Source organism: Tropicimonas marinistellae, from assembly GCF_001509585.1.
GTDB classification, from domain to species: domain Bacteria; phylum Pseudomonadota; class Alphaproteobacteria; order Rhodobacterales; family Rhodobacteraceae; genus Tropicimonas; species Tropicimonas marinistellae.
Genome location: NZ_LNCI01000008.1, coordinates 57,672 through 113,124 on the forward strand (window position 1 = coordinate 57,672; position 55,453 = coordinate 113,124).

Here is a 55,453-nt window from a genome sequence, read left to right on the forward strand (position 1 = left end):
CTCGTTCAATCGCGCAAGATGGTTGAGGACCGAGAACTGACTCAACTCCATTCCCTTGGGTAACGCCTTGGTCAAGCGGGTATGGGCGAGCTGGTCGATGGTGAATATCTCACTGAAAAGCGCCACCGCAAGGCTGTCGGTCTGTTGGCTCATCAGGGCCCCCCGAATTCGCGGTCGTGGCGCAGAGAGGGGACACGTGCGCGCGCTTCCGCAACGGCCGCCATGTCCAGGTCAAGATATGTGATCCCCGGATCTTCCCCGCCATCGGCCAGCACTTCTCCCCATGGAGAGACCGCAAGGCTGTGCCCGTATGTCCGCCGCGCCCGGCCACGCTGCGCCTGATGCGTGCCGCATTGCGCCGGTGCCAGCACGAAGGCGCCACACTCGATGGCCCGCGCCTGAAGCAGCGCACGCCAGTGCACAGCACCGGTGATGGGTGAAAAGGCAGAGGGAACTGTCAGGATCTGCGCACCGCCCTGCGCAAGACGCCGGTAGAGATGCGGAAAACGGATATCATAGCAGATCGACATTCCGACGACGCCAAAGGGAGGATAGGCGCAGACCGCCTCGGCGCCCGGCCGGTACCCCGCCGATTCGCGATAGGTTTCGCTATCGGACACGTCCACGTCGAACATGTGGATCTTGTCATACCGTGCCACGACACCGCCGGTTGGATCGATCAGGAAGGATCTGTTTGCGAAACGCCCATCGTCATCGTCTGTGGCGAGCGCCAACGACCCGATCAGCAACCAGATACCGTGGCGTGCTGCCGTGTCGCGTAGCCCGTCGAGCGTGATGTCGTCCTCTTCGCTCCGCAGAACGTGGCGCTGCCAGGTTCGACTGGCCGACAAGCAATTCGTAACCTCCGGCGTTAAAACGAACCCGGCCCCGTCGGCGGCGGCGCGATCAATCATCGCCCGCGTAACCGGCAGGTTTTCCTCCGGCTCGTCGGTCACGTTGAGTTGCAGCAGGGCAGTTCGCATGACGTGGTCCGGGCTCAGGCAGCGGCGTTGAGAAGTGGGTCGAGCTTGCCCGCGCGCTCCAGCGCGTAGAGTTCGTCGCAGCCGCCAACATGGGTATCGCCAATGAAGATCTGCGGAACGGTATATCCACCGCGGGCACGCGCAGTCATCTCCTGCCGGCGCTCGGGCGCGGCGGCGACATCGATCTCGGTAAACGTCACGTCTTTGTTCGCCAACAGGCGCTTGGCCGAGTGGCAGTAACCGCAGAGCGGCGTCGTGTAGATTTCAACTGGTTGCATGAAGATCTCCGGGAGTATCGGGCGGAGCCTACCCGTCCTTGACCACGCGCGCCAGTGCCAGAACGTCCACGTCCGCTGCGCCGGCTGCAAGGCAGGCATCGGCACAGGCCGCAAGTGTCGCGCCGGAGGTCAGCACGTCGTCTATCAGGAGCACCTTGCAATCACGCAACCGCTCTCTGTGCCGCGGGTGAACCGCAATCGCGCCATCCAGGTTCTGAAACCGCTGGTCCCGACCACGCCCTTCCTGCGTACCCGTGTGCCGCGTACGCCGTAATATGTCCGGACAGGCCTCCAGTTTCGTCTGCGCCGCCAGCGCCCGCGCAAGCAGAGCGGATTGATTGTATCGACGCCGAAAGAGGCGCCGCCAATGGAGGGGAACCGGCACGATCAGGGTGCCCGGCGCGAGAAGATCGCGCCCGGCCCTGGCCATCCAGCGGGCGGCCGGACGCGCAAGCTCGGTCCGGTCGCCATGCTTGAAGCCGAGCACGAGCCGCCGCCCACTTCCACGGTAGATCATTGCAGCCCGCCCTCGCGACCACGGCCGGACAATGGAAAGGCAGTCGTCGCAAAGAACCCGACCGCCGGGATCCTCACCCGGCAACGGCGCGCCGCATGCGTCGCAGACCAGACCCGAAATGAAAAACGTGTCCCGCCAGCACGGACCGCACAGACCATCTTCGGTGCCCAGTACCTCGTTGCAGGCAAGGCAATGGGGGGGATAGATTGTGCGAAGCGTTGCCTGCAGCGCCGCCCGCACAATCACACCTGCCTGCTTCTTCCTAACCTGCCCAACCATGACTCGACCCCGACTGACCGACCGAGCGGCGCTGAGCCGCGCTCGCACCCGCGCCCGGAAAACTCCGGGCGGAATGGCCGATTTCCTTCATCGGACGGCCGCCGACGAAATGCAGGAAAGACTGGAACTGGTTAACAGGAGCTTTACGAATGCGGTCGTGGTCTCCGGTTTCCCCGAGTTGTGGGCGGACCTGATGCCGCAGGCCCGACAGATCCCCGACACCGAAGTACTGGATCTGGAACCGGGCGCGCATGATCTTGTGGTTCACGCCCTTGCGCTCCACTGGGCCGATGACCCGGTGGGGCAGCTCGTTCAGGCGAGGCATGCGCTGAGGCCCGACGGATTTTTTCTGGGTTGCCTGTTTGGCGGAGAGACGCTGTCCGAGCTGCGCACGACCCTTGCAAAGGCAGAATCCGCCGAGATGGGCGGCCTGTCGCCGCGGGTCGCACCGATGGGCGAGATTCGCGACGTCGGCGCACTCATGCAACGCGCAGGCTTCGCGCTGCCGGTTGCAGATTCGGTTCCGCTGACCGCAACCTACGAAACAGCGTTTCACCTGATGCGCGACCTGCGTGCCATGGGCGAAACCAATGCACTGGCGGCACGCCATAGGGCACTCGCGCCGAGACGCCTGTTCCTGCATATGGCCGAGGACTACGCCGCCCGCTATCCGGTCGATGGCGCGCGCATCGCCGCGACATTCGAGCTCATTTTTCTTGCAGGCTGGGCGCCGGCCGCCTCACAGCCGCAACCATTGCGCCCGGGCTCGGCCGCCACGCGGCTGGCCGATGCTCTTGGAACCCAGGAAATTGGACCGGACGATGTTGGCACGCCGCCGTCACCGGATGGGTCCGATTGACGAATTGCCCACACCTCTTATCTCGTCACGTAGAAGCCTATCTCAGCCAGGAAAAGACATGACCGACCATCTCCCCGCCGACCATCCCCCGGTGCAACCTGAGAAAATCGGTGTTCTTCTGGCGAATCTGGGGACACCGGACGATACGGACTATTGGTCTATGCGCCGGTACCTCAGCGAATTCCTGTCCGATCAGCGGGTCATCGACTACCCGAAGTGGAAATGGCAGCCCCTCCTGCAACTCATCATCCTTTCCAAACGGCCCTTCAGTTCCGGCGCGGCCTACAGGTCCATCTGGAACGAAGAAAAGAACGAAAGCCCGATGATGACCATCACTCGAGACCAGACAGCGGGAATCGCGGCAGAGATGACCGCACGCTTCGGAGATCGGGTCGTGGTGGACTTCTGCATGCGCTACGGCAACCCCTCAACCAAATCGAAGGTTCGGTCGCTGATCGAACAGGGCTGCCGCCGTATCCTCTTCTTCCCGCTCTATCCGCAGTATGCCGGTGCAACTTCCGCTACGGCAAACGATCAGTTCTTCCGCGCGTTGATGGATGAGAAGTGGCAGCCGACGGTTCGCATCGTGCCACCCTATTTCGAAGAGCCCACCTACGTTGATGCGCTGGCGCAATCGGTCGAACGCGCCTACGGCGCCTTGGAGCAGAAACCCGATATGCTGGTTTGCTCCTATCATGGCCTGCCCCAGCGCTACCTCATGGAAGGCGATCCATACCATTGTCAGTGCCAGAAGACGACGCGGCTGCTGAAGGAAAGGCTAGGCATATCGGATGAGGCGATTACCACCACGTTCCAGAGCCAGTTCGGTCCCGAGGAATGGCTCCGGCCGTACACGGTCGAACACGTTGCGGAACTGGCGCGCGCCGGAAAGAAACGAATTGCCGTGATCGCGCCTGCATTCTCGGCCGATTGCATCGAGACGCTTGAGGAGATCAACGAGGAAATCCGGGAGAGTTTCGAGGAGGCAGGCGGCGAAAGCTTCACCTACATCCCTTGCCTCAACGACGATGCTGCGCACGTGTCTGCGCTGAGCGATGTCATTGAGACCAACCTCAAGGGCTGGATCGAGCCTGCATGACGCGGGATCAAGAAAGCTCATTGGTGCCGTGACCGAAACGACGGGATCGTATCGTCCGGCGTCGACGTTTCAGAAATGAAAAAAGGCGGGTGTTGTGACCCGCCTTTTTCCAAATTCTGATCGCGTATCGAATCAGGAGCTGGCGGCAGCCGCACCGATCACGATGAAGATCAGAAGCGGAATCCACAGTCCGCCGCCGGACGTGCCGGTGTCTTCTTCGATGATGACCGGCTCGATGACCGGCTCTTCGTAGCCACCCGCGAAGGTGGCGGTCGCAGCCAGCGAAAGAGCAGCGGCGAGAGCAAGCTTCTTCATGTTAACCTCCAGTTTCCGCACGGACGCAATTAGTGAGGACGCCCGCGCCCCAAATAGTACCTCGTGATCAATTCCTTGCAGAGACTCTGGCATTTGGCAATTGTTCACAGAGACGCCCCATCGCCGCCGCGTCAATGTCGTCAAATAAGCAACACCTGCGTGCCCGAAGTTGTCAGAGAAAAAAGCTCGGCAATATGCTCATTGTAGAGGCCGATACAGCCGTTCGACGATGGCCGTCCGATCTTGCGCGTATCGTGGGTTCCGTGGATCCGATAGTACTTCCAGCCCAAGTACAACGCATGGGTGCCGAGCGGGTTGTCGGGGCCCGGCGGCACGAAATCAGGCCATTCCGGATTTCGCTTCTTCATCGACGGCGTCGGCGCCCAGGACGGCCCCTCGACCTTGCGGATCACGCTCGTCCGGCCGCGCCGGGTCAGTTCCTCCGAGATCGGAACGCTCGTGGGATAGACCTTGTAGATTGTCTGATCCGACGACCAGAAGTGCAACGCGCGGGAGTCGATATCCACAAGGATCGCGCCGTTCGCAGTGGACGAGAAATACGGCTGCCAATTCCTCGCCAGGAAACCGCCGATATTGCGTCGCACCGACGCGTCGTTCTCCCGCACTGGCTCGAATACGGTCGTCTGTGCGTAGGCCGGTGCCGCGAGCATTCCAAGGGCTGACGCAGCTCCTGCCCGCAAGAACCGGCGGCGGTTCAATGTCTGATTTGTCGAATCTCTCATTTCTTCCTCATAAGGGGCATCCGCCATCCTCGGTCGGCGGGATTGTATTGCGCGAATGCCCCGGTCGCAATTCAAAGCGTCGGGAGGTTGCGACGGCTGCGCGAAGTGTTTGAACCATCGCCGGCTTGCAGCTAGACGAAAGGGAACCAAAACCTCACGGCCAAATTCATGACCCGAACCACCCTCCTGTCCGTTCTACTTGGTATTCTGCTAGCGGCCTGTAGCCCGACGCCTTCCAGTGTCGACGGACAGAAGATCTATCGGATTTCTGCCGGTGACACCGCTGAAATCCAGTATCGAATGCTGGATTCAGTCAACAGCCTCCGGACCGCGGCGGGGATTCCCTCCGTTCAGCTGGACTCGCAGCTCAATGCCGCCGCGGCGACACATGCACGGGACATGTCGCTGCAGAATCGTCCCTGGAACTTCGGATCGGACGGCTCTTCCCCCATCACCCGCGTCGCCCGCACCGGGTATCCCGGTTCGTTCCGTGGCCAGGCCTTTGCCGAGAGTTACGAGAGCGAACTCGAGACGTTGTCGGCCTGGATGGATTCTCCATGGAGCACGATCATCATGGATCCAGACGCGCGCGATCTCGGCTTCTCCTGGTATCAGGAGCGGAACGGCAAGATCTGGTGGGTTCTCGTGACCGGCGCCTGACGGCGTGAACAAAAACCGTTCTCATCCATGAAACGGAAACTGGACGTCAGGCGTAGATGTCGATTGGCGTTCCGTTGCGGACCATGGCGTAGATACTCTCCATTTCTCGATCCTTTACTGCGATGCAGCCGGCGGTCCAATCCCGGCCACGCGGGTCTTCCGGTCGCCGATCGCCATGGATGAAAATATCGCCGCCCGGGTCGCGCCCGAGCGCGGAGGCGTAGGCGACGTCCTCCGCATTGGGATAGGAAATACCCAACGACAGGTGAAACGAGCTGTTCGGGTTGCGCCGATCGATCAGATAGGTTCCCTCCGGCGTCTTTCCATCGCCACGAAACCGTTTCGGACCATCGGCGTCACCCAGATGAACCTGGTAATCCGCCAGGAGAATCCGGCCGTGGAACAGGTAAAGCTTGCGCCGCTGCTTCACAACCTGGACGCGCGTCACCTGTGGTCCGTCGTATCGTTTGAACTTGCTCGAACAGCCTGCGAGCGCAAATGCGGCGCCACCGGCCAGAAGTGCCCGTCTCGGAACGTACATGCCTGCCTTGTCCCTTTGTTTGTTTTGCCGCGAACTATAGCAGATTCCGGCAAATGGTGAAGGGAACGAATGGCGCGGTACGTGTTCACATTTTGCCCGATCCCGCCTTTTCGGACGGAGCTACACCCGGTTCGACCTGACCCGCCGCCTGCAACCGACGCTCGATTGATTCCAGCCGGGCCAGAACCTCGTCGCGGTAGGCATCGGTCTGCGCAGTGTCCTCCTCGTGATGCGCATCCTGCATGGAGTTCACGATCAGACCCACGAGCAGGTTCACCACCGCGAAGGTCGTCATCAAAATGAAGGGCACGAAGAAAACCCAGGCGCGCGGATGCACCTCCATCACGGGCCGGACGATACCCATCGACCAGGATTCCAGCGTCATGATCTGGAAGAGCGAATAGGCCGAGCGCCCAAGAGACCCGAACCATTCCGGAAAGTCGGCGCCGAAGAGCTTCGTCGCCATCACCGATCCAATGTAGAACACCAGCGCCATCAGCAGGAAGACCGACCCCATCCCGGGCAACGCAGAAATGAACCCCTCTACCACCCGGCGCAGCCTTGGCAGCGCGGAGATGACACGCAGCACCCGGAGAATTCGCAGTGCTCGCAAGACCGACAGGGTATGTGCGCCCGGGATCAGCGAGATTCCGACGATGGCAAAATCGAAGAGGTTCCATCCGTTTCGGAAGAAGTTCCAGCGGTAGGCCACGAGCTTGGCAGCGATCTCCGCCACAAAGATCGACAGGCACAGATTATCCAGAAAGATTATCAGCCCGCCGGCGCGATCCATCACCGCTGGATAGGTTTCAAGCCCCAGCAGTATGGCGTTGAAAATTATTACGCCGATCACGAAATTTCGGATGCTCTGGCGCTCCAGCCAGGCCGTCAGGGTATCACGCATACAATTTCCTTCGGGGCGCGTTGCCATTCAGGCGCCGATATGGCCTCGCGATAGTCGCGCCGCAAGTTCCACGTGCACCGACCAGCGAAACTGGTCCACGACCCGCACCCAATCGAGGCGGAATCCTGCGCGGATGAGCGCGGCAGCGTCACGCGCGAACGTGACAGGATTGCAGGAAACCGCCGCAACAACAGGCACGTTCGACGCAGCAATCTGATCGATCTGCGCGGCGGCCCCGGCGCGGGGCGGGTCGATCACAACGGCATCGAACCGGTTGAGTTCCTCGGCCAGGAGAGGTCGGCGGAACAGATCACGCACGTCTGCGCTCACCGGTTTGAGACCGTCCGCCCGGCGCCAACCCTCTGTCAGCGCCTCTGTAAGCGGAACGAGGCCTTCAACGGCGTGAACCTCCGCCCCGCGTGCAAGCGGCAGCGCAAAAGTGCCGCATCCGGCGAACAGATCCGCGATCCGCGCCGCGTTGCCCACCGCTTCACGGACGGACGCCCGCAGTGCGGCTTCTCCATCCACGGTTGCCTGCAGAAATGCGCCGGGAGGCGGCGACACGGTGATTCCGTCGAAATCCACCGTCGGCGCGGTCCGCATCGCCACCAGTTCGGTGTCCCACGTCAGCCGAGAAAGAGAGTGCCGGCCAACGATTGCGCCCAGTTCGGCCCGCAGCGCCATGTCGAGCGGTTTACCCCCCGTGACGAAAACGTCCGGCCCCTCCGAGGCGGCCGTCACGGTGAGATCAAGTTCGCCCTTGCGCGAGCTTCCGATGCGGACGATGTCCTCGAGCGCCGGTCGGACCCGCAGCAATTCAGGGTCCAGCAACGTACACTCGGGTACATTCGTCACGGCGTTCGAGGCGCGCGCGTGAAACCCGACCAGAACTCCCTTTTTCGTGCGGCGGCCAGAGAAAACAGCGCGCCTGCGGGACTGCGGCGGGGATGTATGCATCGGGCGGAACTCTGCATCGAGCCCCTGCGCGGCGAGAGCGGTGTGTACAATCTCTTGCTTCCATTTGGCGACAAACCCGTCGTCGGCATGTTGGACCGAACAACCGCCGCACGCGCTGTAGTGCGGACATGGCGGTCTAACGCGGTGAGGAGACGGGCGCAGGATGCGCGGATCGAGCATCTGCCCATTCACGACGGCCCCCTGCACGGCCTCGCCCGGCAAGGTACGTGGAACGTAGATCGGGCCGGGTGCGATTCCGTCGCCACGATGGCCAAGGCGTTCGATTTCGACATCGTGGTTCATTGAGCGCATCCGATACAGCGTTGTTCACCCGCAGGAAAATGCAGCGTTCCCATTTAGCCTGCGCGAGCGGTGCTGACCAGCGGCTCGCACCCACCACGCGGTTGGATTCACTCCGCTGCGTCTGCGATGTTGAGAAACCCGCCTGATTGCCGCTGCCAGAAACGTGCGTAGAGCCCGCCCAAGGCCAGTAGTTCTGCGTGCGTGCCCTCCTCGGCAATCCGCCCGTGGTCGAGCACAACGATCCGATCCATGCGCGCGATGGTGGAGAGCCGGTGTGCAATGGCGAGTACGGTCTTGCCCTCCATCAGCCGCTCCAGCGCGGCTTGAATTTGCGCCTCGACCTCCGAGTCGAGCGCGGAGGTCGCTTCGTCCAGCACGAGAATGGGCGCATCCTTGAGGATTGCGCGGGCCAGGGCAATCCGCTGGCGCTGGCCACCGGAGAGGCGGACGCCACGCTCGCCGAGATGCGCGTCATACCCCTCTCGACCGCGGTAGTCCTGCAGATCGAGGATGAAGTCGTGTGCCTCAGCCCTTTGCGCGGCACTCACCATTTCCACTTCGCTGGCTTCGGGCCGGCCGTAGAGCAGGTTGTCGCGCGCAGAGCGATTGAACATCTCCGTTTCCTGCGTGACCATGCCGATCTGGCGGCGCATGCTGTCCTGCGTAACATGGCGAATGTCGTGCCCGTCGATCAGCACGGATCCCTCTTCGGGGTCGTGCAACCGCAACAGCAGCGAAACGAGCGTCGATTTACCCGCGCCGGACGCCCCGACAAGCCCGACCTTTTCGCCGGGCCTGAGCGTCAGCGACAGCCCGTCGATACCGCCCACCTCCCGGCCATAGGTAAAGCGCACGTTATCAAAGGTGACTTCGCCCTTGACGGGCGGCAGTTCCACGGCTCCGACCGTGTCGACCAGATCGTGCGGCGGAGTGAGGGTGCGGATACCGTCCTCAACCTCGCCGACATTGGCGTAGATGCCCATCATCGCGAAACTCACCCAGCCCGTCATCTGGGCAATGCGTATGGCGATCGTACCCGCAGCAGTGATGTCGCCCGCGGTCGCCGCGCCCTGCGACCAGAGATAGAGCGAGCCGCCGATGAGCAGCACCGGGAGCAACCCCGCGAGCGCCATGAGCATCGTGCGGAACTGAGTCGCCATCACGCCGAAATGTATCGCCATCTCGCGGAAGCTGCCCATCGCATCCAGCGCTTCGCTATCCTCCCGGCCAACATGGGCAAAAAGCTTGACCGTCTTGATGTTGGTGATCGTGTCCACGACCTGCCCCGAGACCATCGCCCGCGCTGCCGCCCGTTCCTTGGACCTTCCGCGAACGCGCGGCAGGAACCAGGAGATCAACAACAGGTAGAGCGCAAGCCAGATCGACAGCGCCATGGCCACCCGCCAGTCGATGGACGTCAACAGCAGCGCCGAGCCAATCAGGGACGCCAGGGCGAAGAAGATGACGTTAATGACTTCCGAGACGACATCCGTCACAGCGCGCGCAGTCTGCATCTGCTTCTGCGCGATCCGACCCGCGAAATCGTTGTCGAAGAAGGTGACCGACTGCCCCATGGTCCAGCGGTGCAGTCGCGAGAGCACAAGCGGCATCACGTTCGGCTGTACGACCATCGCGTTTGCCGCTGCCGAAGCGCCGAAGGCAACAGGGCGAAACAGAACGAAGAAAGCGACGGCAGCAATCAGCAGCGGCAGATTTCCGGAAAAGAAATCCGCCGGGCCTGTCTCCAGCGCCGTGTCTATGATCCGCCCAAGCAACAGCGCACTGAAAACCTCCATCGTACCCACGATGGAAGACAGGAGCCCCGCCGCCAGCATCACTGGCAAGCTCCCCCGCAGGCACCAGAACATAAACGGCAGCAATCGGCGCGGCGGCGGGCCGTCGGCGCGCGCGAAGGCGTCGATAAGATCGGGGAGTTTCATTCGGCCGCCTCCGGCTTGTCTGGCACCATGCCAATGAACCCACCCGACTGGCGCTCCCAAAAACGCGCGTAGAGCCCACCTCGCGCCAGAAGTGCCGCGTGGGTGCCCTGCTCGACGATGTGACCCCCATCGAGGACGAGAATCCGATCCATCCGGGCAATGGTTGACAGTCGGTGCGCAATGGCGATCACCGTCTTGCCTTCCATGACGCCGTACAGCGTATCCTGAATGGCTGCTTCGACTTCGGAATCCAGAGCCGACGTGGCTTCGTCGAGCACAAGAATCGGCGCATCTTTGAGGATCACACGCGCCAGCGCGATCCGTTGCCGTTGCCCGCCGGAAAGCTTCACACCGCGTTCGCCAACCCGCGCAAGGTAACCGGAATTGCCCTCCATATCCGTCAATTCATGGATGAACTCATCGGCCGCCGCCCTCTTCGCCGCGGCGATCATCTCGGCCTCGCTCGCCTCGGGTCGGCCGTAGAGAATGTTCTCGGCGATGGACCGGTGCAGCAAAGCGGTGTCCTGCTGCACCATACCAACCTGTCGGCGCAGGCTCTCCTGACTCACCTGGGTCACATCCTGTCCGTCAACGAGTATCCGCCCGCTTTCGGGGTCGTAGAACCGCAGAAGCAGCTTCACCAGCGTGGACTTTCCGGCGCCCGACCGGCCGATCAAACCAACCTTTTCGCCAGGTTCGATGTTCAGCGACAGGCGGTCCAGACCGCCCGCGCCGCGACCGTAGTGATGGCTGACCTCCTCGAAAGCGATCCGCCCCTCGCCAAGTACGAGCGCCGGCGCGCCCGGAACATCCGTTAGCCCGATGGGTTGAGCAATCGTCTCCATCCCCTCGGCCACCACGCCCAGGTTGCGGAAAAAGGACGACACCGCCCACATGATCCAGCCGGTCATCGCGTTCAACCGGAGTGTCAGCGCCGTCGCCGCCGCCACCACGCCAACGCTGGCTGCGCCCTGCATCCACAGCGCGACACACCAGCCAACGACCCCGACGATCAGCCAGCCGTTCAGAACCGTCAGAGAGATGTCCATGACCGTGTAGATCCGCATCTCCTTGCGGAAGGTCCGACGGGTCTCTTCGATCGCTTCCTTGGCATAGTCCAGTTCGCGGTCGTGATGCGCGAACATCTTGACCGAGTGGATGTTGGTATAGCTGTCGACGACCCGGCCCGTAACCTCGCTGCGGGCATCCGATGCCGCCTTTGATGCCGGACCGACGCGGGTGATGGTCCAGTGTAGAAGCACGCCGTAGAGCGCAAACCATGCCAGCAACGGCAGCACCAACCGCCCGTCTGCGTCCGCCAGCAGCACGGCAGCACCCACCAGATAGGCGAGCGCGAACGTCATCGCGTCGAAGATCTGGAACATCGACTCGTTGGCGGCCGGAGGTGTCTGCATGATCCGGTTGGCGATACGGCCGGCGAAATCGTTCTCGAACCAGCCGACCGACTGGCGCAACACGTGGCGGTGCGCCCGCCACCGGATGAGCGTGCCGAAGTTCGGCATCAGCCCGTTGTTGAGCACCAGCACATCAAGTGCCTGGAGGACCGGACGCAGCACAAGGATAAAGAGCGCGATCCCAATCAGCTCCCAGCGATGCGCCGACCAGACATCCGCAGGGGTGTTGCGGGAAAGGATGTCGACGATCCGACCCATGTAGTGAATGAGCCCAATCTCCACCGCCGCCACGAGAACCGAGAGCACCGCTGCAAGTGCAAACCATCTCTTGAACGGCTGCGCATACGCCCAGAGAAAGGGCCACAGCCGCTGTGGCGGAGTGTCGGTCTCCTCATAGGGCGTATAAGGGTCGACGATGTTTTCGAAGCGTCGAAACATCGGGGTTTCCTTGGGGAACGATGGGGCGGTGTCTAGAAACCCCCTGTTACAGGAAAACCATTGCAGCGGAAAGCGCAAGCGCCGCTGCCATCGCGGAATTGAACAGCGAGAATGCGCGCGGTGTGGTGAGCAGAAACGTCAGCAGCGACCCGGCAAAGGTCCAGAAAAGGCAGACGAAGAGATTGATTCCGGAAAAGGCGGAAGCCATGCGCGCGGCTTCGCCAATCGGTGACAAACCGCCCGGGAAACCTGCTGATGCCGCAACCGCGAGCGCCCAGATCTTCGGGTTCACCCACTGGAACAGCACCGCTTCTACGAAGGTGAAGGGCCGGTCACTCTCCGAGAGCGCCTGACGTCGCGCGGCGTTGAAGAGCGTCCATGCCATCCACAGAATCCAGCCGGCCGCAACGAGTTTCAAGACAAGCTCAAGCGCTGGAAGGCGCTGTAGCAACGCCCCCAACCCGAATGCGGTCAGTCCGCTGGTAACACCGACGCCCGCAGCGACGCCCAGCACGTGCGGGAGTGTGCGCCGGAACCCGAAGCGTGCGCCGGACGCAGTCAGCAGGATGATATTGGGCCCCGGAGAAAAGAGCCCTGCGAACACGAATGCGTAAAGCGGATCGACAGGAAAATCAGTCAAGAAACAACAGCACCACGCAGCCGGCGATGACTGCGCCCATCGCGATATTGAACCACCGCAGCCGATGCGCGGTGTTGACCCAGCGGGTGATCGCTTGGCCAAGAACGGCCCACGTCGTTGCACTGCCGAGACCCACGACGAGGAAGACAGCACCGACTATGAAAGCCGATTCAAGGGGCGATGCGGGATCAACGAACTGGCTGGTAAGCGCCACGGCGAAAGCCCAACCCTTGGGGTTGATCCACTGAAAGGCTGCTGCTTCCAGAAACGTGAAAGGCCGCGGTTCTCTTCCCGGGGTACTGATCCCGCCGGATGTTGCGATCTTCCAGGCAATCCAGATCAAAACCACTGCACCCAACCAGCGCAATCCCTCACGGAGCAATGGCGATGCCTGGAACAGCCCTCCCAGGAAGAAACCCACGAGAAAGACCATCAGAGGAAAGCCAAGGCCGATACCGAACACATGCGGCCAGGTGCGCCGCAGACCGAACGTCGCGCCGGAATTGGCGACAAGCGCGTTGTTCGGGCCCGGTGTCCATGCGGCAACCGTTGCAAGTGCGAGCAGCGCAAACAGGGTATCGGCCGTCATACTGTTCTCCCTTGGAAGGCCGGATCAATGGCGGGCCGGGTCGTAGGCGTCAAGCCAGCAGGTCTTCGCGGGACAGAGAGAACCCGGAGTCGATCCACCGCCGTTCGCGCGCCTTCATCTCCTCTCCAAGGTGCCGGCCTGCGAAGCGTGGCATCAGATCGCGCGCGGATATGGGAAACACGGCACGCGCACCACGTGCAACATCCTCCAACGCGGCGGGTGGGGTCGAGACACCGACGAAGGCTGAATGCAAGAGCACCGCTGCCGTGCCATCCTCCGCGCCATTTCGGTATCCGAGCTCCGCCGCTCCCTGACCGGACCGCGCTGCCTGACCGATCGCGGACAGGCGACGCGCCTCTGCCTTGCTTAGGCGCAAGCGATCCGCCGCCCCCTGCCCCCCAATTGCGGCCAGCCGAAGTACAGGGTCGGGTGCCCGGCCGGCCTGCATCTCCAGATGCACGAGGATCGGCAATGCTGTCATGTCCGCCCCTGGCAAGATCGCTCCAAGCACACCCGTGGTCTGCATCACGGCAACCGCCTGGCTGGGATCGGGCGCCGCGAGCAGTTTTCGCATCTCGCCCCCGATCCTTTCCGCAGAGATTCTGTCGAGCCCGTCCAAATGCGCGGCACAGGCCGCAAGCGCCTCGGGATCCATTCCCTGGTCGGGATCGGCATACCAGGCTGAAAAACGGAAGAACCGCAGTATGCGCAGGTAATCCTCCTGAACGCGCTCGGCCGCCTGACCAACGAAGCGGAGGCGCCGCGCACGAAGATCAATGATGCCGCCGAGCGGGTCGACGATGTCTCCCCGCCGGTCACAGTAGATCGCGTTCATCGTGAAATCGCGGCGCCGCGCATCTTCGATGACATCCGTTGCAAAATGCACCACCGCCCGTCGCCCGTCCGTCTCAATATCGTGTCGAAACGTGGTGATCTCGAAAGGTTCGCCGCCGGCAATGACCGTGACCGTGCCGTGATCAATACCAGTGGGGATCACCTTAAGCGCGGCATCCTCCATGATGGCGATGACTGAATCCGGGCGTGCGTCCGTGGAAAGGTCGTGATCCGCGACCGGGAAGCCCAGCAGCGTGTTGCGCACGCAGCCACCGACGTAAAGCGCTTGGTACCCGGCCGCCTCCAACAGTGCACAAACCTGTTGCACAGCGGGGTTGTCGAGCCAGGAGGCCTCGATCCGCATCAGCTTGGCATCCGGTCTGCCAGAGCGCGCAACACGCGCGCCGTCGCACCCCAGATATAGTAGGGACCGTGCGGCACAGTGTAGAAGCTGCGCCACTGACCACGCCATCGGCGTCGTTCGATCGAAAACCGGGCCGGTGTCGTGACCAGCTCCAACGGAACGGTGAAGATCTCCTCCACCTCGCCGGGCTCGGGAACGGGATCGAAACCGTGCCGCAGCAATCCAACAACCGGGGTCACATCGAAACCGGTGACCGTTTCATGGCTCGGCAAGGTTCCAAGGATCTCGACCGCATCGGGCGGAAGTGCGATTTCCTCCTGTGCCTCCCGCAATGCAGCCGCAGCCGCGTCGGTGTCGGCCTCGTCAAGCTTGCCGCCGGGAAAGGCGACCTGACCGGGATGATGCTTCAGACGTGACGACCGTTTGGTGAGATAGAGCCGCACACCACGCGGCTCAATCGCCACAGGCACCAAGACCGCCGCCGCACGCAGACGCCGGCCTTGCGGCAATACGACATCCGGATTCAGGTCGTAGTCGGACGAGGGCTGTCCAGGTGCCGCAATAGCGCTCTGAAGTCGCCCGCGGAGTGCGTCACGCGTCGTCACCCGGAGCCTCCTCGGCCTCGAACCCCAATGTCTTTGGGTCGAACTCATAATGCGCACCGCAAAACTGGCAATCGGCCGTCACGATACCCTCGGGTGTCGTCATGTGCGCAATATCCCGCGCCGAATAGATCGACATCGATTGACGGACCTTGTCCGGCGAGCAGGTACAACCAAACTCCACCGGCTGCGCGTCGAAAACGCGCGGGCCTTCTTCGTGGAAGAGCCGCACCAGCAGTTCGGTCGGTTGGACCCGCGGCCCGACGAGCTCCATGTCCTCGACGGTGTCGAGCAGCACGTTCGCGCGTTCCCAATGCTCTTCCTCTTCGCCCGACAGGATGTCGTGCGCCGTCATCAGCCGTTGCTCGGTCTCGTTGTTTTCGGGAGCGACGAAGGGCGAGGCCTTTGGCATCGACTGGAGCATTACACCGCCGCCACGCCACCCGCCGTGGCCAGGGTGGTTCGATTTGCCAAATCCCAGTGCGAAACGCGTCGGCAGCTGCTCGGACTGCGCGAAGTATGTCTCTGCACAATGAGCCAGACTGCCCCCGGCGATCGGCGTGATGCCCTGATAGGGTGTCATTCCCTTGCCCTGATCTATCAGGATTGCGAAATACCCCTTGCCGATCAGATCGAACGGCTTGCCATCGAGCGAACGCTCGGCATCGTAGCTGGCGTAGGCGCGCAACTGAGCTGGTGCACCCGCTTCGGTCGGGCCGTAGTAATCGGTCGCGATCAAGCGCGCGGGCCCATCGCCGCGCACCTGCAAGGAGAGTTTCCATCTGAGCTTTATCGTCTGGCCGACGAGAGCGGTCAGCAGTGCCATCTCCGCCACCAGCGCTTCAATCGCCGGCGGGTAGTTGTGCTGAGACAGCACATTGTCGAGGACGGAATCCAAGCGGGTTATGCGACCACGGATATCCGAGCGATCGAGTTGGAAAGGCAGGACGGTGTCGTCCCACGCGATTCTTGAGCCGAGTGTCATGGGGTTTCCTTGCGCGCCTGTCGCTGGCATACCGCAGCCATGTAGGCGCCGCAATGCGCCGTGAAAAGGGGGCGGCCATGATCCGACGCGTGGGAGAACCGGTTGAGCCCGGACGCCGCTACATTCTCAGACCCGGCGCCTATGCGATCCTGCGGCGCGGCGGGCTGGTGCTCCTGACGCATCAGGCGGAACCCATCCCCGAGCTGCAGCTTCCTGGTGGCGGGGTCGACCCCGGCGAACAGCCGGTCGCGGCATTGCACCGCGAGGTCTACGAAGAGACGGGCTGGACGATGCAGCTTGAGCGTCGCCTTGGTGCGTTTCGCCGTTTCACGTTCATGCCGGAGTACGACATCTGGGCGGAGAAACTCTGCACAGTCTATCTCGCGAAACCCGGACGTCGGCTCGGGCCGCCGACGGAGGAGTTGCATTTACCGATATGGCTGCCAATCCGGGAAGCTGCCGAAACCCTCGGTAACGCCGGAGATCGTCACTTTCTTCGGTCAATCAGCTAGTGGGTCCCACATTAGTCGGCGTTCCGTTTCGGCGCTCCGAACTCGAACAGAACGGCTGAAACGTCGTCGGAGAACTCGCGGTCACCGCTGTATCGCGCCAAATCCCAGGTCAGGGCTTCCATGAAGTCCTGTCCGGTCAACGACCGGTTGCCCCGCAACAGCTCTTCGAGACCGGCGGTATCGAGCATTTTGCCGTCCGCGGTCTCGCATTCGGTCACACCGTCGGACGAAATGAAGATCCGATCCCCGGGCGCGAGCCGCGTGACAACGGGGGTATAATCTGCATCCGGGATAAGCCCCACCGGCAGTCCACCGTCGCCAAGAAACTCGATCCGGCCGTCAGCGCGCTGCACCGCGGGATGCGGGTGGCCGGCCTGAACCATGCGCACGTCTCCGCTCACCAGGTCAATATCGGCAAAGAGAAGCGTGAAATAGGTTTCGGTTTCGAGTTCCGTCAGGGTCAGGTGATTGAGTTGCGCCGCAACCTCCTCGGGCGGGTGAGCGTCGTAGATCCCGAACTCCCCTTCGTAGAGCGCGACGTTCTGCTCTGGCGAACTGCCCGATAGAAAACCCGCAAGTCGCGCCGTCATCAGCGCCGAGGCAACACCGTGGCCTGACACGTCGATCGCAAACACCGCCACGCGGCGGGCGTTGATCGGGAAAAAGCCCACCAGATCGCCACCGACATGTCCGCTCGGTCGCAGCAGTAGCGAAATCTGCGACCCGCCGAAGTCGCGGAACCGCTCCCGCACGAGGGATTGCTGGAGTTTCCGGGCCTCGACGAGGTCGCTGTCGAGTGAATCGTAAAGCGTTTGCAACTCGGTCAGGGTGCAACTGAGCAGGTCGTTCTTTTCGACAAGCTCCTGTTCCATCCGGAGTATTCGCTCGCCTGCATTGAGCCGCGCCCTGAGTTCGTCACCCGAAACCGGTTTGGTCAGAAAATCGTCGGCGCCGGCATCCAGTCCCTGAACGACTTCCACCGACTCCGACTTGGAGGTGAGAAGAATGAAGTACCCATAGTTCCGGCGGTCCATCCTCCTGAACGCCTGACAAAACTCCGGTCCGTTCATTTCCGGCATCATCCAGTCGCTGATGATGATGTCGGGAGGATCCACAATGCACTTCTTGAGCGCCTCGGGACCGGAAGACGCCTCTTGGACCTCGTACCCCCACCGGCGGAGCGACGCGCAGAGGATGCGCCGTTGCAGGCGGCTATCATCCACGATCAGCACGCGGCGCACCGGCTCGGTTGACGCCACCGACGCATTTTCGGGTCTCTCTTCGGCTGATGGCAAGTTCAGGCCCATGGTCGCATATCTGGTCCACCGACTTCGTGACACATCGCCATTAACGAGCGGTGAAGCGAATTCGGAAATGCGTCTCTGCCGACATCAAGGGATTCTTAAACTTGCAGGCGTAGGTCGGACATGTGGAGAGCTCGAAAGTCGAGAGAGGATTTCGAATGATCGACTGGAAGCGCGTATCGGAGTTGCGGTCGGAGATCGGCGCGCCCGAATTCGATGAAGTCGTGGAACTTTTCCTGGACGAGGTCGAATGCCTTCTCGACCGGATGCGCACTACTCCCAAGCCGGAACTCATTGAGGAAGACCTTCATTTCCTGAAGGGATGCGCCGTCAATCTCGGTTTTTCCGACTTCGCGACCCTGTGCCTGCAAGGCGAGACGATGTCGGCCGCAGGAAAACCGGAGTCTGTTGACCTGGAACAGGTTTTTGCGTCCTACGAGAGTTCCCGTACGGTGTTCCTGGCCGGCGTTGCCGCTGGTCTTGCTGCCTGATCTGGCAGGCACCATTGCCCGACATCTTCGCGCGCTCGGCGGTTGCAAGCAACGTCACACTCTTGCGAACAGCGCGCCCGGCATCCCGGGCACTGCCAGCGTCAGATTACGAATTCCGCGAGAATCTCATCGCTCGTGATGTCGTTGTAGACGAAACCGTGCGCGTCGAGACGCGCGAAGAGCGCGGTGAAATTCGCCGCGTGCGATGTCTCGATCCCAAGAAGGACCGACCCGAAATTCCTGGCAGATTTCTTCATGTATTCGAAGCGCGCGATGTCGTCTTCCGGCCCAAGCAAATCCAGAAAGTCGCGCAATGCGCCCGGGCGCTGCGGCAGCCGCAGGATGATGTATTTCTTCACACCCGAATGGCGCTGCGCCCGCTCCTTTACCTCCGGGAGCCGCTCGAAGTCGAAATTGCCGCCCGAAGTGACGCAGACAACACGACGCCCACGGATCTGGTTGGACAAGTCCGGTAACACGTCCACTGCAAGTGCCCCGGCCGGTTCCAGGACGATACCCTCAACATTCAGCATTTCGAGTATGGTCGTGCAGATTCGATCCTCCGGCGCGCGCAGCACATCCGCCGGGGCAACGCCGGCAAGCGCGTCGAATGGCAGATCTCCGATTCGAGCGACAGCCGCCCCGTCGACGAAGGAATTGACGCTTGGCAATGTCACCGGATGACCGGCAGCCACCGCTGCGGTCAGGCTCGCGCCGCCTTCAGGCTCCACATAGCGCAGACCGACCAGCGGCGCGGTATCCGCAAGGTATCTCGTCACCCCTCCCGAAAGCCCGCCACCGCCGACCGGAAGAATGACCATGTCGGGCGGGTCGATCTCGTCGAGCACCTCGACAATGACCGACGCCTGGCCCTCGATCACGTCCGCATCGTCGAACGGCGCCAGGAAGTATCCGGATTCGGCCGCACACCACCGCTGCGCCTCGGCAAGCGTGTCGTCGAAATAGTCGCCGACAAGCCGAATCTCCACGGCGTCACCGCCGAAAATCTGCGTCTTCTGGATTTTCTGCTGCGGCGTCGTAACGGGCATGAATACCACGCCCCGCACACCGAAATGACGGCAAACATAAGCCACACCCTGCGCGTGGTTTCCGGCGCTGGCGCAAACGAACAGCGATTGCTCCGGACGTTCCGCCAAAACCTTCCGCATCGCGTTGAACGCTCCGCGCAGCTTGTAAGAGCGCACCGGCGCCAGATCTTCGCGCTTGAGGAAGATCTCCGCACCGAAGCGGTCGGACAGATGATCGTTACGTTGCAGGGGTGTCGGTGGAAACAACGCACGCAAGGCCGCGGTGGCGCCACGGGCATTTTCGGAAAAATCGCTCATGGAGGCGGCGTTAGCAAAGATACCGACCGTTCGCCACGGGAATCCGCCTTGTGGCGCAGGCGCTTCCCGTCTAAACGGCACCGTCGTACGACAAGCGACGGAGCGAGAGATGACCCAGCCCAAGAAAGTGGTGCTTGCCTACTCGGGCGGCCTCGACACCTCGATCATCCTCAAGTGGCTACAGGTGGAATACGGCTGCGAGGTCGTGACCTTTACCGCCGATCTCGGCCAGGGTGAAGAACTCGAACCTGCACGCAAAAAGGCTGAGATGCTCGGGATCAAGCCCGAGAACATTTTCATCGAGGACCTTCGCGAAGAGTTCGTTCGCGATTTCGTTTTCCCGATGTTCCGCGCCAACGCGCAATACGAGGGTCTTTACCTGCTCGGTACCTCGATCGCCAGACCACTGATTTCAAAACGACTGGTGGAGATCGCCGCAGAGACAGGCGCCGACGCGGTCTCCCACGGTGCCACCGGCAAGGGCAACGATCAGGTACGCTTCGAGCTTTCCGCCTATGCGCTGAACCCCGAGATCAAGGTGATCGCGCCCTGGCGCGAATGGGACCTCGGCAGCCGGACCAAGCTTCTGGAATTTGCCGAAGCCCACCAGATCCCCATTGCCAAGGACAAGCGTGGCGAAGCGCCATTCTCGGTCGACGCGAACCTTTTGCACACCTCCTCGGAGGGCAAGGTGCTGGAAGACCCGGCCGAAGAGGCGCCGGATTATGTCTACCAGCGCACGGTGCATCCGGAGGACGCGCCGGACACACCGGAATACATCGAGATCGAATTCGAGAACGGTGATGCGGTAGGGATTAACGGAGAGCGTCTGAGCCCGGCCACTATCCTGACGCAACTCAACGACTACGGGCGCAAGCACGGTATCGGGCGGCTCGACCTTGTCGAGGGGCGGTTCGTCGGCATGAAATCCCGCGGCATCTACGAGACGCCCGGCGGCACCATTCTGCTCGACGCGCACCGGGGAATCGAGTCGATCACCATGGACCGCATGGCGATCCACCTGAAGGACGAGCTGATGCCGCGCTATGCGGAGCTTATCTATAACGGCTTCTGGTACAGCCCGGAGCGCGAAATGCTCCAGGCACTGATCGACAAGAGCCAGGAGCATGTAACCGGTACCGTCCGAATGAAGCTTTACAAGGGTCTCGCCCGCGTGGTCGCGCGGTGGTCGGAGCACTCGCTCTACTCCGAGGAGCAAGTGACCTTCGAGGAAGATATGGGCGCCTACGACCAGACAGACGCCCAGGGCTTCATCCAACTTCAAGGTCTGCGGCTAAGGCTACTCGCGAACAGGAACCGGAAGTTCCGGTAGTCGCGAAGCGGCGGGCGTGCGCCTCGGTGCGTCACCCCGCCGGTGGCAGTGCATTCGCCGTCAGGGACTCGTAGTACGGCATCGCTGCCGTCAGCACTCCGCGCAGGTCTTCCGGCACGTCGGGCAACGGTCCCTCCTTGCCCGCGAATCCGGTGCTTTTCCACACCGCGCCGTACCAATGCGGCGCCCAGACACCGTCGCACGCATGTCCGCCCTCGGGCCAGCGCAGCATGGCCGGATCGAAGTCGAGACCGATCTCGGCGCAGAGCGCCCGCAACATGCCCTCCGGATCGTCCCGAATATCGTGGCTGTCGATCACCACGCCGCCAAGCTGTGCGTAGAGCTCCGCCTGTTGCCAGAATCCGATGTCGTCCAGCGTCGGGTTCTCCCGCTTCGCTCCGTAGCTCGCGATCACCCGAGCCGGATGCCGGATCAGAAACACGTTGACCACATCTTCAAGCCACTCGCGCGGCACAACGGGCAGCATGTGCTGTGTCATCAGTTTCATGTAGAGGTTCGGCTTACCCTCTGGAGCTGAGCCCGTCAGCTGCGAAATCACCTCCTCGGCATCCTGCGGTTGCGCTGCCAGGATTTCTGCACGCATCGGATGGTTCAGTCCCGTCGCAGCCAGATAGGCCGCGTAGAAGGGCTCATCCACGGCGGCGAAATCCGCGCGATTGGCGAAGGCATACATCATGGCCGTGGAAAGATTCCGCGGTCCGGACCACATGGCGATTTTCAATGCTGGCTCTCCTGAACAACCAGTTCCTTGTAGAGCGCGCGGAGTCGTTCCGTCATTGGGCCAATCCGGCCCGAGCCGATCCGCCGCCCGTCGATCTCTCCCACCGGGGTTTGCGCGCCAAATGTGCCCGTAAGGAAGGCTTCGTCCGCGCCATATGTATCGACCAGCGAGTAATTGCGCTCGAAGATCGGAATCCCGTTGGCACGACACAGCTGAATGACCTTTGCCCGGGTGATACCGTTCATGCAGTAGTCTCCGGTGGAGGTCCAAACCTCTCCCTTGCGCACGATGAAGAAGTTGCAGGCATTCGTCGTGTTCACGAAACCGTTTACATCAAGCATCAGTGCTTCGTCGGCCCCTGCTTTTTCGGCCGCGATACAGGCGAGGATACAGTTCAGTTTTGAATGCGAATTGAGTTTAGGATCCTGGCTCATCGGCAGACCACGAACATGCGGCACCGTGGCCAATCGGATAGGGCGCGGCAGTGCGGGTGTCGAATGCTCCATGATGATCGTGACGGTCGGCCCCTGCTGCGACAAAGACGGGTGTTGGAAGGGTCGTGATTTGACGCCGCGCGTCACCATGAGTCGCGCGTGGGCATCGGTCTCCATCCCATTGGCAAGCCGTGTCGCTTCCAGAGCTTCGACAACTCCGGCGCGATCGAGGCCGATATCCATGTCCACGGCGAGAGCGGCCTCGAAAAGCCTGTCCAGATGATCATCGAGAAAGGCCCAGCGACCGTCGTACAGACGCAGCCCCTCCCAGATCCCGTCGCCAAGCATGAAGCCGCTGTCATAGACCGAAACCAACGCCTCCGATTTCGGTACGATACGTCCATTGAGGTAGATCAGGATTGAGTCGTTACGGGCGTCGTCTGCCGCCTGATGTGTAGAAATCTTGTCGTCTGTCTTACGCATGCGGGCGACCCTATGGCGAGGAGACGAGGAGGAAAAGCCTGAAACCTGCGTCACCTGTACGTGATGTCACCCGCGCGTGAATTGCAGGTGACAAACGGCAGGCGCCACTATCGATCTGTCCCTTTGACGCATCCGAGGTTCGCCCGATGAATTCAGCCGTCGAAACACTCAAGCCTCTCGCGCTCGCCGTAGCTATCGCTGTCGGGTTCGCGCTTCATTGCTCCCAGGCGCAAAGTGCGGAGGCGAAAACGGCAGTGTTCGCTGGCGGCTGCTTCTGGTGTGTCGAGGCCGATTTCGAGTCCGTTGACGGCGTGCTCGAGGCCGTATCCGGCTTCACCGGCGGGACGGTCGCCAAGCCCAGCTACAAACAAGTAACGAAGGGTGGTACCGGGCACTACGAAGCGGTCGAGATTTCCTATGATCCCGACCGCATCTCCTATGAAAATCTGGTCTACCTGTTCTTCCGGTCGGTCGACCCGACGGACGCGGGCGGGCAGTTCTGCGACAGGGGCGAAAGCTATCGCACAGCTGTTTTCGCAGCACCCGAACAGGAAGCCGCCGCCATTGCTGGAAAACAGGATGCCGCACAAGAACTTGGGCGCGGAATCGTGACGCCGATCCTTCCGACTCAACCGTTCTACCCGGCGGATTCCTACCACCAGGACTACTACAAGAAGGGAGACCTGATCCTGACCCGTTTCGGGCCGCGTTCGAAAGCGGAAGCCTACAAGCTCTATCGAAAGGCTTGCGGCCGCGATGCGCGCGTCAAGGAATTGTGGGGCAACGCAGCGATATTCGCAGGCGAGTGACCAGACGCGGTACGCTTTCGGCTTTTAGCCCGGTGCGGCCACGTCTTCGAGAAAGCTGCGCACCTCGTCGATGGGCGGTATCGCCTCGGCCGTGCCTTCCCGTGTGACTTTCAGAGCCGCCGCGCCCACAGCGAGTTCCAGGCATTCCGCAATTGGCAGGCCCGCGTCGCGACCGGCGCAGAAATACCCGATGAACGTGTCGCCCGCTCCAGTTGTGTCTACCGCGACGACCTTTGGTGCTGGAACGTTCAGGGTCTCACCGGAGGCCAGATCGTACCACGTGGCACCGCGAGCCCCATGCGTCACCAGCAGTTGTGAAACCGGCAACTCGGTGATCGATACGCCCAGCGCGGTGGCCACCTGGTCTGCCTCAACTTCGTTGACAACGAGAAGATCAACGTAGGGCAAGACCTCCTGCACGGCGCTCACATCAAATGGAGCGGCAGAGTAGACCACCTGCATACCGCGGGTGCGTGCCCGCCGCGCAGCGTATTCCTGTCCATTTGTCTCGTTCTGCATCACCAGCATGTCGCCGGGCTGTGCCTTGGCCAATGCGGCCTTGATATCCGCATCCTCGATCATCCGGTTTGTACCGGCGAAGATCACGATGCGGTTCTCGCCATCCGGATTCACGAATATCAGCGCGTGGCCCGTGGGCGCGGCAATGTCGATGGAGACATGGGTCACATCGACCCCCACGGATTTCATGAGTTCGGCTGCCCACACCCCTTCTCCGCCGATGGCGCCGATGTGGTGCACATCGCCTCCCGCCCGTGCGATTGCGACGGATTGGTTGGCGCCCTTGCCACCAAGACCGCTCTTGCAGCCCGAGGCGGCCAGCGTCTCCCCGTCCACGGGAAACCGCGGCACCCTGTAAAACCAGTCTGCGTTGATGGACCCGAGATTGTAGACAGTCATTGCTTCACCCGATCTTGCAGGCCGCGATTGCGGCCATGTGGAGTATATCGTTCACGGTCGCACCGGTGTGGCAGATTTGGATCTGAGCACCGACACCGGCCAGGATGGGGCCGATCACCGTGGCACCGGCCATCTCCTGCAACAATTTGACCGAGATGGATGCGGAATGCCGGGCGGGGACAACGAGGATGTTTGCCGGGCCAGACAGGCGACAAAACGGATAAGCCTTCATCTGTTCCCTGTTCAGGGCAACATCCACGGTCATTTCACCATCGTACTCGAAATCCACGCCGCGCGCGTCCAGCACGCTGGACGCCCGGTGCATCTTCGTTGCACGTTCCGAGACCGGGTATCCGAATGTCGAGAAACTGGCAAAAGCAACGCGCGGCTCCAAACCGAGGCTCCGGGCAACGCGGGCGGCCGCAATGGCGATATCCGCCAAATCTTCCTCGTCTGGCCATTCATGGACAAGCGTGTCGGAAATGAGAACCACACGGCCCTTGTAGAGCAACGCGGTCACGCCCACCGCCTCGTCCTCTGCCGAAACGGGGAACACGCGGTTCATTTGGTGCAGCACATGGGCCGCCTTCCGCGTCACCCCCGTCACCAACCCGTCGCCGTGGCCATGCGCAAGCATCAATGCCGAAAAGACGTGCCGGTCCCGCGCCGCCATGCGGAAAATGTCAGAGCGGTCAAAACCCTTGCGCTGGAGTTTCTCGTAGAGATAGGCGGTATAGGTCTCCAGGTGCCGGGAGTTTGCGGCATTCACGACTGTCAACTCGCGATATGCGTCACCCAGTCCCGCCGCCTCCAGCTTTTCCTTAACATCAGGTTCCCGACCGACGACAAGCGCTTTACCGAAGCCTTGCCGCTGGTAGGCAACGGCCGCCCGCAACACGCTCGGATCGTCGCCTTCTGCAAATATCATCCGGGCCTGCGCAGCCTTCGCACGTGCTGAGATAGACGACAGGATTGACGCCGTCGGATCCAACCGTTCCAGCAACCGCTGCTCGTAGGCATCCATGTCGACAATCGGACGGCGCGCAACACCGGTTTCGATGCCAGCCCGCGCAACTGCGGGTGGAATTGTGTGGATGAGGCGCGGGTCGAACGGCGTGGGGATGATATAGTCACGTCCAAAGGCCAGCTTCCGGCCATAGGCCATGGCGACCTCGTCGGGAACGTCTTCGCGCGCAAGCTTGGCCAGCGCATCAGCGCAGGCAATCTTCATCTCGTCATTGATCGCCTTGGCCTGGATATCCAGTGCGCCTCGAAACAAATAGGGAAATCCGAGCACATTGTTGACTTGGTTGGGATAATCCGAACGCCCGGTAGCCACGATCGCATCCCTGCGAACCTCGTGTGCCTCTTCCGGTGTTATCTCGGGATCGGGGTTCGCCATGGCGAAAATGACCGGATTGTCGGCCATCGAGGCCACCATTTCCGAGGTTACGGCTCCCTTTGCCGATACGCCCAGGAATACATCCGCCCCGCGCATCGCATCCTCCAGCGTTCGGTCCTCGGTCTTCGCGGCGTGGGCCGACTTCCACTGGTTCATCCGCTCCGTCCGGCCGTCGTAGATCACGCCCTTCGTATCGCAGACGATGCAATTATCATGCTTGGCCCCCATCGCCTTGACCAATTCGATGCACGCGATGCCAGCCGCACCGGCCCCGTTGAGGACGATCTTGCAGTCCTCGATCTTTTTGCCTGTCAGGTGCAACGCATTGATCAGCCCCGCCGCGCAGATGACGGCGGTTCCGTGCTGGTCATCATGGAACACCGGAATGTCCATGATCTCCTTCAGGCGCTGCTCGATGATGAAGCACTCAGGCGCCTTGATATCTTCGAGATTGATGCCGCCAAACGCTGGACCCATCAGTCGAACAGCGTTGATGAATTCGTCAGGATCTTCGGTGTCAAGTTCGATATCGATGGAGTTCACATCGGCAAACCGCTTGAAGAGTACCGCCTTACCTTCCATCACAGGCTTGGCGGCCAGGGCACCGAGATTCCCCAGCCCCAAGATTGCGGATCCATTGGAAATCACCGCGACGGTGTTTCCCTTGGTCGTGAAGTCGTAAGCGGCTTCCGGCCTCTCCGCGATCGCTTCCACGGGCACCGCTACGCCCGGCGAATAGGCAAGGCTCAGGTCGCGCTGCGTGGTCATTGGCTTTGTTGCGACCACCTCGAACTTCCCGGGTTGCGGATCCTGATGATAGTGGAGCGCTTCATCCGCGGTTATCTTGTTCTTTGCCATTTCGTGGCTCCCCCGGCTTCGTCGTGTCATTGGGGCATATCTGCCCTTCGGCGGAAAAGCGAACCCACCGATTGACGCGGTTCTGTTTCATCGGTGGCGATGTGAACCAAATCCGGTCATCCGAATCCCAATGATCATCACACGATTGCCCTGCGGCCTGACGTCTTGGTTATTGCGAAACCGGCCTTCAATGCACGTGCGCGCTCGCCTATTGTCTTCAAACAATCGAGCAGGGGGAAACCGTGACCGTCACACCGATGATGGCGCAGTATCTGGAGATCAAGGCAGACCATCCTGAGGCACTGCTTTTCTACCGGATGGGCGATTTTTACGAAATGTTCTTCGATGACGCCGTCGCAGCAGCAGAGGCGCTGGATATTGCATTGACCAAGCGTGGGAAGCACGAGGGTAACGATATTCCCATGTGCGGCGTGCCGGTACATGCCGCCGAAGGCTACCTTCTCACGCTGATCCGAAAGGGGTTTCGGGTTGCCGTCTGCGAGCAAATGGAGAACCCGGCCGAGGCGAAGAAACGAGGATCCAAAGCCGTGGTCAAGCGGGAGGTGGTGCGCCTCGTCACCCCCGGCACACTAACTGAAGACACCCTATTGGATGCGCGGCGGAATAACTTTCTCTGCGCTTTTGCTCGGGTTCGAAACACCAGTGCACTTGCGACGGTCGATATCTCCACAGGGGAGTTGCGCGTCGGTGCCTGCCCCCTTGTCAAACTCGGACCGGAACTCGCCCGTCTTGCCCCGCGCGAGATCCTGGTTGCGGAGGTAGACGAAACAGATCTTCGTACTGTTGCCGTCGAAATGGGCGCAGCACTCACCCCCTTGCCCCGCACCAGTTTCGATAGCACCAATGCCGAAGCCCGGTTGTGCAAGGTCTATGGCGTCTCTGGACTGGAAGGCTTCGGTGCCTTCGACCGGTCCGAACTGGCGGCGCTCGGCGCAATTGTCTCCTACTTGGAAGTAACCCAAAAAGGCAAACTGCCCCTCCTGCGCCCGCCACGTCGCGAAGCGGCAGGCCAGGCAATGCAAATAGACGCTGCAACGCGGCGGAACCTGGAACTGACGACAAGCCTGTCCGGCGGGCGTGATGGCTCACTTCTTTCTGCGATCGACCGCACCGCGACCGCTACAGGCGGGAGATTGCTCGCGCAAAGGATATCCAGCCCGTCCTGCACCATTGCCGAGATCTCTGAGCGACTCGACACGGTACACTTCTTTGTCGAGGAAATTGCGACCTGCGAGTCCATGCGCGAACTGCTCCGCAAGGTCCCGGACATGGACCGTGCGCTTTCCCGCCTCGCGCTCGACCGTGGCGGTCCACGCGACCTCGCCGCGGTTCGCGCCGGTCTCACTCAGGCGGATTGCATCGCGGCACGTCTGCATGCGCCCGCGGAATTGGAATCGCTCCTGTCGCTGACATCGGACCTTGTTGGGTACGACAGGCTGATCGACCTCCTCGACGAGGCGCTTGTGGCAGAGCCTCCACTCCTCGCGCGGGATGGCGGATTCATTGCCCCCGGTTTCGACAGCGAACTGGACGAAGCGCGCACACTCAGGGACGAGGGTCGCAGCGTCATAGCGTCCCTGCAGGCACGCTACGCGGAAACGACCGGCATACCATCGTTAAAAGTAAAACATAACAATGTCTTAGGGTACTTCGTCGAATGCACCGCAACACATGCGCAGAAGATGCTCTCGGCACCGCTCAGTGAGAGCTTCATCCACCGGCAGACGACCGCAAACGCGGTTCGATTCACGACGGTCGAGCTGTCGGAACTGGAAACCAAGATCCTGAACGCCGGCAATCGGGCGCTCGAAATCGAGAAACGTCTGTTCGAGGCACTCCGCTCGGACGTGCTCGCCGCGGCTGCGGAGATTGGCCAGGCTGCCCGCGCCCTGGCATCTATTGATGTGGCCACGGCACTTGCCGATCTCGCCCGAAGCGAGAACTGGTGTCGCCCGACCGTGGATGAAAGCCGCGATTTCCAGATCGAAAACGGGCGCCACCCGGTGGTCGAACGGGCACTGAAACGCGATGGGCAGACATTCATTTCCAACGATTGTGCCCTGACCGCGGAAAAGGAGGCCGCCCATATCCGGCTGCTGACGGGCCCCAACATGGCTGGCAAGTCGACCTACCTGCGTCAGAACGCTCTCATCGCTCTCCTGGCGCAGTCCGGCAGTTTCGTGCCGGCCGCAACCGCGAAGATCGGACTGGTCTCCAGCCTCTTCAGCCGTGTCGGCGCGTCTGACGACCTTGCCCGCGGCCGATCGACCTTCATGGTCGAGATGGTGGAAACCGCCACGATCCTAAATCAGGCCGACGCGCGCAGCCTGGTAATCCTCGACGAAATCGGACGCGGCACCGCCACCTACGACGGACTCTCCATCGCCTGGGCCACCCTGGAACACCTACATGGCGTCAATTGCTGCCGAGCGCTCTTCGCAACGCACTACCACGAACTGACAACACTCGCGGCAAAGCTGGACGGCGTGGAAAACGCCACCGTTGCGGTCAAGGAGTGGGAGGGAGAGGTCATATTCCTGCACGAAGTACGCGATGGCGCCGCGGACCGCTCCTACGGGGTCCAGGTCGCCCGCCTCGCCGGCCTTCCGGCGTCCGTTGTCGAGCGGGCACGCGTGATACTGGACCAGCTCGAAAAGGGAGACAGAGAAGGCGGAAAACGACAAATGGCGCTGATTGACGATCTGCCGCTCTTTTCCGCTGTCCCCCAGGCGCCAGACCCATCGCCGATTCCCTCGGCCCTGTCGGAGCGGCTTGCCGAAATCCTGCCGGACGACCTCTCTCCCCGCGAGGCGCTCTCGCTTGTCTACGAGTTGAAACAGCTCGCCGGTCAGCGGGCCTGATCAGCCCATTTCTTCTGTCGATAAATATCCCCGCCGGAGGCGCGCCGCGCCAGCGGCGTCCCGATCAGGATGCCGGCGTGGAAGATACGCCAACCTGCGCCGGACGCAGAAGTCGCTCGTGCAGCATGAAGCCTTCCGTCATGACCTGAATGATATCACCCGCGACAGTGTTCGGCACCGGCGCTTCGAACATCGCCTGGTGCACCTGTGGGTCGAACTTGTCACCAACCGCAGGCTTCACCAGCACGATTCCGTGTTTCTCGAACACGTTCAACAACTCGCGCATGGTCAGTTCCACACCCTCGATCAGCGGGCCGGCCTGTTCGCGCTGATCGTCAGTGACGGCTTCCAATGCGCGGTTGAGGTTATCGTACACCGGCAGCATGTCGCGCGCGAGTTTCGAACCTCCGTATTGTTCTGCCTCGCGCCGGTCGCGCTCGCCGCGTTTCCGCGCATTCTCGGCATCGGCCAGTGCCCGCATGAACCGGTCGCGGAAATCGTCCCGCTCGACGCGAAGGGATTCCATCTCGTCGCCCTCGGCGAGCGGATCAGTCATGAATTCCTCGGCGTCCTCAGCCAGGCCCTCGATCGCAATATCCTCGAGGGAGGCTTCCTGTTGCTCGTCTTTTTTCGCTTCCGCCATCGTCGCTTCTAGCTCCGGTCCGATATCATCCTGCCCACAAGCTGCGCGGTGTAGTCCACGATGGGCACGATGCGTCCATAATTCAGTCGCGTGGGGCCGATCACACCGACCGCGCCCACAATCTTACGATCCGCGTTCATATATGGAGAAACCACCAGAGAGGAACCCGAAAGTGAGAAAAGCTTGTTCTCTGACCCGATAAAAATGCGCACACCCTCGCCCTCGTCGGTCAGTTCCAAAAACTCGGCAATGTCCCGCTTGCGTTCAAGGTCGTCGAACAGAGTTCTGATGCGCTCCAGATCGGCCGCTTGCGTGCCCGCTTCAAGGAGATTGGCTCGGCCGCGTACTATCAGGCGTTCCGTTGATTCTCCTTCGTTCTCCCAGATCGCCATGCCGCTTTCGACAAGGTCGCGTGCCAGTGTGTCGATTTCCTGTCGTCGCGTTGCGATTTCGCGCTCGATTGCCTGCCGCAACTCACCCACTGTTCGGCCGCCGGCAAGAGCGTTGAGAAAATTGGCCGCTTCGCGCATCGACGATGGTGTCTGGCCGGGCGGCGGCGTGAAGACCCGGTTTTCGACCTGGCCGTCGGCAAAGACCAGCACAACGAGGGCCCGATCCGGCGCCAGTTGAACGAATTCCACATGCCGGATCGCTGCCTCGTGCTTCGGGGCAAGGACCAGGCTCGCAACTTGCGTTGCCCCCGAGAGCGCGGCACCGACCTTGTCCATAAGAACGCCAATGTCCGCATCAGAGCCGTCCACGGTGGCGTCAATCCGTTCGCGGTCTTGGGCATCGAGATCGCGCACCTCCAAGAGCCCGTCCACGAACATGCGCAATCCCTGCTGTGTCGGGACGCGGCCCGCGGAAACGTGCGGCGAATCCAGCAGGCCAAGATACTCCAGATCCTGCATCACATTGCGGATGGTCGCCGCCGAAACTTTCTCCGACATCGCGCGGGTCAGCGTGCGGGAACCAACCGGATCGCCGGTGCTCAGATACCCCTCGACAACGCGCCGGAAAACCTCCCGCGAGCGGTCGTTCATCTGCTCCATGATCCGTGCGCTGTCGTTCATGTATCCCACCGGTTAGGCAAGCTGTCGTCGATACTGGATTTAGGTGCGCAACCCCGGCGGGGTCAATCGGGGTTGCATCACGGCGGCTTGAACGCCTAGAGGAAGACACCACCACTCAGGGAGACTGCCATGCGACCCTCCGGCCGCAAAACCGATGAAATGCGCCCGATCTCGATCGAAACCGGCGTGACAAGACACGCTGAAGGGTCGTGCCTGATCCGTTGCGGCGATACGCATGTTCTGTGTACTGCAAGCGTCGACGAGCGTGTGCCACCGTTCTTGAAAAATTCCGGGCTGGGCTGGGTAACGGCGGAGTACGGCATGCTTCCGCGCGCAACGCACAGCCGGATGAACCGCGAGGCAAAACGTGGGCAATCTGGAAGAACGCAAGAAATTCAACGACTTATAGGACGTTCTCTGCGGGCGGGTATTGACCGTGTGGCCTTGGGAGAGCGCCAGATCGTGGTCGATTGCGACGTGATTCAAGCCGATGGCGGTACGCGTTGCGCCTCGATCACAGGCGGGTGGGTTGCACTGCGACTGGCGGTCAACAAGCTGATGAAAGCCGGCGATGTGATCAGCGACCCGATCACCGATCACGTTGCCGCGGTTTCCTGCGGTGTCTATGCCGGGCAACCGGTCGTGGACCTCGACTATCCGGAGGACAGCGAGGCGGGAACGGATGCGAATTTCGTGATGACAGGCGGCGGCCGTCTGATCGAGGTGCAGGCCTCCGCCGAGGGTGCGACTTTCGGGCGGGACGAACTCACGACACTCATGGACCTCGCGGACAGCGGCGTTGCCACGCTCGTCGCTGCGCAGAAGAGCGCGGTGGAGGGCTGAGGATGCGGCAATTCGACGGCAAGGAGCTGATCATCGCTTCGCACAATGCCGGGAAGGTCCGCGAGATCGGGCGCTTGCTCGAGCCCTTTGGCGTCGAAGTGAAATCTGCCGGGGACATGGGGCTGGTCGAACCCGAGGAGACTGAATCCACATTCGCCGGCAACGCCCGGATCAAGGCCCATGCCGCCGCGAAGGCGACCGGTCTGCCTGCGCTTTCCGACGACAGCGGGCTCAGCGTGGATGCGCTGGACGGCGCGCCGGGAGTCTATACCGCCGATTGGGCGGAAACACCGGACGGTCGCGACTTCAAGATGGCAATGAAGAAAGTCTGGACCCGCTGCGAGAAAATCGGGGCGCCCGAGCCCCGCATCGCACGCTTTCACTGCCTGCTGTGCCTTGCCTGGCCGGACGGCCACGACGAGGTATTCGACGGCATTGTCGAGGGACATCTGGTATGGCCGATCCGCGGGGAGAACGGCTTCGGTTTCGACCCGATGTTCCAGCCGCTTGATGAGACCGAAACCTTCGGCGAGATGGAACCGGAGCGCAAACACGGCATGAGCCATCGCGCCGATGCTTTCGCCAAGCTGGTGGCAGGCTGCTTTGGCGGCTGAGGATTGGCAGAAATCCGGATTCGGGCTCTATGTCCATTGGCCGTTCTGCCAATCCAAATGTCCCTATTGCGATTTCAACTCCCATGTCGCGGACCGGATCGACCAGACACGGTGGGCGCGCGCCCTGTGCCGTGAAGTGGAGCGAGCCGGTGAGCTGACCGGACGCCGCCGGCTCGATACCGTTTTTTTCGGTGGCGGAACACCAAGCCTGATGGCACCTGAAACGGTGGCCGCGGTACTCGACACGGTTCGGGCAACCTGGCCGCTTGCCAATGATTGGGAGGTGACGCTGGAGGCGAATCCGACTTCGGTCGAGGCCGGCCGCTTCGCGGGTTACCGGCAGGCGGGTGTCAACCGCGTCTCGCTCGGCGTGCAATCGCTGAACGACACGGATCTGAAACGCCTTGGCCGCTTGCATAGCGCCGCTGATGCGCGTGCAGCTTACGACATCGCGCGCAACACATTCGACCGCGTGTCCTTCGACCTCATATATGCGCGCCAGCATCAATCCCTCGAATCCTGGACGGAAGAGCTGGACCGCGCGCTGGACATGGCGATCGATCATCTGTCGCTCTACCAACTAACGATCGAACCCGAAACGGCCTTCGGAATGCGGGCGGCCAAAGGCGGATTGACGGGTCTCCCCGATGAGGACCTGTCTGCGGACATGTACGATATGACCGTTGACGCGTGCGCACGTGCCGGGTTGGGCGCATATGAAGTATCGAACTTCGCTCGTCCAGGAGCGGAAAGCAGACACAATATGTTGTATTGGTCAGCTGGCGACTACGCAGGTATTGGGCCTGGTGCGCATGGCCGATTGACCATGGCCGGGCAGCGGTACGCGACAGCATCATGGTCAGCGCCCGGAACCTGGTTGGACGCGGTGGAGTCGGATGCGCCGGTGTTCGAGGTTTACACGGCGCTCACGCCAAAGGACGTTGCCGAGGAATACCTGATGATGGGATTGCGCGTCACACAGGGAATCTCACTCTCACGCCTTATATACATGGGAGCTGATCCGCACATGCCGCAGCGACTGGAAGATCTGAGGGCGAATGGCTTGCTGAAGCGCGACGGCGACCGAGTTTTCACGACGCGGCGTGGCCGCAACCTTTTAAACGCTGTGATTAGAGAACTGATCGTGGAGTAGTAGATGCGCGTCTTGTGGGCCATAGGTGGAGTTTCGTCCCTCGGTCTTGGAACATTGGGTGCGGTGCTTCCGCTTCTGCCAACTGTGCCGTTTGTCCTTTTGGCGGCCTATTGCTTCTCCCGCTCGTCCGACCGGATGCACGACTGGCTCTTGGACCACAACATCTTTGGTCCCATGATTCACAATTGGCGGGAGAGCGGTGCCATTGGCCTGCGCGCCAAACGGCTCGCAACCGTGACCGTTGCAGCCGTGTTCGGTCTTTCGATCCTGATGGGCGTGCGTCCAATCCTGCTGGCCATTCAGGCGGCAGTATTGGGTGCGGTCCTCATTTTCATATGGTCTCGTCCAACGGGCTCGCGGTGAGCACCTGACACAGGGCATCCAGTTGATCGAGCGAGCGATAGCGAATGGTCAGTTGGCCGGAGCCATCCACATCCAGATGCTCGATTGTGACCTTCATTCTCAGATTTGCCGAGAGGTCTTGCTCAAGCGCCCGCGTATCGGCGTCTTTTTCCGGCTTCTTTCCGCTGGATTTCTCTCGGCTGGTATCGGGTGCGATTGCTTTCCTTACCAGCGCCTCTGTTTCCCGCACGGACAAACCGCGTGTCACGACTTGTCGCGCCAATTCCGCAGGATGCTCGGCTGTGATGAGCGCCCGCGCATGACCGGCTGACAGCTTCCCGTCACGCAGAAGGCGTTGAACCTCTTCCGGCAATTGCAGGAGCCGCATGACGTTGGCGATATGACTTCGGCTCTTCCCGAGTGCCTGGGCGAGTTGCTCCTGTGTGTGGCCGAACCTGTCAATCAGCTGGCGGTACCCGAGCGCCTCTTCCACCGCATTGAGATCCGCCCGCTGGATATTCTCAATGATCGCGATTTCCAGAACTTCGGTATCGTCTAGATTTCGCTGAATAACAGGTACTTCGTGCAACTGCGCGATCTGCGCGGCGCGCCATCTGCGTTCCCCAGCAACGATTTCGAACATCGCCGGATTTCGCGGGCTGGGGCGCACGATCAAGGGTTGAAGGATGCCCTTCGTCCGGATCGACTCCGCCAGTTCCTGTAGTGGTTCCCGGGCGAAGTCCTTTCGCGGCTGGTCCGGGTTTGCCTCAAGGGATTCGATCGGCAACACCCGCTCCGGCGACAATTGTGCTGCTGGTGCCTCATTGCCAGGTGTGTCGAGCGCGACATCGGCCATTAATGCCGACAGTCCTCGCCCCAATCCTCGCGCCTTTTTCGGTTTCTTATCCATCTTGACCTCTCTACGCGGTGAGGGCGACGCCGCGTTCAAGCATTTCGCGTGCCAGTGCCCGATAGGCGTTGCTCCCTTTTGACGCCGTATCGTACTCGAGCACCGGTTGCGCAAAGCTCGGGGCTTCCGAAATCCGCACGTTCCGCGGTACGCGGGTCTGGAACACGAGATCGCCGAGTGCATCGCGTGCATCTTCTTCAACCTGCGTGGAGAGGTTGTTGCGGACATCAAACATGGTGAGCACCACGCCCTCGATCCTGAGACCCGGATTTGCGGTCTGACGGACTTCCCTCAAAGTGAGCATGAGTTGTGACAGCCCCTCGAGCGCAAAGAACTCGCTCTGCAGCGGAACTAGCACGGAATGTGCGGCGACCATGGCGTTCACGGTTAGCAAGTTGAGGGAGGGCGGACAATCGATCAATACATGATCAAACCCATATGTTGTAATCTCCGGCCGTCGCAACGCATCATGCAGCAGTGAACTACGCCGCTCATTGCCAACCAGTTCAATATCGGCAGAACTCAGATCGGTTGTCGCAGGCGCGATCCACAAGTGTTCCACGTCGGTTTCACGAACGACATCAGCCAGCGGCGCGTCGTCTAGAAGCAGATCGTACGTAGATTTCTCTCTGTCAGCTACATTGACGCCGAGCCCGGTAGAGGCGTTTCCCTGTGGATCCAGATCAACGACCAGTACCTCCCTGCCCTCCTCGGCGAGGGCTGCTCCGAGATTGATTGCCGTTGTTGTCTTCCCTACCCCGCCCTTTTGGTTGGCGATCGCGATGATTTTCGGCCCATTGGACCGTGGCGATTCAGACACGCTCGATTTCTCCAAGAACAAGGATGACCGCATTCGAGTCGGTTATACTCGGCCTGCGTTCGAGCTTGAAGCGGAAGTACGCGCGTGCGGCATCAATCTCGTCGTCCACCCGCGCACCTTTTGGGAAAAGGCAGACGCCGCCAGGTGCAAGGTGCGGGGCAGCGTAGTTGAGAAGCTCCGGGAGTGCGGCGACGGCGCGTGCTGAAACCACATCGGCGTTGCGTGGTTGCAGAGATTCAATTCGCTCCGCTAGAACCGTTCCCGAAACTCCGGTTTCCCGGAGAACCGTTGACAGGAAAGCGCACTTCCGTTTGTCGCTTTCCACAAACGTGAATTTCACATGCGGAGACAACTCAGCGGCAAGTATCGCGCACACTACGCCTGGGAACCCTCCTCCCGTTCCGAAATCCAGCCAACTCCGAGCCTGCGTTGGCATGGCGGCAAAAACCTGGGCTGAATCAACGATGTGGCGGGACCAGCTTTCGTCGATTGTGGATGGCGCGACAAGATTGATCGCCGGATTCCATTTCTTGAGAAGCGTTCGGTGGCATTCGAGTCGGTCACATGTTTCACGTGAAACATCCTGGCCGACTGCTTGGAGCAAACCGGGCCCGGTCTCAGGCACGCTGCTTCTCCATGCGCCTGAGATGCGACAGTATCAGTGTGAGTGCCGCCGGAGTCATACCATCTATCCGGCCCGCCTGCGCCAGCGTCCGTGGACGAACGCGCTCCAGCTTCGACCGGATTTCCGTAGAAAGACCATTGAGTTGTCCGTAGGAAAAGCCCTCGGGAATCTCCCAGGACTCGTCCTTCTTCAGTGCCGCCACGTCTTTCTGCTGCCGCTCAATGTAGTTCGCATAGAGTGCGTCGCGCGAAATCTGTTCCAGGATGTGAGGCGCTATGCCACGCAATTCCGGCACCGCATGCTCCAGATTCGGTACAGCCGCGCCGGGAAGTGCCAAGGCTTCTAGCGCCGTTCGCTTGGGACCGTCCACATTCACGCGAACCCCGGCGGCATTCAACGTTCGGGACGAGACAACGACGCCGCCCAATGCGCGCCGACCTACGTCTATCGCCTCGATCTTTTGCTCGAACTGCACCTGACGGTCGGACGACGCAATGCCAAGTTCAATTGCCAACGGCGTCAATCTCTGGTCGGCATTGTCCGCACGAAGCGCAAGCCGGTACTCTGCACGTGACGTAAACATGCGATATGGCTCCATCACGCCTTGCGTAATCAGATCGTCAATCATGACGCCGATGTAGCTGTTCTCGCGTCCGAACCGCACTGCCTCTTTCCCGAAAACACCAAGCGCGGCATTCAAGCCCGCGACAAGACCTTGTGCCGCGGCTTCTTCGTACCCTGTCGTTCCGTTGATCTGGCCGGCAAGATACAGACCCCTCAAGGACTTCAGCTGCAGCGTGTCGTCAAGGCTGCGAGGATCGACATAATCGTACTCGATAGCATAACCCGGCTGGAGAATGTCGACGGCCTCAAGACCATCAATTGATCGAACATAGTCGTACTGCACATCTTTAGGGAGGGACGTCGAAATCCCGTTCGGATAGACCGTGTGATCATCGAGTCCTTCGGGCTCAAGGAAGATCTGATGCGAGTCCTTATCGGCAAACCGTACGATCTTGTCCTCAATCGACGGACAGTACCTGGGCCCGACCCCTTCGATATGACCACCGTACATTGCCGACCGTTCCAAGTTCCGCCGAATGATGTCGTGGGTCCGCGAATTGGTGTGGGTAATCCCGCAGGATATCTGCGGTACCACGGGTTTCCTCGACAGGAACGAGAACATTGTCGCCACGTCGTCACCGGGCTGAAGACCCAAGCGACTCCAGTCGATTGTACGGCCATCCAACCGCGGTGGCGTTCCAGTCTTCAGGCGGCCAAGGTCGACTCCAAGCGTCCTAATCTGCGAAGCGAGCTTTTTCGACGGACGATCACCAATCCGACCGCCTGATCGGGTCACATCCCCAATGTGTATCACGCCATTCAGAAACGTCCCCGTCGTCAGGACGATCGCGCCGGCTCGAATTTCGGCCTCGTCTGCAAGACGAAGTCCGACAACTCTGTTGTTCTCCGTAACAAGCTCGCAGGCTTCGCCCGTTACAACCGTCAGATTTTTCTGCGCCGAAATCGCGGCCTGCATTGCCGCCTTGTATAGTTTCCGATCCGCTTGAGCGCGCGGACCTTGCACGGCCGGGCCCTTCTTCCGATTCAGCAGTCGGAATTGAATGCCCGCCTCGTCAGCGACCCGGCCCATCAAGCCGTCGAGCGCATCCACTTCGCGAACGAGATGCCCTTTTCCAAGTCCTCCGATAGCCGGATTGCAAGACATCACGCCAAGATCATCGGGTTTCAGGGTAAGCAGAGCCGTTCGCGCACCGGCGCGGGCAGACGCGGAAGCAGCCTCGCAACCTGCGTGACCGCCCCCAACTACGATAACGTCAAAATCGTGTTTCACGTGAAACATCCTCACTTCCCAATGCAGAAGCTACTGAAGATTTCGCCCAGGACATCCTCTACCCCGATCCGCCCCACCATGGAATCCAATGCACGGACGGCACGGCGCAGATCTTCGGCGCAAAGCTCGGCGTTCGACGCATCCGGATAGAGCAGCACCCGAGCATCTTCCAAAGCACGCGACGCAGCCGACAAGACCTCCCGATGCCGTACTCGTGTTGCCGTCCCGGCCAGATTGACCCTTTCTCTCAATGCACTCTCTATCCTGGCGAGCAACTCTTCAATACCCTGCCCCGTCATACCAGACACTGGAAGGCCCGGCCCTTCGGTTCCAAGATCACATTTCCCAACGACGCGGACGTCACCATCTCGTGATGATACGCCAAGATCTTCTCCGCCCATAAAGATACGCAAATCCGCATCTTCCGCCCGCGAACGTGCACGTCCGATCCCGATCGCCTCAACCTCGTCTTCGGATTCTCGAAGTCCTGCCGTATCCAGAATTGTCACCGGTATTCCACCGACATCCATGCGTACTTCGATAACGTCACGCGTAGTCCCTGCCCGGTCTGACGTTATCGCCGCATCACGACCTGCCAGGCGATTCAATAACGTGGACTTTCCCGCATTCGGTGGTCCGACAATCGCGACCTCAAACCCGTGCCGGACTTGTTCAGCTATCGATACACCTTCAATTTCCCGACCGAACTCACGGATCAAACGATCGACGATTTCCAAAACCTCGGGCCCGACATCGACCGGAACCTCTTCATCTGCGAAATCGATAGTCGCCTCTACGAGCGCGATCGCCCGCAACAATGCAGTCCGCCACTCCTCCGTCCGGCGCGCCATCTCACCGGTGAAACCACGCATGGCCTGTTGTCGCTGTGCCTCGGTTTCCGCATCAATCAAATCGGATAGCCCCTCGACACGCGCGAGGTCCAATCGTTCGTTCTCGAGTGCGCGACGCGTGAACTCCCCCGCCTCGGCAACGCGCAACCCGTCCAAAGCGGACAATGCGATGAGGAGCCGCGCAACCACTGCCGAACTGCCGTGTGTCTGAAACTCGACCACGGCTTCTCCGGTGAAGCTTGACCCTGGCTCGAAGACGATCACCAGGGCCTCATCGATCAGGTCACCTCGGTCCCGCAAACTCCGAAGAGACGCATATCGCGCTGGCGGAACGTCCCCGCACAGGTGGGCACATGCCGAAATCGCCTGTGGTCCGGACACGCGTACCACCGCCACCCCGGCACGGCCGGGCGCCGTTGCCAGGGCGTATATCGTGTCCATGTCCGTCCTCTTCGTGAAAGCCCGGTCAGGCGTTCATCGAGTCGAAAAACTCGGAGTTGCTCTTGGTCTGTTTGAGTTTGGAAATCAGGAACTCGATTGCGTCCGTCGTCCCCATCGGATTCAGGATCCGGCGCAGCACGAACGTCTTCTGCAAATCGCCCTTGTCGACCAGCAGGTCTTCCTTCCGCGTCCCGGATTTCAGGATGTCCATCGCAGGGAAAACGCGCTTGTCGGCCACCTTCCTGTCGAGGACGATTTCCGAGTTGCCGGTGCCCTTGAATTCTTCAAAGATCACCTCGTCCATCCGGCTGCCGGTATCAATCAGCGCCGTCGCAATAATCGTCAGCGACCCACCTTCTTCGATGTTCCGTGCCGCACCAAAGAACCGCTTCGGTCGCTGCAGTGCATTCGCGTCCACACCACCGGTCAGCACCTTCCCCGACGACGGGACGACCGTGTTGAAGGCCCTACCAAGTCTTGTGATAGAGTCCAGCAAAATCACAACATCTCGTTTGTGCTCAACCAGACGCTTGGCTTTCTCGATCACCATTTCCGACACCGCAACGTGCCGCGACGCCGGCTCGTCGAAGGTCGAGGAGATAACCTCCCCCTTCACGCTCCGCTGCATGTCCGTCACTTCTTCCGGCCGTTCATCGATCAGCAGAACGATCAGGTAGCACTCCGGATGGTTCTGCTCGATCGAATGGGCGATGTTCTGAAGCAGGACCGTTTTACCTGTCCGCGGCGGCGCAACGATCAGGCTTCGCTGACCCTTCCCGATCGGTGCAACGAGGTCGATAATGCGGGCCGAGCGATCCTTGATCGTCGGATCGTCGATCTCCATCTTGAGCCGTTCGTCCGGGTAGAGCGGCGTCAGGTTGTCAAAGTTGATCTTGTGCCGCGCTTTCTCCGGTACTTCGAAGTTGATCTGCGTCACCTTCGTCATGCCGAAATACCGCTCGTTTTCCCGCGGGGCATGGATCACGCCATCCACCGTATCCCCGGTCCGAAGCGAATACTGCCGGATCATGTCAGGAGAGACATAAATATCATCCGGACCGGGCAGGTAGTTCGCTTCCGGAGACCTCAGGAATCCGAAACCGTCCTGCATCACTTCCAGAACGCCATCGCCCGAGATTTCCCAGCCGTCCTCGGCGCGCTCCTTCAGAATGGCGAACATCATGTCGCCCTTCCGCATGGTGGAAGCGTTGTCGATCTCCAGTTCCTCGGCCATCGCCAACAGGTCGGCGGGGCTCTTTACCTTGAGTTCGGACAGTGTGAGAGAGTTCTCGGCCATAAACGTGCTTTCTTCGGCCGTCATGCAGCCGCGACATCGGTGTTGAATGGAAAAGACCTGGCAGGACAGCCATTGGCGGGCGATCTAAGCGCTCACACCCGCAATGTCAATTGTCTTGCGCCTCTCGGGGTCTTTCAGAAGCGCAGAATGACCGAAAAGACAATGACGATCATCAGGACGGTCGGCAGTTCGTTCATTATCCGGTAGGTGCGTCCCGACAGCCGGAAGTCCCCGGCAACGAAATCCTTCCGTCGCGCGGCCAGCCACATGTGGAACCAGGTCATCGCAATCACCGATGCGCCTTTGGTGTAGGGCCATACGGACGTCCAGTCGATGATCCCCGGCGTGAAGACAAGCATCAGACCGAAGAGCCATGTCGCAATCAACGAGGGGTTCATGATCAGCTTCAGAAGCTTCCGCTCCATCATCTGGAACACACCGTCCATCTCGGTACCTGCGGTCGTCTGCTCCGTGTGGTGCACGTACAACCGTGGAAGATAGAACAGCCCCGCCATCCAGGCGATAACCGAGATCACATGCAGGGACTTCGTCCAAAGATAGATATCGGCAAGCCAGTCAGCGATCATTCGGTACAGTCTCCAACGAGCAACGTCCCTCCCATCCTTAAATAGAAAAGAAGAAAGAAAGAAAAGATGGTGTAGTTGTAGGGTCTGTGCAGATGTGGATTAGTGAGTCATCCCCAGACCGATGAACACCGCGATGATCGGCGTTCACCTTTTCTACATCGTGGTATGAAGAAACTTTAATACTAATTTTCAATGTGTTACGTGAATCTCACTTGCGGACGACTCTGTGAGTATCTTCAGAATGCCTGTGCAGGACTCACGTTTTCCAACGCCATCGGATTGATGTTGCCCATAGAGGATGAATTCAGACATCGCCGTGGGCGACACGGCGCTCTGGCCGAACTTGGAAAAGATGTCCAGATATGCACACACGGCGTCCAACCCTTCCCCCCGGCTTGTCCACAAGGAGATCCACATGAGCGCTTCCTCGGTTCCGGAGCTGCTTCTCGCATCACGTTCGGAAATTCGCGCTGCCCTCCTCCGCAATGCCGGTGTTCCCTTCTCTGTCCTTACGGCGCCGGTCGATGAAGAGGCCCTGCGCCTGGGGCTGGAAGCCGAAGGAGCGACTCCACGCGAAATGGCCGACCATCTGGCAGAATTCAAAGCGGCCAAGGTCGCTCGGAAAAACCCCGACAAGCTCGTGCTTGGCTGCGATCAGGTACTGGATTTCGATGGACGGGCGCTCGCCAAACCGCGGGATCCGCAGGAGGCCTCTCGTCAGATCTCTCTCATGTCCGGCAAACGCCACGATCTTTATTCGGCCACCGTGCTGTTCCACGAGGGTCGGCCGGTTTGGCGCCACATCGGTCATGTACGCATGACGATGCGCCATCTCTCTGCGGGATACATAGACGATTACGTGACCCGCAATTGGGACGAGATTCGGCATTGTGTCGGTGGCTACCAGTTGGAATCCGAGGGCGCTCGCCTCTTTGCATCGGTCGAAGGGGACTTCTTCACCGTTCTCGGTCTTCCCTTGTTGCCTCTTCTGGATCATCTTGTCGCGAGGGGGATCTTGGAAACATGAGCGAACGGATACCATTGGCCGGGGTGATCGGTTCCCCGGTGGCGCATTCGCTGTCACCGCGGCTTCATGGCCATTGGCTCAGATCATACGGTCTGAAGGGCCATTATGTTCCCCTCGAAGTCGATCCGTCGAATCTCCAGGACGTCCTGCGTATTCTACCCAACATGGGATTTGTCGGGGTCAACGTGACGATCCCTCACAAGGAGATGGCGCTCGAACTGGCGAACCTCGTAACAGATCGTGCGGCACTCATCGGAGCTGCCAACACCCTGATATTCTACGAGGACGGCCGGATTCATGCCGACAACACGGATGGCTACGGATTCCTTGCGAACATTCGGCAGAATATACCGGAGTGGGATGCGTCCTGGGGCCCCGCAGCAGTATTCGGCGCCGGCGGCGCGTCGCGCGCGATTATCACTGCCCTGCTCGATGCGGGGGCTCCGGAAATAAGGCTAGCCAATCGTACCCGTACCCGCGCCGAAGCGTTGCGTCTGGAATTCGGTCCACGGATTGTCGTGCATGATTGGGCGCTTTCGGCGCAAATGCTCGATGGCGCCGCAACCGTGGTGAATACGAGCTCGCTCGGAATGGAGGGTCAGCCGGAATTCAGGATCTCGCTCGACAAACTAGACCCCTCCGCCGTGGTAACAGACATCGTTTACGTCCCACTCAGAACTCCATTCCTCGAAGCCGCCGCTGCGCGCGGTTGCCGGACTGTCGATGGGTTGGGCATGTTGCTGCACCAAGCTGTTCCCGGCTTCGAACGCTGGTTCGGTCATCGTCCGAGCGTTGACGACACGCTCCGCCAGGCAGTTCTCGCGCCATGACCAGACCGTTTCTCATTGGCCTGACTGGCTCTATCGGAATGGGCAAATCGACCACCGCGGCGATGTTTGCCGACGAAGGTGTCGTTGTCTGGGACGCCGATGCCGCGGTTCACCGAGTCTACGCACCGGGCGGGGCAGCTGTGGAACCGATGCGGAGGCTGCGACCGCAGGCAATAATCGAGGATTCGGTCAGTCGTCATGCACTCAAGTCGTGGATTGCGGAGGATCCAGCCGCCCTCTCCCGTATCGAAGCGGTGGTACACCCGCTCGTCGCCGCGGATCGCGCGCAGTTCATTGAAGAAACGGACGCGCCATACGCGCTTTTCGATATTCCGTTGATGTTTGAAACTGGTATCGATGCGCAAATGGACCTGACAGTGGTGGTGTCGGCGCTACCCGCTGAACAACGCCGCCGTGTGCTCGACCGGCCAGGCATGACACCGGAACAGTTCCAGAGGATTCTGGCCAAACAGATGCCCGATGCGGAGAAGCGCGCTCGCGCCGATGTGGTGATCGACACATCCACCCTGGATGGAGCACGCGCCCAAGTACGAGACCTGATGAAGGAGTTGAGAGCCCGCCATGCGTGAAATCGTTATGGACACGGAAACCACCGGACTTGATCCGTTCGACGGGCACCGCATCGTGGAGATCGGTGGGGTCGAGCTGGAAAATCACGTTCCGACCGGGCGCACCTATCACCAATACATCAATCCGCGACGGGATATGCCGACCGAAGCCTTCGAGGTGCACGGGATATCCGAGGAGTTCCTTGCCGACAAACCGCCCTTCGAGGCAGTTGCACAGGCGTTCGTGGATTTCGTCGGTGACGCGGTGCTTGTGATCCACAATGCGCCGTTCGACATGAAGTTTCTTAACGCCGAACTGGATTGGGCCGGCTTGCCCAAGCTACCGCTATCCCAGGCGCTCGATACGCTTGCAATGGCGCGAAAGCGGTTCCCCGGGTCCCCATCCTCGCTCGACGCGCTTTGCCGTCGTTTCGGGATCGACAATTCAAACCGGACGTTGCACGGCGCGCTGCTCGACTCCGAGATTTTGGCCGATGTGTATCTGGAGCTGATTGGTGGGCGCCAACCCGATTTCGCCTTGGCAACGAATGCGGCGAATGCGTCCGGATCGTCCGGCGCAGAATGGCGTCCGTCTCCGCGCCGCACGCCCTTGCCTCCGCGCCTGACTGAAGAGGAGCGCGTGGCGCATGCGAAACTTGTTGAAAGCCTGGGAGACGACGCTCTCTGGAACAGCTCCCGCCGTTAGGTCGACGCTTCCACCGGAATAGCGCTCGCGAAGGCGGCGCACGGGGCGGTTGCCCGCCCCGGCGCGCGTTCAATCAGGCGTCCGCTTGTGCCTTCGCGGCCTGTTCGGCCTGCGCGCGACGGATAAGCTCCTGGCGGTAGAGCGCCACGAAATCGACGTTGTCGAGGTTCAGCGGCGGGAATCCACCATCACGGGTGATGTCTGACACGATCCGCCGCACAAAGGGGAACAGCATCCGCGGGCACTCGATCAGCAGGAACGGGTGCAGCTGGGCTTCCGGAACGTTTTCAATGTGGAAGATCCCGCCGTATTCCAGCTCCATGAGGAAGAGCGGCGCGTCGCCGTCCTTGCTTTTGGATTCGATTTTGAACTTCGTGAGCACCTCGTATTGGTTCTCGGCAGAGCGCTTCTTGGCGTCGAGGTTCACCTGCACCTGTACGTCCGGTTGGACTTCGCCGCCCACGCCCTTCTGAACAACGATGTTTTCGAACGAGAGGTCCCGGATAAACTGCCCCAGAACCCGCATCGCGGGCGGTTTTTGTTGTTGCGCTTCGCTTCCGTCGCCCGTTTGGGGCGCAGCGCTCTCGTTGGGTTGATCCGACATCTTACTCTCCCGAAATCTGTCTTTAGGCTTGCAGCGGCTCTATCAAAACAGCGTGAAGGTCTCAATCCCGAGTCCAGCCGGAGGGGCCTTGATGCCGCCTAGGCTCCGGTTCGATCTCGGAAAACTCACCGTCTATCACGTCGTCCGGCCGGGTCTGGCCAGACTGATAGGTCCGTCCTTGAAACGTCGCCGTGCCCTGGACGACCACGCGTGAACGTACCCAGCGAAAGACCCGCTCCCGGACGGACGGGACCAGCAGCGAAAACCCGACGGCATCAGTGAAAAACCCAGGAGTCAGCAAAAGTGCGCCAGAAAACAGGATCATTGCGCCATGCGCCAAAGGTTCGGTTGGGTCGTTCAGCGTGTTGAAGGAACTCTGCACTTGCCGCAACACGTCGCGTCCCTGCTGTTTGACGAGCCAGGTACCGAGAATGGCCGTCACAACCACGATAAGAAGCGTCCATCCGAGCCCCAGAAACGAGCCGACGCGAATAAAAAGCGCAATTTCGATCAGTGGCACGGCGATGAATAGCAGCAACAAGGGCATTGGCTTCCTCCGCGATGGGTTACGTTTGTGGACTTGTTATCCCCGACCGCTTACATAAGTGCCGGGTGGGCGATATACCAACCCGGCGATTAGAAAAGAGGACCTCGATGAGTGCTGCCGTGATCCAGCTCCTGGTTTTGGCCGGGATCGCGATTTTCCTGATCCTACGATTGCGGTCTGTCCTCGGAACGCGCGAAGGGTTTGAAAAACCGCCGCTTTCGGCGAGCGAAGCGAAACAGGGGAAGGTTTCGGACCGGCCGGACCTTGAGGTGATCGAAGGCGGACCCGACCGCGACATCACCGATCACGTGCCGGAAGGGAGTTCTGCGGCGCTTGCCCTGGCGCAGATGAAGCGTGTGGAACCCTCTTTCAGCGTGCATGAATTCCTGCAAGGGGCCCGTGGCGCCTACGAAATGATCCTTATGGCTTTCGAAAATGGCGAGTTGGAGCGCATTGAACCCTATCTGGATTCCGACGTTCGGGATGCCTTTGCCGAGGTGATCTCGCAGCGCGAGGCGCAGGGCATCACGGTTGACTCGAATTTCGTCGGAGTGCGGGAGCTGACCCTGACCGGGGCCGAACTCGATGCCGGCTCAAATCTCGCCGAGATCACTGTGCGTTTCGTTGGCGAGATGACTCACATCGTGCGCGACGCAAACGGAACGGTGCTGGAAGGCAGCGAGACCGAGATCAAGCGCCAGCGCGATGTCTGGACGTTCGCTCGCAAGATGGGCACCGGCGACCCGAATTGGCAGCTCGTCGCGACTGGCGAATGATTTCCCAGCGACGATCCCTGAGAAATTGCGCTGACTGATGTTCCTGGACGGCGTCGATCACGGCGCCGCTGCGCCTCCGGGCCATTTCGCCGGTCGTGCTCTCGTGTTTCTACGGGAGTGATTGCGCAATGTCTCGCAAACGCCAACCCCGCCGGCTTAGCAACGACGATCTCGCCATCTGGCGCCGGGTAACCGGCACCGCCAATCCGCTGCATCCCGCCACAAAGACCCACACACGCGAAGAACCGCAAGAGCAACGACCCGCGCCCGCCTCGGAAGCGGTTTCCGACCCCGTTCCACGGTTTCGGATCGGGCAGCATGTCAGCTACGATCATTCGAAAGGCCACAACCTGACGCCGACTCTGGAGGCGCGTCTGGCTACGCAGCCTGTCCGCATGGATCGCAAGACGTTTGGGAAGATGAAGCGTGGCAAGCTTCGTCCCGAACGCAAGATCGACTTGCATGGGATGACCTTGGCACAGGCCCATCCGGCGCTCAGCCGCTTCCTCATTTCCGCCCATGCTGACGGGTGCCGTTTGGTACTCGTGGTGACGGGAAAGGGCAGCAGGAATCATGATGACGGCGGTCCGATTCCGATGCCGCGGGGTGTTCTGCGCAACCAGGTGCCGCAGTGGCTCCGCATGGCTCCGCTCGCTTCCCTTGTTCTGCAAGTTTCAGATGCGCACCAGAGCCACGGCGGGTCAGGCGCGTATTACGTCTACCTCTCCCGTCGGCGCTAACCGTCGTGCGCCCTGCCGCAATGCTACCGCTGCGAGCACCGTCGCGGCGAGGCAGTAGATCGCGATGAATTTCATCTGGCTGTCAAACTCGAAACCGGCATCGATGGCCAAGCCAGTCACCACCGGCCCGACGGCGCTTCCGAATACCAGAACGGCAGATGCCATGGCTTTGATCGAGCCCAAGTGCCGCGTGCCGTAGAACTCCGCCCAGAAGGCATTCGGTAGCGTCGAGTTTGCGCCCGACGTCATTCCCACCGCGGCCATCCCCAAGGCAATCCCGGTGGCACCGCCCGCCCCGGCGAGCACGAGAAAGCCCACTGAGATCGGCAGCAGCAAGAACGGCAGCAATCGCGCAGTGCCCAACCAATCCAATGCGATGCCACTGACGACCATCGTCGCGACGGCACAAGCGGTGTAGACCGGAAACATGGCCACGAGCGTCAAATGGCTGATCTGTTTGATCTCCGCCAGGTGAACCTGATGGAAAAACAACGCGGTAACGAATGTCGCGGGCGCCAGCATCAGCGGCAGCACGCACCAGAAGACGCCGTTCCGCAGCACCGACCTGCGATCCCACTGGCGCCCGTCCATGCCGACTGCCGAACTCGCCTCGATATCCGCCTGTGGTGTGCGTTCGTGGCGCAACAGGGAAAGGAGCAGCGGAACTACCATCAGGATAAGCAGCGCCGCCAGACCCCAAAGGCTCCGCCATGAAAAAACACCGAGCAGTGCCACGAAGCCGATCGGTGCAAGGGATTCACCCAGGGTAACGCCCAGCGTGGCAACCGACAGCGCCTTGCCGCGGCTCGCGACGAACCAGCGGCCCATGGCAACGATGGCAATGTGGATTGTCATCCCCTGCCCGGCCAATCTCAGTGCGAAGATGACCACCGGCAGCGCCCAGGCACCGGGAACCGCCGCCATGGCAAGGCAGGCCGCGGCGAAAAACGGTAGCACCACCAGTACCAACTCCCGCACGCGGAAGCGGTCGGTCAGGGTACCGGCCCAGACCATGACGATCGCCGAGGCCAGCGTTCCGGCCGAGTAGATCGCACCCCATGCGCCGTGGCTCAGGCCAAATGCGGCGCGAATCTCCCCGGCGAAGATCGAGATAAAGAACGTCTGCCCAAAACTGGACGTGAGTGTGAGAAAAAAGCCTGCTGCAAGCCACGTCGCGTTCTGGCGAAGAAATCCCAGCATCCGGTCAGTTCACCGTTTCCGAAATCGCTGTGACGGGTTCCATGATGATTTCTGTCGCGTTCTGCACTGTGAGGACGGTACCGGAAATCAAACCGGCACGCCCTGAATCGGCAGCCTGAAAGGCATCGTTCATCGATTCGACATTCTGCATGATGCTGAGGAACGTCGGAGACGTCACGACACCCATGTGGGAATTGTCGACATCCACGAGTTGCGTTGCATTCACCACTGTCACGTTCAGGTCAGACACGGGATCCGCCGTCGGGATATTGCCCAGCCGCGAGGTCTGGCCGGTAAGCCGTGCCGACAGCTTCAACGCGCGGTCGCGCGATGACGTGGTTATCACGAACCGTTCGGGCAGCGTGCCGACATCCGCAACCTGGGCGCGGAAAACATCCACGTCTATGTCGGGGGACATCAGCGCGATGCCGCCAATCCTGTCCCAGACCGGGCCTTTGCCTTCGAGAGCCATTTGCCGAAGGGTCTCCATAGTCAATTGCGACCCCATCGAATGTGCCACGAGGATTATCGTCGTTGCGCCCGCGCGCGTGATTTCTTCCAGGAGGTTCTTGAGCCCGTCCCGCGCGAAAAGTGCGCTGTCCCGGTCGTAGGCATACCGCAGCGGATGGCCACGCGACGGCCAGGAATAGCTCACGGGAACGGCGGTGAACCCGATATCGTTGGCCATTTGTGCCGTGCGAAAGACGCTGTCGCCGAAAGTGTTGTTGAAACCGTGAATGAAGACGACGACCTCGCCTTGTGCCTCGGGCGTCGAGCGAAGACGGTCTGCCAGCGCGTGGCGGAAACTCTGGTGGTTGGCATAATGATCGATGCGGGTCACGGCGAATTCCCGGGCCGGGTCGCGCCCGCCGCGCGCGATTTCCACCAGTCCGGGTTCGTGGGAAAGCGGAACGGAGACGTCGAACCGTGCAAAACTCAATTCACCGCGTTCAGACGGGTGAAAGAGGCCGTCCGGTGTTTTCGCGCGCGTCGTACCCGCCAGTATTTCGATTCTTTCGCCGTCGTCGCTCCGGGCCGCGACGGGCGTAATATCCGCTCGCGGCGTACAGGCCGCGAAGGTCACGCCACAAAGCGCGGCAACGCACAGTGATCTTCGACGATTCATACCGCCTGCCTAGCCCAGCGGCGTGGCGTGATCCATGCTATTCGCGACGGCCGGCGCTACAGAACGTACCGGCTCAGATCGGCTGAACGCGCAAGTTCGCCAAGGTTTTCCTCGACGAAGGCAGTATCGACCGAAACGGTTTGTCCCATACGGTCGGGTGCCGCGAAGCTCAGCTCCTCGAAGACCCGTTCCATCACCGTGTACAGCCGTCGCGCACCGATATTCTCGACGGACTCGTTTACCTCGGCCGCGATCCGCGCCAGGGCCGCGATCCCGTCGTCGGTGAAGCTCACCGTCACCTCTTCCGTCTGCATCAGCGCCGTGTACTGCCGGGTCAGCGCATTGTCGGTTTCGGTCAGGATGCGCACGAAATCGGCCTCGGTCAGCGCGCGCAACTCCACCCGGATCGGCAACCGGCCCTGCAATTCGGGCAAAAGGTCCGACGGTTTTGCAATGTGGAACGCCCCGGACGCGATGAACAGGATGTGGTCGGTCTTCACCGGCCCGTGCTTGGTACTCACTGTGGTACCTTCGATGAGCGGCAGCAGGTCCCGCTGCACGCCCTCTCGGCTGACGTCGCCGCCGCGTGCTTCCTGACGGGCACAGACCTTGTCGATCTCATCGATGAAGACGATGCCGTTCTCCTGCACCGATTCCAGCGCGACCTTGGTCACGGTTTCGTCGTCGAGGAGTTTGTCCGCTTCTTCCGAGATCAACACCTCGTAGCTGTCGGCCACGGTCAGCCGCCGTTTCACCGTGCGCCCGCCGAACGCTTTGCCGAAGATTGATCCGAGGTCCATCGCGCCCATATTGGCGCCTGGCTGGCCCGGAATCTCGAACATCGGCATCGATGGGCCGGATTCAGCGACCTCCAATTCGATCACCGTGTCATCCAACTCGCCGCGCTTCAGCTTGCCCCGGAACATCTCCCGTGTCTGCTCACGGGCGTCGGTCCCTGCAATTGCCTCCAGCACGCGATCCTCGGCGTTCTGGTGCGCTTTTGCCTTCACCTCGTCGCGCATGAACTCGCGGGTCTGCTGGATTGCCGCGTCCACCAGATCGCGAATGATCTGTTCGACATCGCGTCCGACGTACCCCACTTCGGTGAACTTCGTCGCCTCAACCTTGATGAAAGGCGCGCGTGCCAGCTTCGCCAGCCGCCGCGAAATCTCCGTCTTGCCGACGCCAGTGGGGCCGATCATCAGGATGTTTTTCGGGTACACTTCCTCGCGCAGATCGTCCGAAAGCTGTTTGCGCCGCCAGCGATTGCGCAGCGCGACCGCCACCGCCCGCTTGGCGTCTTTCTGTCCGATGATGAAACGATCGAGCTCGCTCACGATCTCACGGGGGGTCAGGTCGGTCATGTCCTCTGCCTTCTCTTGTCCGGGCCTAGGTAATCATGTCCGGCGCAGACGCAAGCCCGCACGCTTGCAACCTGCCTATTTGGACTCTTGCCCGAACGGCTCATGCTGGGGCTAACTGGGACAAGGCAGCTCGAACAACAATTAACAACAGGCAGGGTTTCAGCCATGCGAATGTCCCTCGCTCCAGCCCTTCTCACCTTATTCCTCGCGGCTTGCTCCGGAGGTGGCGACGTTGGGACGACCGCGGCGGCCGTCCGTCCGGTCGGGGTCGCATTCCCGCATTTCGACGACCGCGATCCGCACGACTGGCAAGCCCGACATCCGAAATCCTATCCGGTCCATGGCATCGATGTCTCCCGGTGGCAGGGTGCGATCGACTGGCACCAAGCCCACGCGTCCGGCGTCTCCTTTGCCTTCATAAAGGCGACCGAGGGCGTGGAGGAACTCGACCCGATGTTCGACAACCATTGGCGCGGGGCGAAATCGGCCGGCGTGCCTCGCGCGGCCTACCATTATTTCTACTTCTGTGCCCCCGCAGACGAACAGGCGCGCTGGTTCATCCGGAACGTCCCGCGCGCCCAATCCAGTCTGCCCCACGTGCTCGACATGGAATGGAACCATCGTTCGCCAACCTGCCGAAAGCGCCCCGACGGCGCGACTGTGCGCGCCGAGGCGCGGCGCTTCCTTGACATACTCGAGGCCCATTACGGCAGGCGCCCCATCCTTTACACCACGGTTGATTTCTGGCGCGACACGGATATCGGCCGCCTGCCCGGCACAACTTTCTGGCTACGCTCCGTCGCTGACCACCCGCGCGAGACCTATCCCGGCGCGCGCTGGACGTTCTGGCAATACACGGGCACGGGCGACGTGCCGGGCGTCGATGGCCCCGTCGATATCAACGTCTTTGCAGGCTCCCGATCCGCCTGGCAAACCTGGGCGAGGTGACGCCGCACCGTTGCCCTCGCTCGCCGCAGCCGCCATAGAAGCGCAATGAGCGGCCAACATGATCTCGAAATATTCCTCGTCGCTGTGCCCGGCCTGGAGCAGTTCCTGTGCGCCGAAGCGCAGGAATGCGGATTTGCGGGCGCCAGGGCCGTTCCGGGCGGCGTCGAATGCCGCGGCCCATGGGCCGAGGTCTGGCGCGCCAATCTGGTGTTGCGCGGCGCGACACGCGTGCTCGCGCGGATCGGCGCCTTCCGCGCGTTTCACCTCGCACAACTCGACAAGCGGGCGCGCAAGTTTCCCTGGGCGGAGACGCTGCGCCCGGACGTTCCCGTCCGGGTGGAGGTCACCTGCAAACGGTCGAAAATCTATCATCAGGGCGCGGCGGCGCAGCGGATCGAACGCGCGATCGCCGAGACACTCGGCGCGCCGCTGGCAGAGGATGCGCCGGTACAGGTCAAGGTACGGATCGACGACAACCTCTGCACGTTCTCCGTGGATACGTCGGGCGAGTCCCTGCACAAGCGGGGACACAAGGAGGCTGTCGGCAAGGCACCGATGCGGGAAACCATGGCCGCACTTCTGTTGCGTGCCAGTGCGTACCGCGGGACCGAACCGGTGCTGGACCCGATGTGCGGCTCCGGCACCTTCGTCATCGAGGCGGCCGAAATGGCCGCCGGTCTGTTGCCGGGCCGCGACCGGAGCTTTGCATTCGAGCAGCTGGCGACCTTCGAAGCCGACACGTGGAAGGAGATGCGCGCTGAGAAAACGGCAAAGGCGCCGGCGCTCCGTTTCTACGGATCCGACAGGGATGCCGGTGCGGTGCGTATGAGTCAGGCGAACGCGGCGCGCGCCGGTGTCACGGAATTCACCCAGTTCGACACCCGCCCGGCCGGCGATCTGGTTCGCCCAGACGGTCCGCCCGGTCTTGTGATCGTCAATCCGCCCTACGGTGCCCGTGTCGGCAACCGCAAGCCGCTCTTTGCGCTCCACGACAGCCTTGGGCGCGTGTTGCAAGAGCGGTTTTCCGGCTGGCGCGTCGGTATCGTGACCTCGGACACCGGTCTGGCGAAGTCGACCGGCCTGCCCTTCCTGCCGCCGGGTCCACCGATCGCGCATGGGGGCCTGAAGGTGCGCCTCTTCCGGACGGACCCCCTGCCCTAGCCAAGATACACGCGACCTTCGGGGAACTTCACCCGCGACGCGCGCCGGGTTGCCAGAAGATACCCGAGCGTTAGCGGGCCGACCCTGCCCATGAACATCAGGAATATGATGATGGTCCGGCCAAGTGCGTCCAACTCGCTCGTTGCTCCCCGGCTCAACCCGACCGTCCCGAAGGCGGATGCAATCTCGAAGGCCAGGTCCAGAAAATCTCCGTCGTGGGAGATAGACACCAGAAAGAGCCCCGTCAGCATGGTCAGCATGGCGATTGTCGTCAGCGCCATGACCTTCATGACCTGTTCCTGCCCAATACGCCGCCCAAAGGCCCGCGGCGCCCGCTGTTTGAAGAAGGCGGCAGTCGCCAGCAGCGCGACCATCAGCGTCGTCACCTTGATCCCCCCGGAGGTGGAGGCACTGCCGCCGCCCACGAGCATAAGCGCGATCATTACGAGACAGGTGCTGTCATGCAGATGCGCCAGATCCACGGTGTTGAACCCCGCGGTGCGCGTTGTGACCGATTGAAACCAACTCGCCGTCAGTTTCGCGCCCACGGTGTCCAGCGTGCCGAGCGTGCCGGGATTGGTCCATTCCAGCAGCGCGAAGGTGATCATGCCGTAGACCGTCAAGCCCGCGGTTCCGACCAGCATCAATTTCGAGTGCAGGGTCAGGAGTCGCCAGCGTCTTTTCTCCAGAATGTCGCCGATCACCACGAAACCGAGGCCGCCGGTGATGAAGAGCGCGGGAATCGCCAGGTTGATGACCGGGTCAGCTACCCATTCCGAGAGTGAATCCGATCTCAGGCCGAAGCCCGCGTTGTTGAACGCGGATACGGAGTGAAAAAGTGCGTACCAAAGGCCCTGCCCCGCTCCCATTTCCGGCACGAAGACCAGTGCGAGCACGGCGACGCCAATCGCTTCGACCACGAGCGAGATTCGCAACACCGAGCCGACGAGATCCATGATGTCATGCGTCGTGCTCTGGCTCAGGTCCTCGCGCAGCACATGCCGCGACGGCGTGTTGATCTGCAAGCCAAGCGAAGACAGCACCAGCACCGCAAAGGTCATCAGCCCGACGCCGCCGATCTGGATCAGGGTCAGCAACACGGCCTGCCCGAAGAAACTCAGGTCCGAACCGGTATCCACAACCGCGAGCCCGGTGACGGTGACCGCTGAGGTCGCTGTGAAGAAGGCGTCCGCGACGGAAATCGGCCGAGTCGTACTGACTGGGAGGGACAACAGCGCCGTGCCGGTCAGGATCAGGGCCAGGTACAAACCGGCCAGCAGAACCGGAGGCGCAGGAAGCCTGGACCCGCGGAAGCGCCGATGCGCCATGTCAGAGGCTCGCCGCGAAATCGCGAAGGTCGTTGCGCCGGCCGAGCAGCATGAGCTTGTCCTCGACCTTCAGTTCTGGATCCTCTGCTTCCGCTCCGGCGAAATCGGTGCCGCGCATAACACCGAGTGTCCGCAGCTCAAAACGCGGGCCGAGCTCGAGTTCCGACAAACGCTTACCCGCAAGTTGTTCAGGTACGAGGAAGTTGACGACGTGAAACCCGTTTCCAAGGCTCAGGTAATTCCGCATCCGCGGGTTGTGCAGCACCTGCGCCACGTGCAGACCGACTTCTTCCTCTGGCAGGATGACCCGTTCCGCGCCAAGTTTGCTGAGGATGCGATGATGCGTGCGGTTGATCGCCTTGGCCCAGATGGTTTTCGCACCCACCATCTTTGCGTTGATGGTGGCCAGGACATTGGCTTCGAGATCCTCGCCGATGGCAATCAGCGCCACGTCGCAATCGCCGACTCCGGCTTCGCGCAACGCTGCCTCGTCCCGCGCGTCGGCGATAACGGCAAAGGAAATCAGGTCCGCCACCGTCGAAACGGCGCGTTCGCTGCAGTCGATCCCGGTGACGTAATTCCCGAAGCGGGCCAGTTCCTTGGCGACTGTGGAGCCGAACGTGCCGAGACCGATTATCGCGAATGTTCGGGGCGCGTCAGCCATGGAAAACCTCTCAGCGGAGCAATGGGCCCACTATTGCGGATTTCCGATCC

Annotated in this window: 58 protein-coding genes (1 of these 58 running past the window's edge); 20 read left to right on the forward strand and 38 right to left on the reverse strand. The window is 61.2% G+C overall.

What is annotated here, in order from left to right:
* The 4 genes in view from ARC39_RS17315 to ARC39_RS17330 are tightly spaced (at most 28 nt apart) and all read right to left on the reverse strand, a layout consistent with a single transcriptional unit that may run on beyond the window.
* Positions 1–153 carry the 5' end (the start) of a MarR family winged helix-turn-helix transcriptional regulator gene (locus ARC39_RS17315; RefSeq protein WP_068116105.1) on the reverse strand. 288 nt of this gene lie to the left of the window's left edge, so only the first 153 of its 441 coding nucleotides appear in the window; its start codon is at positions 151–153; its stop codon lies off the left edge, out of view.
* Positions 153–983 carry a carbon-nitrogen hydrolase family protein gene (locus tag ARC39_RS17320; RefSeq protein WP_068116106.1) on the reverse strand — a complete coding sequence of 277 codons (831 nt, stop codon included), beginning with the start codon at positions 981–983 and terminating at the stop codon, positions 153–155. Before ARC39_RS17320 ends, ARC39_RS17315 begins: the two co-directional genes overlap by 1 nt.
* Positions 984–997: 14 nt before the next feature.
* The gene (gene grxC, locus ARC39_RS17325; protein WP_068116107.1) at positions 998–1,261 is read right to left on the reverse strand and encodes a glutaredoxin 3; all 264 of its coding nucleotides are present in this window, start codon (positions 1,259–1,261) and stop codon (positions 998–1,000) included.
* Positions 1,262–1,289: 28 nt separating this feature from the next.
* Positions 1,290–2,057 (reverse strand): ComF family protein, encoded by a 768-nt coding sequence (locus tag ARC39_RS17330; RefSeq protein WP_149866472.1) that lies wholly within the window; start codon positions 2,055–2,057, stop codon positions 1,290–1,292.
* Between ARC39_RS17330 and ARC39_RS17335 the strand changes: the two genes are divergently transcribed.
* Together ARC39_RS17335 and hemH are read left to right on the forward strand one after the other, a co-directional pair.
* The gene (locus tag ARC39_RS17335; protein WP_068116108.1) at positions 2,056–2,916 is read left to right on the forward strand and encodes a methyltransferase domain-containing protein; all 861 of its coding nucleotides are present in this window, start codon (positions 2,056–2,058) and stop codon (positions 2,914–2,916) included. The two genes, ARC39_RS17330 and ARC39_RS17335, sit on opposite strands and share 2 nt — an antisense overlap.
* Positions 2,917–2,974: 58 nt before the next feature.
* Positions 2,975–4,015 (forward strand): ferrochelatase, encoded by a 1,041-nt coding sequence (gene hemH, locus ARC39_RS17340; protein WP_068116109.1) that lies wholly within the window; start codon positions 2,975–2,977, stop codon positions 4,013–4,015.
* 132 nt (positions 4,016–4,147) lie between these two features.
* Here hemH and ARC39_RS17345 read toward each other — a convergent pair whose 3' ends face one another.
* The gene (locus ARC39_RS17345) at positions 4,148–4,330 is read right to left on the reverse strand and encodes a ferrochelatase (RefSeq protein ID WP_068116110.1); all 183 of its coding nucleotides are present in this window, start codon (positions 4,328–4,330) and stop codon (positions 4,148–4,150) included.
* A 140-nt stretch (positions 4,331–4,470) separates the two neighbouring features.
* A complete protein-coding gene (locus ARC39_RS17350; protein ID WP_068116111.1) occupies positions 4,471–5,073 on the reverse strand; it encodes a L,D-transpeptidase in 603 nt (200 codons plus the stop codon).
* A gap of 168 nt (positions 5,074–5,241) precedes the next feature.
* On the opposite strand from ARC39_RS17350, the gene dalA reads away from it, so the two are divergent.
* On the forward strand, positions 5,242–5,733 hold the full coding sequence (gene dalA / locus ARC39_RS17355) for a divisome-associated lipoprotein DalA (protein WP_068116112.1): 492 nt from the start codon (positions 5,242–5,244) through the stop codon (positions 5,731–5,733).
* Between the two features lie 46 nt (positions 5,734–5,779).
* Here the strand turns inward: dalA and ARC39_RS17360 are convergent, their stop codons facing one another.
* The 10 genes from ARC39_RS17360 to hslO form a co-directional block, all read right to left on the reverse strand.
* Positions 5,780–6,274: a L,D-transpeptidase family protein gene (locus ARC39_RS17360; protein ID WP_068116113.1), complete on the reverse strand. Its 495-nt coding sequence runs from the start codon at positions 6,272–6,274 to the stop codon at positions 5,780–5,782.
* A gap of 85 nt (positions 6,275–6,359) precedes the next feature.
* Positions 6,360–7,178: an ion transporter gene (locus tag ARC39_RS17365; protein ID WP_068116114.1), complete on the reverse strand. Its 819-nt coding sequence runs from the start codon at positions 7,176–7,178 to the stop codon at positions 6,360–6,362.
* A 27-nt stretch (positions 7,179–7,205) separates the two neighbouring features.
* Positions 7,206–8,438, reverse strand: a complete 1,233-nt coding sequence (locus ARC39_RS17370; protein ID WP_068116115.1) for a class I SAM-dependent RNA methyltransferase — start codon at positions 8,436–8,438, stop codon at positions 7,206–7,208.
* 107 nt (positions 8,439–8,545) lie between these two features.
* Positions 8,546–10,378: an ABC transporter ATP-binding protein gene (locus tag ARC39_RS17375; protein ID WP_068116116.1), complete on the reverse strand. Its 1,833-nt coding sequence runs from the start codon at positions 10,376–10,378 to the stop codon at positions 8,546–8,548.
* Entirely contained in the window at positions 10,375–12,231 is a 1,857-nt protein-coding gene (locus tag ARC39_RS17380; protein ID WP_068116117.1) for an ABC transporter ATP-binding protein, read from the reverse strand. The genes ARC39_RS17375 and ARC39_RS17380 overlap by 4 nt, the downstream gene beginning before the upstream one ends.
* Positions 12,232–12,277: 46 nt before the next feature.
* Positions 12,278–12,871 carry a LysE family translocator gene (locus ARC39_RS17385; protein ID WP_068116118.1) on the reverse strand — a complete coding sequence of 198 codons (594 nt, stop codon included), beginning with the start codon at positions 12,869–12,871 and terminating at the stop codon, positions 12,278–12,280.
* Positions 12,864–13,460, reverse strand: a complete 597-nt coding sequence (locus ARC39_RS17390; protein WP_068116119.1) for a LysE family translocator — start codon at positions 13,458–13,460, stop codon at positions 12,864–12,866. Before ARC39_RS17390 ends, ARC39_RS17385 begins: the two co-directional genes overlap by 8 nt.
* A 49-nt stretch (positions 13,461–13,509) precedes the next feature.
* The gene (locus tag ARC39_RS17395; RefSeq protein ID WP_068116120.1) at positions 13,510–14,658 is read right to left on the reverse strand and encodes a CCA tRNA nucleotidyltransferase; all 1,149 of its coding nucleotides are present in this window, start codon (positions 14,656–14,658) and stop codon (positions 13,510–13,512) included.
* Entirely contained in the window at positions 14,658–15,263 is a 606-nt protein-coding gene (locus tag ARC39_RS17400) for a CoA pyrophosphatase (protein WP_236545295.1), read from the reverse strand. The genes ARC39_RS17395 and ARC39_RS17400 overlap by 1 nt, the downstream gene beginning before the upstream one ends.
* On the reverse strand, positions 15,250–16,245 hold the full coding sequence (gene hslO, locus ARC39_RS17405) for an Hsp33 family molecular chaperone HslO (RefSeq protein WP_068116122.1): 996 nt from the start codon (positions 16,243–16,245) through the stop codon (positions 15,250–15,252). The genes ARC39_RS17400 and hslO overlap by 14 nt, the downstream gene beginning before the upstream one ends.
* Positions 16,246–16,322: 77 nt before the next feature.
* Here hslO and ARC39_RS17410 point away from each other — a divergent pair, with 77 nt between their 5' ends.
* Positions 16,323–16,757, forward strand: a complete 435-nt coding sequence (locus tag ARC39_RS17410; protein WP_068116289.1) for an NUDIX domain-containing protein — start codon at positions 16,323–16,325, stop codon at positions 16,755–16,757.
* Between the two features lie 11 nt (positions 16,758–16,768).
* Here ARC39_RS17410 and ARC39_RS17415 read toward each other — a convergent pair whose 3' ends face one another.
* Positions 16,769–18,064, reverse strand: coding sequence for a PP2C family protein-serine/threonine phosphatase (locus ARC39_RS17415; protein ID WP_078059344.1), 1,296 nt, complete (start codon positions 18,062–18,064; stop codon positions 16,769–16,771).
* A 155-nt stretch (positions 18,065–18,219) separates the two neighbouring features.
* Between ARC39_RS17415 and ARC39_RS17420 the strand changes: the two genes are divergently transcribed.
* The gene (locus ARC39_RS17420; protein ID WP_068116123.1) at positions 18,220–18,552 is read left to right on the forward strand and encodes an Hpt domain-containing protein; all 333 of its coding nucleotides are present in this window, start codon (positions 18,220–18,222) and stop codon (positions 18,550–18,552) included.
* Between the two features lie 101 nt (positions 18,553–18,653).
* Here ARC39_RS17420 and ilvA read toward each other — a convergent pair whose 3' ends face one another.
* Positions 18,654–19,898 (reverse strand): threonine ammonia-lyase IlvA, encoded by a 1,245-nt coding sequence (gene ilvA, locus ARC39_RS17425; RefSeq protein WP_068116124.1) that lies wholly within the window; start codon positions 19,896–19,898, stop codon positions 18,654–18,656.
* On the opposite strand from ilvA, the gene ARC39_RS17430 reads away from it, so the two are divergent.
* Positions 19,897–21,231, forward strand: coding sequence for an argininosuccinate synthase (locus tag ARC39_RS17430; protein ID WP_149866473.1), 1,335 nt, complete (start codon positions 19,897–19,899; stop codon positions 21,229–21,231). The two genes, ilvA and ARC39_RS17430, sit on opposite strands and share 2 nt — an antisense overlap.
* A gap of 31 nt (positions 21,232–21,262) precedes the next feature.
* Here the strand turns inward: ARC39_RS17430 and ARC39_RS17435 are convergent, their stop codons facing one another.
* Both ARC39_RS17435 and ARC39_RS17440 read right to left on the reverse strand, forming a co-directional pair.
* Positions 21,263–21,973 carry a sulfotransferase-like domain-containing protein gene (locus tag ARC39_RS17435; protein WP_068116126.1) on the reverse strand — a complete coding sequence of 237 codons (711 nt, stop codon included), beginning with the start codon at positions 21,971–21,973 and terminating at the stop codon, positions 21,263–21,265.
* Complete coding sequence (locus tag ARC39_RS17440) at positions 21,970–22,890, reverse strand: D-amino acid aminotransferase (RefSeq protein ID WP_068116127.1); 921 nt, start codon at positions 22,888–22,890, stop codon at positions 21,970–21,972. Before ARC39_RS17440 ends, ARC39_RS17435 begins: the two co-directional genes overlap by 4 nt.
* Before the next feature lie 146 nt (positions 22,891–23,036).
* Between ARC39_RS17440 and msrA the strand changes: the two genes are divergently transcribed.
* Positions 23,037–23,699 (forward strand): peptide-methionine (S)-S-oxide reductase MsrA, encoded by a 663-nt coding sequence (gene msrA, locus ARC39_RS17445; RefSeq protein ID WP_068116128.1) that lies wholly within the window; start codon positions 23,037–23,039, stop codon positions 23,697–23,699.
* A gap of 24 nt (positions 23,700–23,723) precedes the next feature.
* Here msrA and ARC39_RS17450 read toward each other — a convergent pair whose 3' ends face one another.
* Both ARC39_RS17450 and ARC39_RS17455 read right to left on the reverse strand, forming a co-directional pair.
* On the reverse strand, positions 23,724–24,617 hold the full coding sequence (locus ARC39_RS17450; RefSeq protein WP_068116129.1) for a ribokinase: 894 nt from the start codon (positions 24,615–24,617) through the stop codon (positions 23,724–23,726).
* Positions 24,618–24,621: 4 nt separating this feature from the next.
* Positions 24,622–26,877 carry an NADP-dependent malic enzyme gene (locus tag ARC39_RS17455; RefSeq protein ID WP_068116130.1) on the reverse strand — a complete coding sequence of 752 codons (2,256 nt, stop codon included), beginning with the start codon at positions 26,875–26,877 and terminating at the stop codon, positions 24,622–24,624.
* A gap of 257 nt (positions 26,878–27,134) precedes the next feature.
* On the opposite strand from ARC39_RS17455, the gene mutS reads away from it, so the two are divergent.
* Positions 27,135–29,759 carry a DNA mismatch repair protein MutS gene (mutS, locus tag ARC39_RS17460; protein ID WP_068116131.1) on the forward strand — a complete coding sequence of 875 codons (2,625 nt, stop codon included), beginning with the start codon at positions 27,135–27,137 and terminating at the stop codon, positions 29,757–29,759.
* A gap of 64 nt (positions 29,760–29,823) precedes the next feature.
* On the opposite strand, the gene ARC39_RS17465 is transcribed toward mutS, so the two are convergent.
* Both ARC39_RS17465 and hrcA read right to left on the reverse strand, forming a co-directional pair.
* Entirely contained in the window at positions 29,824–30,402 is a 579-nt protein-coding gene (locus ARC39_RS17465) for a nucleotide exchange factor GrpE (RefSeq protein WP_068116132.1), read from the reverse strand.
* An 8-nt stretch (positions 30,403–30,410) separates the two neighbouring features.
* On the reverse strand, positions 30,411–31,475 hold the full coding sequence (hrcA, locus tag ARC39_RS17470) for a heat-inducible transcriptional repressor HrcA (protein ID WP_068116133.1): 1,065 nt from the start codon (positions 31,473–31,475) through the stop codon (positions 30,411–30,413).
* A gap of 129 nt (positions 31,476–31,604) precedes the next feature.
* Here hrcA and rph point away from each other — a divergent pair, with 129 nt between their 5' ends.
* The 4 genes from rph to ARC39_RS17490 are packed head-to-tail and all read left to right on the forward strand — an operon-like array spanning position 31,605 to position 34,448.
* Positions 31,605–32,318, forward strand: coding sequence for a ribonuclease PH (gene rph, locus ARC39_RS17475; protein ID WP_068116134.1), 714 nt, complete (start codon positions 31,605–31,607; stop codon positions 32,316–32,318).
* Between the two features lie 2 nt (positions 32,319–32,320).
* Positions 32,321–32,932, forward strand: coding sequence for an RdgB/HAM1 family non-canonical purine NTP pyrophosphatase (gene rdgB, locus ARC39_RS17480; protein WP_068116135.1), 612 nt, complete (start codon positions 32,321–32,323; stop codon positions 32,930–32,932).
* Positions 32,892–34,085, forward strand: coding sequence for a radical SAM family heme chaperone HemW (gene hemW / locus ARC39_RS17485; protein WP_068116136.1), 1,194 nt, complete (start codon positions 32,892–32,894; stop codon positions 34,083–34,085). Before rdgB ends, hemW begins: the two co-directional genes overlap by 41 nt.
* A gap of 3 nt (positions 34,086–34,088) precedes the next feature.
* Positions 34,089–34,448, forward strand: a complete 360-nt coding sequence (locus ARC39_RS17490) for a YbaN family protein (RefSeq protein WP_068116137.1) — start codon at positions 34,089–34,091, stop codon at positions 34,446–34,448.
* Here the strand turns inward: ARC39_RS17490 and ARC39_RS17495 are convergent.
* From ARC39_RS17495 to hemJ, 7 genes are all read right to left on the reverse strand, one after another.
* Entirely contained in the window at positions 34,417–35,337 is a 921-nt protein-coding gene (locus ARC39_RS17495; RefSeq protein ID WP_068116138.1) for a ParB/RepB/Spo0J family partition protein, read from the reverse strand. The two genes, ARC39_RS17490 and ARC39_RS17495, sit on opposite strands and share 32 nt — an antisense overlap.
* Positions 35,338–35,347: 10 nt before the next feature.
* Positions 35,348–36,157, reverse strand: coding sequence for a ParA family protein (locus ARC39_RS17500; RefSeq protein WP_236545296.1), 810 nt, complete (start codon positions 36,155–36,157; stop codon positions 35,348–35,350).
* On the reverse strand, positions 36,150–36,761 hold the full coding sequence (rsmG, locus tag ARC39_RS17505; protein WP_068116291.1) for a 16S rRNA (guanine(527)-N(7))-methyltransferase RsmG: 612 nt from the start codon (positions 36,759–36,761) through the stop codon (positions 36,150–36,152). The genes ARC39_RS17500 and rsmG overlap by 8 nt, the downstream gene beginning before the upstream one ends.
* 13 nt (positions 36,762–36,774) lie before the next feature.
* Positions 36,775–38,646 (reverse strand): tRNA uridine-5-carboxymethylaminomethyl(34) synthesis enzyme MnmG, encoded by a 1,872-nt coding sequence (mnmG, locus tag ARC39_RS17510; protein ID WP_201455771.1) that lies wholly within the window; start codon positions 38,644–38,646, stop codon positions 36,775–36,777.
* A 2-nt stretch (positions 38,647–38,648) separates the two neighbouring features.
* Positions 38,649–39,929, reverse strand: a complete 1,281-nt coding sequence (gene mnmE / locus ARC39_RS17515; RefSeq protein WP_068116140.1) for a tRNA uridine-5-carboxymethylaminomethyl(34) synthesis GTPase MnmE — start codon at positions 39,927–39,929, stop codon at positions 38,649–38,651.
* A 25-nt stretch (positions 39,930–39,954) separates the two neighbouring features.
* The gene (gene rho / locus ARC39_RS17520) at positions 39,955–41,226 is read right to left on the reverse strand and encodes a transcription termination factor Rho (RefSeq protein ID WP_068116293.1); all 1,272 of its coding nucleotides are present in this window, start codon (positions 41,224–41,226) and stop codon (positions 39,955–39,957) included.
* Positions 41,227–41,360: 134 nt separating this feature from the next.
* The gene (gene hemJ, locus ARC39_RS17525; RefSeq protein WP_068116141.1) at positions 41,361–41,813 is read right to left on the reverse strand and encodes a protoporphyrinogen oxidase HemJ; all 453 of its coding nucleotides are present in this window, start codon (positions 41,811–41,813) and stop codon (positions 41,361–41,363) included.
* A 415-nt stretch (positions 41,814–42,228) separates the two neighbouring features.
* Between hemJ and ARC39_RS17535 the strand changes: the two genes are divergently transcribed.
* The 4 genes from ARC39_RS17535 to dnaQ are packed head-to-tail and all read left to right on the forward strand — an operon-like array spanning position 42,229 to position 44,945.
* Positions 42,229–42,840, forward strand: a complete 612-nt coding sequence (locus ARC39_RS17535; RefSeq protein WP_068116143.1) for a Maf family protein — start codon at positions 42,229–42,231, stop codon at positions 42,838–42,840.
* The gene (locus tag ARC39_RS17540; protein WP_068116144.1) at positions 42,837–43,670 is read left to right on the forward strand and encodes a shikimate dehydrogenase; all 834 of its coding nucleotides are present in this window, start codon (positions 42,837–42,839) and stop codon (positions 43,668–43,670) included. The genes ARC39_RS17535 and ARC39_RS17540 overlap by 4 nt, the downstream gene beginning before the upstream one ends.
* On the forward strand, positions 43,667–44,260 hold the full coding sequence (coaE, locus tag ARC39_RS17545; protein ID WP_068116145.1) for a dephospho-CoA kinase: 594 nt from the start codon (positions 43,667–43,669) through the stop codon (positions 44,258–44,260). Before ARC39_RS17540 ends, coaE begins: the two co-directional genes overlap by 4 nt.
* Positions 44,253–44,945 carry a DNA polymerase III subunit epsilon gene (gene dnaQ / locus ARC39_RS17550; protein ID WP_068116146.1) on the forward strand — a complete coding sequence of 231 codons (693 nt, stop codon included), beginning with the start codon at positions 44,253–44,255 and terminating at the stop codon, positions 44,943–44,945. Before coaE ends, dnaQ begins: the two co-directional genes overlap by 8 nt.
* Before the next feature lie 73 nt (positions 44,946–45,018).
* Here the strand turns inward: dnaQ and secB are convergent, their stop codons facing one another.
* Positions 45,019–45,549, reverse strand: a complete 531-nt coding sequence (secB, locus tag ARC39_RS17555; protein ID WP_078059345.1) for a protein-export chaperone SecB — start codon at positions 45,547–45,549, stop codon at positions 45,019–45,021.
* A gap of 61 nt (positions 45,550–45,610) precedes the next feature.
* Complete coding sequence (locus ARC39_RS17560) at positions 45,611–46,096, reverse strand: FxsA family protein (RefSeq protein ID WP_068116147.1); 486 nt, start codon at positions 46,094–46,096, stop codon at positions 45,611–45,613.
* A gap of 107 nt (positions 46,097–46,203) precedes the next feature.
* On the opposite strand from ARC39_RS17560, the gene ARC39_RS17565 reads away from it, so the two are divergent.
* Entirely contained in the window at positions 46,204–46,872 is a 669-nt protein-coding gene (locus ARC39_RS17565; RefSeq protein WP_068116148.1) for a Tim44/TimA family putative adaptor protein, read from the forward strand.
* A 128-nt stretch (positions 46,873–47,000) separates the two neighbouring features.
* The gene (locus ARC39_RS17570) at positions 47,001–47,612 is read left to right on the forward strand and encodes a Smr/MutS family protein (RefSeq protein WP_068116149.1); all 612 of its coding nucleotides are present in this window, start codon (positions 47,001–47,003) and stop codon (positions 47,610–47,612) included.
* Here the strand turns inward: ARC39_RS17570 and ARC39_RS17575 are convergent.
* From ARC39_RS17575 to hslU, 3 genes are read right to left on the reverse strand one after another with little or no spacing between them, the layout of a single operon-like run.
* The gene (locus ARC39_RS17575) at positions 47,574–48,812 is read right to left on the reverse strand and encodes an MFS transporter (RefSeq protein WP_068116150.1); all 1,239 of its coding nucleotides are present in this window, start codon (positions 48,810–48,812) and stop codon (positions 47,574–47,576) included. The genes ARC39_RS17570 and ARC39_RS17575 overlap by 39 nt on opposite strands.
* A gap of 4 nt (positions 48,813–48,816) precedes the next feature.
* The gene (locus ARC39_RS17580) at positions 48,817–49,938 is read right to left on the reverse strand and encodes an alpha/beta hydrolase (RefSeq protein WP_068116151.1); all 1,122 of its coding nucleotides are present in this window, start codon (positions 49,936–49,938) and stop codon (positions 48,817–48,819) included.
* Between the two features lie 56 nt (positions 49,939–49,994).
* A complete protein-coding gene (gene hslU / locus ARC39_RS17585; protein ID WP_068116152.1) occupies positions 49,995–51,302 on the reverse strand; it encodes an ATP-dependent protease ATPase subunit HslU in 1,308 nt (435 codons plus the stop codon).
* A 165-nt stretch (positions 51,303–51,467) separates the two neighbouring features.
* On the opposite strand from hslU, the gene ARC39_RS17590 reads away from it, so the two are divergent.
* Both ARC39_RS17590 and ARC39_RS17595 read left to right on the forward strand, forming a co-directional pair.
* Positions 51,468–52,250: a glycoside hydrolase family 25 protein gene (locus tag ARC39_RS17590; protein WP_149866474.1), complete on the forward strand. Its 783-nt coding sequence runs from the start codon at positions 51,468–51,470 to the stop codon at positions 52,248–52,250.
* 45 nt (positions 52,251–52,295) lie between these two features.
* Positions 52,296–53,411: a THUMP domain-containing class I SAM-dependent RNA methyltransferase gene (locus ARC39_RS17595; protein WP_068116153.1), complete on the forward strand. Its 1,116-nt coding sequence runs from the start codon at positions 52,296–52,298 to the stop codon at positions 53,409–53,411.
* On the opposite strand, the gene ARC39_RS17600 is transcribed toward ARC39_RS17595, so the two are convergent.
* Complete coding sequence (locus ARC39_RS17600) at positions 53,408–54,739, reverse strand: TrkH family potassium uptake protein (protein ID WP_201455772.1); 1,332 nt, start codon at positions 54,737–54,739, stop codon at positions 53,408–53,410. The two genes, ARC39_RS17595 and ARC39_RS17600, sit on opposite strands and share 4 nt — an antisense overlap.
* Position 54,740: 1 nt before the next feature.
* Positions 54,741–55,403 carry a potassium channel family protein gene (locus ARC39_RS17605; protein WP_068116154.1) on the reverse strand — a complete coding sequence of 221 codons (663 nt, stop codon included), beginning with the start codon at positions 55,401–55,403 and terminating at the stop codon, positions 54,741–54,743.
* Between the last annotated feature and the right edge of the window lie 50 nt (positions 55,404–55,453).

Bases quoted from the DNA above. Each gene is read 5' to 3' on its own strand.
- ARC39_RS17320 (WP_068116106.1), bottom strand. From the start codon at position 983: ATGCGAACTGCCCTGCTGCAACTCAACGTGACCGACGAGCCGGAGGAA.
- grxC (WP_068116107.1), bottom strand. From the start codon at position 1,261: ATGCAACCAGTTGAAATCTACACGACGCCGCTCTGCGGTTACTGCCAC.
- ARC39_RS17335 (WP_068116108.1), top strand. From the start codon at position 2,056: ATGACTCGACCCCGACTGACCGACCGAGCGGCGCTGAGCCGCGCTCGC.
- ARC39_RS17330 (WP_149866472.1), bottom strand. From the start codon at position 2,057: ATGGTTGGGCAGGTTAGGAAGAAGCAGGCAGGTGTGATTGTGCGGGCG.
- hemH (WP_068116109.1), top strand. From the start codon at position 2,975: ATGACCGACCATCTCCCCGCCGACCATCCCCCGGTGCAACCTGAGAAA.
- ARC39_RS17345 (WP_068116110.1), bottom strand. From the start codon at position 4,330: ATGAAGAAGCTTGCTCTCGCCGCTGCTCTTTCGCTGGCTGCGACCGCC.
- ARC39_RS17350 (WP_068116111.1), bottom strand. From the start codon at position 5,073: ATGAGAGATTCGACAAATCAGACATTGAACCGCCGCCGGTTCTTGCGG.
- dalA (WP_068116112.1), top strand. From the start codon at position 5,242: ATGACCCGAACCACCCTCCTGTCCGTTCTACTTGGTATTCTGCTAGCG.
- ARC39_RS17360 (WP_068116113.1), bottom strand. From the start codon at position 6,274: ATGTACGTTCCGAGACGGGCACTTCTGGCCGGTGGCGCCGCATTTGCG.
- ARC39_RS17365 (WP_068116114.1), bottom strand. From the start codon at position 7,178: ATGCGTGATACCCTGACGGCCTGGCTGGAGCGCCAGAGCATCCGAAAT.
- ARC39_RS17370 (WP_068116115.1), bottom strand. From the start codon at position 8,438: ATGAACCACGATGTCGAAATCGAACGCCTTGGCCATCGTGGCGACGGA.
- ARC39_RS17375 (WP_068116116.1), bottom strand. From the start codon at position 10,378: ATGAAACTCCCCGATCTTATCGACGCCTTCGCGCGCGCCGACGGCCCG.
- ARC39_RS17380 (WP_068116117.1), bottom strand. From the start codon at position 12,231: ATGTTTCGACGCTTCGAAAACATCGTCGACCCTTATACGCCCTATGAG.
- ARC39_RS17390 (WP_068116119.1), bottom strand. From the start codon at position 13,460: ATGACGGCCGATACCCTGTTTGCGCTGCTCGCACTTGCAACGGTTGCC.
- ARC39_RS17395 (WP_068116120.1), bottom strand. From the start codon at position 14,658: ATGCGGATCGAGGCCTCCTGGCTCGACAACCCCGCTGTGCAACAGGTT.
- hslO (WP_068116122.1), bottom strand. From the start codon at position 16,245: ATGACACTCGGCTCAAGAATCGCGTGGGACGACACCGTCCTGCCTTTC.
- ARC39_RS17410 (WP_068116289.1), top strand. From the start codon at position 16,323: ATGATCCGACGCGTGGGAGAACCGGTTGAGCCCGGACGCCGCTACATT.
- ARC39_RS17415 (WP_078059344.1), bottom strand. From the start codon at position 18,064: ATGGGCCTGAACTTGCCATCAGCCGAAGAGAGACCCGAAAATGCGTCG.
- ARC39_RS17420 (WP_068116123.1), top strand. From the start codon at position 18,220: ATGATCGACTGGAAGCGCGTATCGGAGTTGCGGTCGGAGATCGGCGCG.
- ARC39_RS17430 (WP_149866473.1), top strand. From the start codon at position 19,897: ATGGAGGCGGCGTTAGCAAAGATACCGACCGTTCGCCACGGGAATCCG.
- ilvA (WP_068116124.1), bottom strand. From the start codon at position 19,898: ATGAGCGATTTTTCCGAAAATGCCCGTGGCGCCACCGCGGCCTTGCGT.
- ARC39_RS17440 (WP_068116127.1), bottom strand. From the start codon at position 22,890: ATGCGTAAGACAGACGACAAGATTTCTACACATCAGGCGGCAGACGAC.
- msrA (WP_068116128.1), top strand. From the start codon at position 23,037: ATGAATTCAGCCGTCGAAACACTCAAGCCTCTCGCGCTCGCCGTAGCT.
- ARC39_RS17450 (WP_068116129.1), bottom strand. From the start codon at position 24,617: ATGACTGTCTACAATCTCGGGTCCATCAACGCAGACTGGTTTTACAGG.
- ARC39_RS17455 (WP_068116130.1), bottom strand. From the start codon at position 26,877: ATGGCAAAGAACAAGATAACCGCGGATGAAGCGCTCCACTATCATCAG.
- mutS (WP_068116131.1), top strand. From the start codon at position 27,135: ATGATGGCGCAGTATCTGGAGATCAAGGCAGACCATCCTGAGGCACTG.
- ARC39_RS17465 (WP_068116132.1), bottom strand. From the start codon at position 30,402: ATGGCGGAAGCGAAAAAAGACGAGCAACAGGAAGCCTCCCTCGAGGAT.
- hrcA (WP_068116133.1), bottom strand. From the start codon at position 31,475: ATGAACGACAGCGCACGGATCATGGAGCAGATGAACGACCGCTCGCGG.
- rph (WP_068116134.1), top strand. From the start codon at position 31,605: ATGCGACCCTCCGGCCGCAAAACCGATGAAATGCGCCCGATCTCGATC.
- rdgB (WP_068116135.1), top strand. From the start codon at position 32,321: ATGCGGCAATTCGACGGCAAGGAGCTGATCATCGCTTCGCACAATGCC.
- hemW (WP_068116136.1), top strand. From the start codon at position 32,892: ATGCTTTCGCCAAGCTGGTGGCAGGCTGCTTTGGCGGCTGAGGATTGG.
- ARC39_RS17490 (WP_068116137.1), top strand. From the start codon at position 34,089: ATGCGCGTCTTGTGGGCCATAGGTGGAGTTTCGTCCCTCGGTCTTGGA.
- ARC39_RS17495 (WP_068116138.1), bottom strand. From the start codon at position 35,337: ATGGATAAGAAACCGAAAAAGGCGCGAGGATTGGGGCGAGGACTGTCG.
- mnmG (WP_201455771.1), bottom strand. From the start codon at position 38,646: ATGTTTCACGTGAAACACGATTTTGACGTTATCGTAGTTGGGGGCGGT.
- mnmE (WP_068116140.1), bottom strand. From the start codon at position 39,929: ATGGACACGATATACGCCCTGGCAACGGCGCCCGGCCGTGCCGGGGTG.
- rho (WP_068116293.1), bottom strand. From the start codon at position 41,226: ATGGCCGAGAACTCTCTCACACTGTCCGAACTCAAGGTAAAGAGCCCC.
- hemJ (WP_068116141.1), bottom strand. From the start codon at position 41,813: ATGATCGCTGACTGGCTTGCCGATATCTATCTTTGGACGAAGTCCCTG.
- ARC39_RS17535 (WP_068116143.1), top strand. From the start codon at position 42,229: ATGAGCGCTTCCTCGGTTCCGGAGCTGCTTCTCGCATCACGTTCGGAA.
- ARC39_RS17540 (WP_068116144.1), top strand. From the start codon at position 42,837: ATGAGCGAACGGATACCATTGGCCGGGGTGATCGGTTCCCCGGTGGCG.
- coaE (WP_068116145.1), top strand. From the start codon at position 43,667: ATGACCAGACCGTTTCTCATTGGCCTGACTGGCTCTATCGGAATGGGC.
- dnaQ (WP_068116146.1), top strand. From the start codon at position 44,253: ATGCGTGAAATCGTTATGGACACGGAAACCACCGGACTTGATCCGTTC.
- secB (WP_078059345.1), bottom strand. From the start codon at position 45,549: ATGTCGGATCAACCCAACGAGAGCGCTGCGCCCCAAACGGGCGACGGA.
- ARC39_RS17560 (WP_068116147.1), bottom strand. From the start codon at position 46,096: ATGCCCTTGTTGCTGCTATTCATCGCCGTGCCACTGATCGAAATTGCG.
- ARC39_RS17565 (WP_068116148.1), top strand. From the start codon at position 46,204: ATGAGTGCTGCCGTGATCCAGCTCCTGGTTTTGGCCGGGATCGCGATT.
- ARC39_RS17570 (WP_068116149.1), top strand. From the start codon at position 47,001: ATGTCTCGCAAACGCCAACCCCGCCGGCTTAGCAACGACGATCTCGCC.
- ARC39_RS17575 (WP_068116150.1), bottom strand. From the start codon at position 48,812: ATGCTGGGATTTCTTCGCCAGAACGCGACGTGGCTTGCAGCAGGCTTT.
- ARC39_RS17580 (WP_068116151.1), bottom strand. From the start codon at position 49,938: ATGAATCGTCGAAGATCACTGTGCGTTGCCGCGCTTTGTGGCGTGACC.
- hslU (WP_068116152.1), bottom strand. From the start codon at position 51,302: ATGACCGACCTGACCCCCCGTGAGATCGTGAGCGAGCTCGATCGTTTC.
- ARC39_RS17590 (WP_149866474.1), top strand. From the start codon at position 51,468: ATGCGAATGTCCCTCGCTCCAGCCCTTCTCACCTTATTCCTCGCGGCT.
- ARC39_RS17595 (WP_068116153.1), top strand. From the start codon at position 52,296: ATGAGCGGCCAACATGATCTCGAAATATTCCTCGTCGCTGTGCCCGGC.
- ARC39_RS17600 (WP_201455772.1), bottom strand. From the start codon at position 54,739: ATGGCGCATCGGCGCTTCCGCGGGTCCAGGCTTCCTGCGCCTCCGGTT.
- ARC39_RS17605 (WP_068116154.1), bottom strand. From the start codon at position 55,403: ATGGCTGACGCGCCCCGAACATTCGCGATAATCGGTCTCGGCACGTTC.